This is a genomic window from Exiguobacterium sp. SH31, from assembly GCF_001816105.1.
GTDB classification, from domain to species: domain Bacteria; phylum Bacillota; class Bacilli; order Exiguobacteriales; family Exiguobacteriaceae; genus Exiguobacterium; species Exiguobacterium aurantiacum_A.
On sequence record NZ_LYTG01000029.1, the window covers coordinates 111,477 to 169,147 of the forward strand.

General features: G+C 54.6%; 55 protein-coding genes and 1 riboswitch (2 of these 56 cut by a window edge). Of the genes, 19 read left to right on the forward strand and 36 right to left on the reverse strand.

Going from position 1 to position 57,671, the window contains the following annotated elements:
• The 9 genes from A6395_RS04640 to gatC all read right to left on the reverse strand — a co-directional run.
• Window positions 1-110 carry the start of an iron chaperone gene (locus A6395_RS04640; RefSeq protein WP_071398130.1) on the reverse strand. It extends 265 nt beyond the left edge of the window, so 110 of the gene's 375 nt are visible here — the first part of the coding sequence; it begins with the start codon at window positions 108-110; its stop codon lies off the left edge, out of view.
• Window positions 111-251: 141 nt separating this feature from the next.
• Window positions 252-770, reverse strand: a complete 519-nt coding sequence (locus A6395_RS04645) for a DM13 domain-containing protein (RefSeq protein WP_084812937.1) — start codon at window positions 768-770, stop codon at window positions 252-254.
• Window positions 771-867: 97 nt separating this feature from the next.
• Window positions 868-1,191: a dihydrofolate reductase family protein gene (locus tag A6395_RS16250; protein WP_353647110.1), complete on the reverse strand. Its 324-nt coding sequence runs from the start codon at window positions 1,189-1,191 to the stop codon at window positions 868-870.
• Window positions 1,192-1,236: 45 nt separating this feature from the next.
• The gene (locus A6395_RS16130) at window positions 1,237-1,440 is read right to left on the reverse strand and encodes a dihydrofolate reductase family protein (RefSeq protein WP_216820985.1); all 204 of its coding nucleotides are present in this window, start codon (window positions 1,438-1,440) and stop codon (window positions 1,237-1,239) included.
• A 77-nt stretch (window positions 1,441-1,517) separates the two neighbouring features.
• The gene (gene rlmD / locus A6395_RS04655) at window positions 1,518-2,879 is read right to left on the reverse strand and encodes a 23S rRNA (uracil(1939)-C(5))-methyltransferase RlmD (RefSeq protein ID WP_071398067.1); all 1,362 of its coding nucleotides are present in this window, start codon (window positions 2,877-2,879) and stop codon (window positions 1,518-1,520) included.
• A 96-nt stretch (window positions 2,880-2,975) separates the two neighbouring features.
• Window positions 2,976-3,977, reverse strand: a complete 1,002-nt coding sequence (locus A6395_RS04660; protein WP_071398068.1) for a diacylglycerol kinase — start codon at window positions 3,975-3,977, stop codon at window positions 2,976-2,978.
• Window positions 3,978-4,039: 62 nt separating this feature from the next.
• The gene (gene gatB, locus A6395_RS04665) at window positions 4,040-5,470 is read right to left on the reverse strand and encodes an Asp-tRNA(Asn)/Glu-tRNA(Gln) amidotransferase subunit GatB (RefSeq protein WP_071398069.1); all 1,431 of its coding nucleotides are present in this window, start codon (window positions 5,468-5,470) and stop codon (window positions 4,040-4,042) included.
• Between the two features lie 11 nt (window positions 5,471-5,481).
• Window positions 5,482-6,924: an Asp-tRNA(Asn)/Glu-tRNA(Gln) amidotransferase subunit GatA gene (gatA, locus tag A6395_RS04670; protein ID WP_071398070.1), complete on the reverse strand. Its 1,443-nt coding sequence runs from the start codon at window positions 6,922-6,924 to the stop codon at window positions 5,482-5,484.
• Between the two features lie 11 nt (window positions 6,925-6,935).
• Complete coding sequence (gene gatC / locus A6395_RS04675; RefSeq protein ID WP_016509877.1) at window positions 6,936-7,226, reverse strand: Asp-tRNA(Asn)/Glu-tRNA(Gln) amidotransferase subunit GatC; 291 nt, start codon at window positions 7,224-7,226, stop codon at window positions 6,936-6,938.
• Between the two features lie 215 nt (window positions 7,227-7,441).
• Between gatC and A6395_RS04680 the strand changes: the two genes are divergently transcribed.
• Entirely contained in the window at window positions 7,442-9,148 is a 1,707-nt protein-coding gene (locus A6395_RS04680; RefSeq protein ID WP_071398071.1) for a methyl-accepting chemotaxis protein, read from the forward strand.
• A gap of 36 nt (window positions 9,149-9,184) precedes the next feature.
• Here A6395_RS04680 and A6395_RS04685 read toward each other — a convergent pair whose 3' ends face one another.
• The 3 genes from A6395_RS04685 to A6395_RS04695 form a co-directional block, all read right to left on the reverse strand.
• A complete protein-coding gene (locus tag A6395_RS04685; protein ID WP_071398072.1) occupies window positions 9,185-10,561 on the reverse strand; it encodes an alanine/glycine:cation symporter family protein in 1,377 nt (458 codons plus the stop codon).
• A gap of 239 nt (window positions 10,562-10,800) precedes the next feature.
• Entirely contained in the window at window positions 10,801-11,238 is a 438-nt protein-coding gene (gene bcp / locus A6395_RS04690) for a thioredoxin-dependent thiol peroxidase (RefSeq protein WP_071398073.1), read from the reverse strand.
• A 12-nt stretch (window positions 11,239-11,250) separates the two neighbouring features.
• On the reverse strand, window positions 11,251-12,054 hold the full coding sequence (locus A6395_RS04695) for a hypothetical protein (RefSeq protein WP_071398074.1): 804 nt from the start codon (window positions 12,052-12,054) through the stop codon (window positions 11,251-11,253).
• Between the two features lie 170 nt (window positions 12,055-12,224).
• Between A6395_RS04695 and pruA the strand changes: the two genes are divergently transcribed.
• Window positions 12,225-13,769, forward strand: a complete 1,545-nt coding sequence (gene pruA / locus A6395_RS04700; protein WP_071398075.1) for an L-glutamate gamma-semialdehyde dehydrogenase — start codon at window positions 12,225-12,227, stop codon at window positions 13,767-13,769.
• Between the two features lie 51 nt (window positions 13,770-13,820).
• Here the strand turns inward: pruA and A6395_RS04705 are convergent, their stop codons facing one another.
• The 6 genes from A6395_RS04705 to A6395_RS04730 all read right to left on the reverse strand — a co-directional run bounded on the left by A6395_RS04705 (window position 13,821) and on the right by A6395_RS04730 (window position 19,312).
• Window positions 13,821-14,636, reverse strand: coding sequence for a ZIP family metal transporter (locus tag A6395_RS04705; RefSeq protein ID WP_071398076.1), 816 nt, complete (start codon window positions 14,634-14,636; stop codon window positions 13,821-13,823).
• A 129-nt stretch (window positions 14,637-14,765) separates the two neighbouring features.
• Window positions 14,766-15,230 carry a 6,7-dimethyl-8-ribityllumazine synthase gene (gene ribH, locus A6395_RS04710; RefSeq protein ID WP_070328590.1) on the reverse strand — a complete coding sequence of 155 codons (465 nt, stop codon included), beginning with the start codon at window positions 15,228-15,230 and terminating at the stop codon, window positions 14,766-14,768.
• Window positions 15,230-16,411 carry a bifunctional 3,4-dihydroxy-2-butanone-4-phosphate synthase/GTP cyclohydrolase II gene (locus A6395_RS04715; protein ID WP_071398077.1) on the reverse strand — a complete coding sequence of 394 codons (1,182 nt, stop codon included), beginning with the start codon at window positions 16,409-16,411 and terminating at the stop codon, window positions 15,230-15,232. Before A6395_RS04715 ends, ribH begins: the two co-directional genes overlap by 1 nt.
• Window positions 16,411-17,052, reverse strand: coding sequence for a riboflavin synthase (gene ribE, locus A6395_RS04720; protein WP_070328588.1), 642 nt, complete (start codon window positions 17,050-17,052; stop codon window positions 16,411-16,413). Before ribE ends, A6395_RS04715 begins: the two co-directional genes overlap by 1 nt.
• Entirely contained in the window at window positions 17,033-18,115 is a 1,083-nt protein-coding gene (gene ribD / locus A6395_RS04725) for a bifunctional diaminohydroxyphosphoribosylaminopyrimidine deaminase/5-amino-6-(5-phosphoribosylamino)uracil reductase RibD (RefSeq protein ID WP_071398078.1), read from the reverse strand. Before ribD ends, ribE begins: the two co-directional genes overlap by 20 nt.
• A 150-nt stretch (window positions 18,116-18,265) precedes the next feature.
• A riboswitch (FMN riboswitch) is annotated at window positions 18,266-18,408 on the reverse strand.
• Between the two features lie 91 nt (window positions 18,409-18,499).
• Entirely contained in the window at window positions 18,500-19,312 is an 813-nt protein-coding gene (locus A6395_RS04730) for an undecaprenyl-diphosphate phosphatase (protein WP_071398079.1), read from the reverse strand.
• A gap of 450 nt (window positions 19,313-19,762) precedes the next feature.
• Here A6395_RS04730 and A6395_RS04735 point away from each other — a divergent pair, with 450 nt between their 5' ends.
• Entirely contained in the window at window positions 19,763-20,404 is a 642-nt protein-coding gene (locus tag A6395_RS04735; protein WP_071398080.1) for a homing endonuclease associated repeat-containing protein, read from the forward strand.
• Window positions 20,405-20,450: 46 nt separating this feature from the next.
• Here the strand turns inward: A6395_RS04735 and A6395_RS04740 are convergent, their stop codons facing one another.
• Both A6395_RS04740 and A6395_RS04745 read right to left on the reverse strand, forming a co-directional pair.
• Window positions 20,451-22,133 (reverse strand): GGDEF domain-containing protein, encoded by a 1,683-nt coding sequence (locus A6395_RS04740; protein ID WP_071398081.1) that lies wholly within the window; start codon window positions 22,131-22,133, stop codon window positions 20,451-20,453.
• Window positions 22,134-22,253: 120 nt separating this feature from the next.
• Window positions 22,254-23,084, reverse strand: a complete 831-nt coding sequence (locus A6395_RS04745) for a DegV family protein (RefSeq protein ID WP_070328583.1) — start codon at window positions 23,082-23,084, stop codon at window positions 22,254-22,256.
• A 177-nt stretch (window positions 23,085-23,261) separates the two neighbouring features.
• Here A6395_RS04745 and A6395_RS04750 point away from each other — a divergent pair, with 177 nt between their 5' ends.
• The 3 genes from A6395_RS04750 (at window position 23,262) to A6395_RS04760 (ending at window position 27,108) form a co-directional block, all read left to right on the forward strand.
• On the forward strand, window positions 23,262-23,960 hold the full coding sequence (locus A6395_RS04750; protein WP_071398082.1) for an ABC transporter ATP-binding protein: 699 nt from the start codon (window positions 23,262-23,264) through the stop codon (window positions 23,958-23,960).
• Between the two features lie 12 nt (window positions 23,961-23,972).
• Window positions 23,973-26,297 (forward strand): ABC transporter permease, encoded by a 2,325-nt coding sequence (locus A6395_RS04755; RefSeq protein ID WP_071398083.1) that lies wholly within the window; start codon window positions 23,973-23,975, stop codon window positions 26,295-26,297.
• An 85-nt stretch (window positions 26,298-26,382) separates the two neighbouring features.
• A complete protein-coding gene (locus A6395_RS04760) occupies window positions 26,383-27,108 on the forward strand; it encodes a DUF4261 domain-containing protein (protein ID WP_233589709.1) in 726 nt (241 codons plus the stop codon).
• 291 nt (window positions 27,109-27,399) lie between these two features.
• On the opposite strand, the gene A6395_RS04765 is transcribed toward A6395_RS04760, so the two are convergent.
• The 7 genes from A6395_RS04765 to pulA form a co-directional block, all read right to left on the reverse strand.
• The gene (locus A6395_RS04765) at window positions 27,400-28,305 is read right to left on the reverse strand and encodes a DUF5996 family protein (RefSeq protein WP_084812939.1); all 906 of its coding nucleotides are present in this window, start codon (window positions 28,303-28,305) and stop codon (window positions 27,400-27,402) included.
• A gap of 106 nt (window positions 28,306-28,411) precedes the next feature.
• Window positions 28,412-28,735, reverse strand: coding sequence for a thioredoxin family protein (locus A6395_RS04770; RefSeq protein ID WP_071398084.1), 324 nt, complete (start codon window positions 28,733-28,735; stop codon window positions 28,412-28,414).
• A 19-nt stretch (window positions 28,736-28,754) separates the two neighbouring features.
• Window positions 28,755-29,606 (reverse strand): DegV family protein, encoded by an 852-nt coding sequence (locus A6395_RS04775; protein WP_071398085.1) that lies wholly within the window; start codon window positions 29,604-29,606, stop codon window positions 28,755-28,757.
• 114 nt (window positions 29,607-29,720) lie between these two features.
• Window positions 29,721-30,137 carry an RDD family protein gene (locus tag A6395_RS04780; RefSeq protein WP_233589710.1) on the reverse strand — a complete coding sequence of 139 codons (417 nt, stop codon included), beginning with the start codon at window positions 30,135-30,137 and terminating at the stop codon, window positions 29,721-29,723.
• 19 nt (window positions 30,138-30,156) lie between these two features.
• Window positions 30,157-31,233: a nitric oxide synthase oxygenase gene (locus tag A6395_RS04785; protein WP_071398087.1), complete on the reverse strand. Its 1,077-nt coding sequence runs from the start codon at window positions 31,231-31,233 to the stop codon at window positions 30,157-30,159.
• A gap of 110 nt (window positions 31,234-31,343) precedes the next feature.
• On the reverse strand, window positions 31,344-34,190 hold the full coding sequence (locus A6395_RS04790) for a sensor domain-containing protein (protein ID WP_071398088.1): 2,847 nt from the start codon (window positions 34,188-34,190) through the stop codon (window positions 31,344-31,346).
• A 227-nt stretch (window positions 34,191-34,417) separates the two neighbouring features.
• Window positions 34,418-37,336: a type I pullulanase gene (gene pulA / locus A6395_RS04795; RefSeq protein ID WP_071398089.1), complete on the reverse strand. Its 2,919-nt coding sequence runs from the start codon at window positions 37,334-37,336 to the stop codon at window positions 34,418-34,420.
• Between the two features lie 209 nt (window positions 37,337-37,545).
• Between pulA and A6395_RS04800 the strand changes: the two genes are divergently transcribed.
• A complete protein-coding gene (locus A6395_RS04800; RefSeq protein ID WP_071398090.1) occupies window positions 37,546-38,676 on the forward strand; it encodes a GGDEF domain-containing protein in 1,131 nt (376 codons plus the stop codon).
• 30 nt (window positions 38,677-38,706) lie between these two features.
• Here the strand turns inward: A6395_RS04800 and A6395_RS04805 are convergent, their stop codons facing one another.
• The 6 genes from A6395_RS04805 to A6395_RS04830 are packed head-to-tail and all read right to left on the reverse strand — an operon-like array spanning window position 38,707 to window position 44,434.
• A complete protein-coding gene (locus A6395_RS04805) occupies window positions 38,707-40,365 on the reverse strand; it encodes an FAD-dependent oxidoreductase (RefSeq protein ID WP_071398091.1) in 1,659 nt (552 codons plus the stop codon).
• A gap of 14 nt (window positions 40,366-40,379) precedes the next feature.
• Window positions 40,380-41,666, reverse strand: a complete 1,287-nt coding sequence (locus tag A6395_RS04810; protein ID WP_071398092.1) for an arsenic transporter — start codon at window positions 41,664-41,666, stop codon at window positions 40,380-40,382.
• A 30-nt stretch (window positions 41,667-41,696) separates the two neighbouring features.
• Complete coding sequence (locus A6395_RS04815; RefSeq protein WP_071398093.1) at window positions 41,697-41,975, reverse strand: Fe-S cluster assembly protein HesB; 279 nt, start codon at window positions 41,973-41,975, stop codon at window positions 41,697-41,699.
• The gene (arsA, locus tag A6395_RS04820; RefSeq protein ID WP_252100509.1) at window positions 41,972-43,729 is read right to left on the reverse strand and encodes an arsenical pump-driving ATPase; all 1,758 of its coding nucleotides are present in this window, start codon (window positions 43,727-43,729) and stop codon (window positions 41,972-41,974) included. The genes A6395_RS04815 and arsA overlap by 4 nt, the downstream gene beginning before the upstream one ends.
• Before the next feature lie 14 nt (window positions 43,730-43,743).
• Window positions 43,744-44,103: an arsenite efflux transporter metallochaperone ArsD gene (gene arsD, locus A6395_RS04825; RefSeq protein ID WP_071398095.1), complete on the reverse strand. Its 360-nt coding sequence runs from the start codon at window positions 44,101-44,103 to the stop codon at window positions 43,744-43,746.
• Window positions 44,104-44,116: 13 nt separating this feature from the next.
• Window positions 44,117-44,434 carry an ArsR/SmtB family transcription factor gene (locus A6395_RS04830; RefSeq protein ID WP_071398096.1) on the reverse strand — a complete coding sequence of 106 codons (318 nt, stop codon included), beginning with the start codon at window positions 44,432-44,434 and terminating at the stop codon, window positions 44,117-44,119.
• A gap of 229 nt (window positions 44,435-44,663) precedes the next feature.
• Here A6395_RS04830 and A6395_RS04835 point away from each other — a divergent pair, with 229 nt between their 5' ends.
• The 9 genes from A6395_RS04835 (at window position 44,664) to A6395_RS04875 (ending at window position 53,216) form a co-directional block, all read left to right on the forward strand.
• On the forward strand, window positions 44,664-46,145 hold the full coding sequence (locus A6395_RS04835; protein WP_084812940.1) for a SulP family inorganic anion transporter: 1,482 nt from the start codon (window positions 44,664-44,666) through the stop codon (window positions 46,143-46,145).
• Between the two features lie 16 nt (window positions 46,146-46,161).
• A complete protein-coding gene (locus A6395_RS04840; RefSeq protein ID WP_071398097.1) occupies window positions 46,162-46,575 on the forward strand; it encodes a universal stress protein in 414 nt (137 codons plus the stop codon).
• Window positions 46,576-46,705: 130 nt separating this feature from the next.
• Complete coding sequence (locus A6395_RS04845; RefSeq protein ID WP_071398098.1) at window positions 46,706-47,119, forward strand: universal stress protein; 414 nt, start codon at window positions 46,706-46,708, stop codon at window positions 47,117-47,119.
• 111 nt (window positions 47,120-47,230) lie between these two features.
• The gene (locus A6395_RS04850) at window positions 47,231-47,437 is read left to right on the forward strand and encodes a PLD nuclease N-terminal domain-containing protein (protein WP_071398099.1); all 207 of its coding nucleotides are present in this window, start codon (window positions 47,231-47,233) and stop codon (window positions 47,435-47,437) included.
• A complete protein-coding gene (locus A6395_RS04855; protein WP_071398100.1) occupies window positions 47,434-48,282 on the forward strand; it encodes an ABC transporter ATP-binding protein in 849 nt (282 codons plus the stop codon). Before A6395_RS04850 ends, A6395_RS04855 begins: the two co-directional genes overlap by 4 nt.
• Complete coding sequence (locus A6395_RS04860; protein WP_071398101.1) at window positions 48,282-49,040, forward strand: ABC transporter permease; 759 nt, start codon at window positions 48,282-48,284, stop codon at window positions 49,038-49,040. The genes A6395_RS04855 and A6395_RS04860 overlap by 1 nt, the downstream gene beginning before the upstream one ends.
• 112 nt (window positions 49,041-49,152) lie before the next feature.
• Window positions 49,153-50,787: a C39 family peptidase gene (locus A6395_RS04865; RefSeq protein ID WP_071398102.1), complete on the forward strand. Its 1,635-nt coding sequence runs from the start codon at window positions 49,153-49,155 to the stop codon at window positions 50,785-50,787.
• A gap of 160 nt (window positions 50,788-50,947) precedes the next feature.
• A complete protein-coding gene (locus A6395_RS04870) occupies window positions 50,948-52,183 on the forward strand; it encodes an exo-beta-N-acetylmuramidase NamZ family protein (RefSeq protein WP_071398103.1) in 1,236 nt (411 codons plus the stop codon).
• Window positions 52,184-52,292: 109 nt separating this feature from the next.
• Entirely contained in the window at window positions 52,293-53,216 is a 924-nt protein-coding gene (locus A6395_RS04875; protein WP_071398104.1) for a CAP domain-containing protein, read from the forward strand.
• Between the two features lie 38 nt (window positions 53,217-53,254).
• Here A6395_RS04875 and A6395_RS04880 read toward each other — a convergent pair whose 3' ends face one another.
• Entirely contained in the window at window positions 53,255-53,452 is a 198-nt protein-coding gene (locus A6395_RS04880; protein WP_071398105.1) for a CsbD family protein, read from the reverse strand.
• 55 nt (window positions 53,453-53,507) lie between these two features.
• Window positions 53,508-53,906: a hypothetical protein gene (locus A6395_RS04885; protein ID WP_070328546.1), complete on the reverse strand. Its 399-nt coding sequence runs from the start codon at window positions 53,904-53,906 to the stop codon at window positions 53,508-53,510.
• 149 nt (window positions 53,907-54,055) lie between these two features.
• Here A6395_RS04885 and A6395_RS04890 point away from each other — a divergent pair, with 149 nt between their 5' ends.
• From A6395_RS04890 to A6395_RS04900, 3 genes are read left to right on the forward strand one after another with little or no spacing between them, the layout of a single operon-like run.
• A complete protein-coding gene (locus A6395_RS04890; RefSeq protein ID WP_070328545.1) occupies window positions 54,056-54,988 on the forward strand; it encodes an ABC transporter ATP-binding protein in 933 nt (310 codons plus the stop codon).
• A 5-nt stretch (window positions 54,989-54,993) separates the two neighbouring features.
• Window positions 54,994-56,133, forward strand: a complete 1,140-nt coding sequence (locus A6395_RS04895) for an ABC transporter permease (RefSeq protein ID WP_252100510.1) — start codon at window positions 54,994-54,996, stop codon at window positions 56,131-56,133.
• Complete coding sequence (locus A6395_RS04900) at window positions 56,120-57,220, forward strand: ABC transporter permease (protein ID WP_071398107.1); 1,101 nt, start codon at window positions 56,120-56,122, stop codon at window positions 57,218-57,220. The genes A6395_RS04895 and A6395_RS04900 overlap by 14 nt, the downstream gene beginning before the upstream one ends.
• Before the next feature lie 39 nt (window positions 57,221-57,259).
• Here A6395_RS04900 and A6395_RS04905 read toward each other — a convergent pair whose 3' ends face one another.
• A protein-coding gene (locus A6395_RS04905) for an HD domain-containing phosphohydrolase (RefSeq protein WP_252100511.1) crosses the window boundary here: on the reverse strand, window positions 57,260-57,671 show its 3' end. Its footprint extends 2,273 nt past the window's final position; the window shows 412 of its 2,685 coding nt (coding positions 2,274-2,685); the start codon falls outside the window, past its right edge — the gene reads right to left on this strand; it ends in the stop codon at window positions 57,260-57,262.

Here is a 57,671-nt window from a genome sequence, read left to right on the forward strand (position 1 = left end):
TCAGGGGAGATGTCTTTTACTAACTTCCTCAGCGTCTGGAGGATTGCTTGAACCTCAACAGGAAATTGTAAAATGTATTCATCTACAGTAGTCACTTTAGTCTGTTTCATCATTTACACGATCTCCTCATATTCTTTTTTTGTCCAACCCTCCACTGCCACTTCTACTGGTGTACCTTACGTTGACTGACAACGTGCGACAGACTCGGACGTTGAAAATGACATTTCCATGCCGGCTTCAAGAGAGTTTACTTATTGTTTTAGTTCACCTATACCAAAATCGGCATCGAAGGCTCGGCACCAAATCACGACCGTCGAATATTGAGTGAGGTCTACGTCTTCAGGGACTAAGTAATTTTGATTCCCTGTATTTCCTTTCAAAGCCCCTAAACTGATTCCTTCTGTCGTATCCATCCCAGGCTGAATCAAATAAACAAACAGGTCGGGTCCATTGGTCGTTTGAAAATCTTCAAACCTGAGGTACAAAGCATCGTCCACGTTAATCGTTTGTATCGTTCCAGAAGTTTTGTAATTCTTTTCCCCATCCATAAACATTCCTGACAAACTGAGAGGCGTTGGGTCCATTGTCTCATCTTCCGCTTCGGACGTTTCAGCTTCCGAATCTTCGATCATATCAACGGTGTCTGTAGAAACGGGGGGGAGCCCTTCATCTACCGTTTGATCAAGAAAAAGAGGAGAGATTAACCACCAACCAACGACCATTATTATGACGAGCACGATACCGATTAAGAGTTTAGTGATTGCTTTCATTTTTTTCGCTCCCTTTCGTTAGGAGAACATAGGTTTACATGAATTATATGTTTCCGTCTATTGAAGTTTCAAGGTCTACTTAAACCGCAATGTGTCATCACTTCCTATGATAATGAGAGACGATGACACCGTTCGGCATCGGATAATGCTCAAGTGATTTAAAAGTGATTGGATTCATTTCATCATTTGGGAACAAGCGCTTCCCTGACCCTATGATAATCGGATAGATAATCAACCAACATTCATCGACGAGGTCGTTTTGAAACAAAGCATGTGCCAAATCACTGCTTCCCCAGACATGAAAATCGGGCCCTGCTTCTAGCTTCAATAGCTTTAACTGTTTGATGGGGTTCGGCAAAAAAACGGTTGGCTCCCATAGACTTTCATGCAACGTTTGTGACGCTACGTACTTTGTCGCAATTTGTGCTTCCGGCCAAACACCCGCGTGCTGGGGCCAATAGTCTCCCTATTGTTCATACGTCTTTCTCCCAAGTAGCAATGCAAAGTCGCTGTGCATTTGTGTCCGAATCAGACGACCTAACTCATCACTCGTAAACGGTCCTGTCCATCCGCCGTGCGTAAACCCTTCGCTTACATCCTCGTCTTGCCCACCCGGTGACTGAATCACACCATCCAAGGATACATGTTCAAGTACAATGATTTTCCTCATCTTCACCACCCCTTATGACACGACTAAACAAAAAACCTCCGATTTCAAACAAAATCGAAGGTCTATCTGCATTCATCTTATTCCATTTTTTCTAGCCACGCCACCGTCTCCACATGCGCCGTATGCGGGAACATGTCGACCGGTGTCACTTCGACGAGGCGGTAGCCGCGGTCAGCGAGGTAACGCATATCGCGCGCTTGCGTCGCGACGTTACACGATACGTAGACGATCCGTTTCGGACTCATCTCGACCATCGTCTCGAGGAACGACTCGGCACAGCCTTTACGCGGCGGATCGACGACGATGACGTCCGGGTTGATGCCGTCTTGCTTCCACTTTGGAAGGACATCTTCAGCCGCGCCACAGGCGTACGTCACGTTATCGATCTCGTTGACGAGCGCGTTCTGTTTCGCGTCCTCGATTGCTTCCGGCACGACTTCGACGCCATACACGTGCGCTGCTTTCCGGGCGAGGAACAGACTGATCGTCCCGATGCCGCAGTAGGCGTCAACGACTTGTTCCGTACCGGTAAGTTGCGCGTATTCGAGCGCCTTACCGTACAGCTTCTCCGTCTGGACCGGGTTGACTTGGAAGAACGAGTGCGGCGAGATCGTGAACGTCAGTCCGCCGATCTTGTCCTCGATCGTCTCGTGGCCATATAAGAGTTTGTTCGTCGCCCCTAGGATGACGTTCGTCTTGTCCGGGTTGACGTTTTGCATGATCGACGTCACGTCGGGCAGACGTTTCAAGATGTCGGCAACGATCTCGTTGACCCCTTTGATTTTCGTCGTCTTCGTGATGAGGACGATCATCAGTTCACCGGAGTGGTAGCCGTAGCGGGCCATGACGTGGCGGATGACGCCGCGTCCTGTCTTCTCGTCATACGCCGGCACACCGTGCGCCGCGAGCACGTCGCGGACGACTTGGACGGCCTCATCGTTCCGCTCATCTTGGATGAGACATTCCTTCATCTCGACGATGTCGTGCGAGCGTGGGCGGTAGAAGCCGGCGACGAGACGATCTCCTTCTTGCTTGAACGGCACTTGCGCCTTGTTGCGGTAGCGCCACGGTTCCGGCATCCCGATCGTCTCGTGAACCGGCACGTCGAACTGGCCGAGTCGCTGGAGCGCCTCGACGACGCGGTCCCGTTTTTGACGGAGCTGGCCTTCATAGCTGAAGTGTTGGAGCTGACAGCCTCCGCATTGATAAAAGATCGGACACGGCGGTTCGACCCGGTCCGCACTCGCTTGTTTCACTTCGATCAGCCGGGCGAAGCCGTACTGTTTGTTCGTCTTCGTCACAACAATCTCGACCGTCTCACCCGGGAGCGCGTTCGGCACGAACAACGTATAACCGTCGACGCGTGCCACGCCTGCCCCTTCGTGTGTGAGGTCATGGATGTGGACGTCGAGACGGTCGTTTTTAGTTACTGGTAGCATGAGTCTCTCCTTTCCCGATTCGAGAAGTACTTTATTCTGTCATTACCCGTTCAGAGGCCAACGAAAAGCTCGGCGTGAGCGCCACGCCGAGCCGACTTATTCTGCTTTCTCATTCGACACGTTGAACAGCTGTTTGATCATCTGTTCGCGTTCGTACTGAGCGTTCAACTCTTCCATCTCGCGGATTCGCGCGTTCGGTGCGAGTACCGTCAAGTGGCGGAACAAGTTCCGCATCTCACCCGTGCATTCGCCGCCGTACTCGCCGTCGATGTTGAGGCTCATCCGCTCAGTCGTCGTCTTCATCTTAACGTGGCCCGTCTTGACGTGCTCGACAAGCGGGCTCGACAAGTGCTCACCCCGGAGCAATAAACGGACGACGTGGATGAACTCGAACAAGTTACATTTCCGTAAGATGAACAAGTCAAACAAGCCGTCATTGAGTGACGCGTGTGGCGAGATCTTCTCAAAGCCTCCGACCGAGTTCGAGTTCGACGTGAGGAAGATCATCACTTCCCCGCTGAACGTCCCTTCGTCATGCTCGAGCTCGATGTACGTCGGTTTGATGAGTGGCAGCTTCTCCATCCCTTTGACGTAGTAGGCGAGCTGGCCGAGCGCCGTCTTCAACTTCGACGGCACTTCGTACGACAGCTCAGTCATGATGCCGCCGCCGGCGATATTGATGAAGTAATGGATGTCTCCCGCCTCGCCTTCGATCTCCCCGAGGTCGACCGGCATCTCGAAGCCGTCACAGATTACGTCGAGAGCGCCGACGACGCTCAAAGGGATCCGCATCGCCCGGGCGAAATCGTTCGTCGTTCCGACCGGGATGAGCCCGATCGTCGGACGTTCATCGAGCGGAGCGAGTCCCGAGATGACCTCGTTCAACGTCCCGTCACCGCCGGCCGCGATGATCAAGTCGAACTCGGCCGCAGCGGCCCGCTCGGCTTCGAGCGTCGCGTCACCGATCGCTTTCGTCGCGTACGTCGACGTCTCATAACCCGCATCCTCGAGACGGTTCAATATATACGGCAGCTCCCGTTTGATCACTTCTTTTCCAGATGTCGGGTTATAGATGACCCGTGCGCGTTTTCGTTGCATATTGTTTCTCTCCCCTATGCTCATTTCGAGCGAAAAGCGAGACACAAGTGCCTCGCTGCTGCTTAACGTTTCGCGATCTCTTCGTGGAACAAGCCATCGAGGAGCGCCGGGTTCGCCATCCCTTTCGTCTGCTTCATGATCTGCCCGATGATGAAGCCTTTGGCACGGTCTTTCCCGTTCTTAAAGTCTTCGATCATCTGCGGATGCGCTTCGAACAATTCGACGATGTAGCCGCGGAGCAAGTTCTCGTCCGAGATTTGGGCGAGACCGTTCGCTTCGACATACGCCTTCGGTTCGGCGCCTTCCTCGATCATGGCCGTGAACACGCGTTTCGCGATCTTCGAAGAAATTGTACCTTCTCCAATCAAACGAATCAACTCCGCGAGCGAGCTCGGCGTCAACTTCATCGTCTCGACCGTCTCGTTCGACTTGTTCAAGTGGCCGAGCACTTCGCCCATGAGCCAGTTCGCCGCAGCTTTCGGTTCGGCACCGGCCGCTGTCGTCGCTTCAAAGAAGTCCGAGAACTCGCGCGTCGACGTGAGCGCCTTGGCGTCATAAGCCGACAGGCCATAGTTGTTCATGTAACGTTCGCGACGTTCGACCGGAAGTTCAGGCAGCGTCTTGCGAATGCGTTCCTTCCATTCCTCGTCGATCTCGAGACGGACGAGATCCGGCTCTGGGAAGTAGCGGTAATCGGCCGCCCCTTCCTTGACACGCATGAGGATCGTCTTCTTCGCCGCCTCATCGAAACGGAGCGTCTCTTGACGCATGACGCCGCCTGTGATGAGAAGTTTACGATGACGCTCTTCCTCGTAATCGAGCGCCTTCAAGACGTTCGAGAACGAGTTCAAGTTTTTGAGCTCCGTCTTCGTCCCGAACGGCTCTTGACCGAACGGACGGACCGAGATGTTACAGTCGCAACGAAGCGACCCTTCTTCCATCTTGACGTCCGAGACGCCCGCGAACGAGAGCACTTCTTTCAAGCGTTCGAGGTAAGCGACCGCGTCTTTCGGTGAACGCATGTCGGCCTCACTGACAATCTCGATGAGTGGTGAGCCGGTCCGGTTGAAGTCGACGACCGAATGTTTCTCGCCCGTATGGTTCATCTTCCCAGCATCTTCCTCGAGATGGACCCGCTCGATGCGGAACCGTTTCATCTCGCCATCGACTTCGACGTCGACGTGGCCGTTAAAGCCGATCGGTTGGTCGAACTGCGAGATCTGGTACGCTTTCGGCGTATCCGGATAGAAGTAGTTCTTACGGTCAAACTTCGTATCGGTCGCGATTTCACAGTTGAGTGCCATCGCGGCCTTGATGGCGAGGTTGACCGCCTCTTCGTTCAATTTAGGCAGAACGCCCGGGTGTCCGAGACAGATCGGACACGTTTGCGTATTCGTTTCGGCACCGTATGTGCGCGAGCAGCCACACCAAATCTTCGACTTCGTGCTCAGCTCGGCGTGCACCTCGATCCCGATGATCGTTTCAAAGTTCATCGTTGTCCTCCTTAAAGCTGTGGCATCTTAAAACCGCCGTTTGCTTGTTCAAAAGCATGGGCCACGCGGTAGAGTGTTGGTTCGCTGAAGTGGTTCCCGATGATCTGGAGACCGACCGGGAGGCCGTCTGAGAGACCGGCCGGAACCGAGATGGCTGGTACGCCAGCCAAGTTGACCGGGATGGTCATAATGTCGTTGGCGTACATCGTGAGCGGATCTTCGAGTTGTTCGCCGAGCTTGAACGCCGTCGTCGGCGCAGTCGGCCCGATGATCGCGTCATAGTTCTCGAACACGCGCGCGAAGTCTTGCTTCATGAGTGTGCGCACCTGTTGCGACTTCTTGTAGAACGCATCGTAATAACCTGAGCTTAACGCGTACGTCCCGAGCATGATGCGGCGTTTCACTTCTTCGCCGAACCCTTGCTCGCGTGAATACGTGAACACTTCTTCGAGCGCCTCGGCCTCGGCGCGACGTCCGTAACGGATGCCGTCAAAACGAGCGAGGTTCGAAGACGCCTCAGATGAAGCGAGTAAGTAGTACGTCGGGAGCGCGTATTTCACGGTCGGGAGCGATACCGTCTCGACGGTCGCACCGAGCGACTTGAGCGTCTCGACCGCTTGTTCGATCTGTTTGCGGACACCGTCTGATACGCCTTCTGCCATGAACTCTTGCGGCAGGGCGAACTTCATGCCTTTAATGTCGCCATGAAGTGACTTCGAATAGTCCGGCAGGTCGACTGTCGCCGACGTCGAGTCCATGTCGCAATGACCTGAGATGACGTTCAACAAATAGGCGTTGTCTTCGACCGAGCGCGTGAGCGGACCGATCTGGTCGAGTGACGAGGCGAACGCGACGAGACCGTAACGTGACACGAGACCGTATGTCGGTTTCATGCCGACGACGCCACAGTAGGCTGCCGGTTGGCGAATCGAGCCACCCGTATCCGAACCGAGGCTGAACAGTACTTGTCCGGCTGCGACCGTCGCGGCCGAACCGCCTGACGAGCCGCCTGGCACGCGCGTCGTATCCCACGGGTTGCGGACGACTTTGAACGCCGAGTTCTCGTTCGATGAACCCATCGCGAACTCGTCCATGTTCAACTTCCCGATCGTGACGGCACCGGCGTCGTGAAGACGCTCGACGACCGTCGCGTCATGGGCCGGGACGAAGTTCTCGAGGAACTTCGAGGCACACGTCGTGCGTGTCCCTTTTGTGACGATGTTGTCTTTGACGCCGATCGGCAAGCCGAAGAGCGGGTTGTCCGCTGTCTTGGCGAGGTCGTCCATCCGTTTCGCTTGCTCGAACGCGTCCTCGTTCAACGTGAGAAACGCACCGATTTTGTCATCGGTCGCTTCGATGCGGTCAAATGATTCTTTGACGAGGTCCGTTACCGTGACCTCACCTTCTTTTAATAAGGTATGTAGCTTGGCTACACCGTGATCGAATAGTGTCATGAAGGGCCTCCTTACTCAAAGACGGCTGGGACGCGGACTTGGCCGTTCTCCCAATCAGGCGCCATCCGTTCGACTTCCTCGCGGGGAAGTGACGGGCGGACCTCATCTTTGCGCATTACGTTTTTCAAATCTAGGGCATGGGTCGTCGGGATGACGCCCGTTGTATCAAGTTCATCGAGTTGCTCGGCGAACTCGAGGATTTTTGTCAATTGCTCCGTGAAGTGCGTCACTTCATCTTCCGTGATCGCAAGTCGGGCGAGTCCGGCGACGTGCCGAACTTCAGCTTCAGTGATTCGAGCCAAAGGTTCCACCTCCAACAGTTTTCAATACATCGTTCATTATCATACCACTTTTCCATAAGACAAAAAAGAAAATCCAATCCGGTCAAAGATGATCATTATTTGAAAGTTAGGGAATTGCGCTAGAATATTGACTCGTTTCAAAAAACGGCTATACGGTACACGGGCAATTCTCATTATGCTAAGAGAGTAGCAAACATTTCCCGAGGAGGATCATTATGTCAATCCGTAACAAATTGATCGTCGCCTTTACCGTCCTGCTAGTCTTATTACTCGGTGTGAGCGGCTATTCATTCTATGCGTTGAACGCCTCGAAGGCAGCCCAACAAGACATGAACGTCTCTTGGGTGCCCGGCATGGACCAAATTCATCAAGTCGACAAGCAGTTGCTCGAGATTCGCCAGCAGATGATGCGCCACGCTCTAGTCGAGGACGAGGTGACAAAGCAAAATGTCGAAATCAGCATTGAGACCGGCATCACGATTTTAAAGCAACAGCTGACCGGCTATGAGTCGACAATCAACAACAACAAGGCCGCCCGTGAACTGTTCGATCAGGCGACGACACAATGGACCACATTCCAGACAAACATTGAGGAATTGATTCGCATCTCGAATGAAGAAGGACAAGCCGCGGCCGACGCCTACATCCGGGACACGGCCACGCCGAGCGCAGACGCCCTGTCGAATACGCTCGGTCTCCTCGTCAACTTGAACCGCGATGGGATTCGTTCTGACATCGAGACTGGTGAAGCGTTGTTTGCACAAGTCCAACTCACGCTCATCGTCATCATGATCGCCGCTGTCGTCTTCACCGTACTCATGATGGTGTTCATCTTCCGCTCCATCTTCGAGCCGTTGAAAGAGTTCAAAGTGAAAATGCGCGAACTTGCCACGAGCCAAGGCGATTTGACGACGTCGATCCCGGTGAAGCGACGTGATGAGTTCTCCGGGCTCGCACGCGACTTCAACCAGTTCATCGCCAACCTACGCCAACTCATTTTACAAGTGAACGGTGTCTCACGCGGCGTGAACGAGCAGTCCGCCCACATGTACGACGAATTGAAAGCGCTTGATTCGTATATGACGACGACCGCCGCAACGACCGAGGACTTGACGGCCGGTATGCAACAGACCGCGGCGAGCGCCCAGGAAATGAACACCTCGGCGTCAGACATGGAACGGACGCTTCACAACATCGTGACGATGGCGGCCGAACGAAAAACCGAGGCTGAACAAGTCGACGCCCGGGCCATGGCGCTCCGTACTCACGCCGTCGAAGCGAAAGCGTCAGCGATCGGCGTCTTGTCCTCGACACGACACAATCTCGAACGGGCCATGCATGACGCCAAGGCCGTCCGCGAGATCGCGACGCTCACGAACGATATTTTAGACATCGCGGCGCAGACGAACCTGTTATCGCTCAACGCCTCGATCGAAGCGGCACGGGCCGGTGAAGCGGGACGCGGGTTCGCCGTCGTCGCCGACGAGATCCGTAAACTGGCCGAGACGAGCCGGACGACCGTCGAACGGATCCAAGCGATTTCGAAGACCGTGCTCCATTCGGTCGACCATTTGAACGAGACGTCGAGCGAGATGCTCGGTTTCCTCGATACGAACGTATTGAAAGATTACGACCAGCTCGAAGAAGCGGCTGAGCGCTACAGCGAAGACGCCGGGCGCTTTGAGGCAACCGCCTCTGAATTCGCCGAAGCGGCCACCGAACTCGAACAATTGACGTCCGGTATGATCGGCGTCATTCAAGACGTCGCCGTGACGGTCAATAACGGGGCGCTCGGGACGCAAGACATCGCCGAGAAAGTGACGTTGTCGGTCGACCGGTTCAGTGAGTTGAACCGTGTCACGGAAGCATCGCAACGGAAGATGGACGAGTTGAGCGAGTTGATCGGCCAGTTCAAAGTGTAAACAAAAGGACGCACTCCCTCGGGAATGCGTCCTTTGTCATGCGGCCGACTGTTGCCGTTCTTTCCGTATCTCAAGTTCGAACCGCTTCGTCTCGGCGACGACGACACCCGACAAGAACAACAGACCGATCAAGTTCGGAATCGCCATCAGACCGTTGAAGACGTCCGAGACGGCCCAAATCAAGTTCAAGTTCGTCGTCATCGCACCAAGTCCGGCGACGACAATGTACACCAGCCGATACGGTACGATCGCTCGCTCCCCGAGCAGGTAATGGACCGATCGTTCCCCGTAATAGCACCAGCCGATCACGGTCGAGAAGGCGAAGAAGACGAGCGAGATCGTGACGATGAGTTCCCCGATCGGTCCAAGGAAGTAAGCGAACGACGCTTGCGTCAGCTCGATCCCTTGCAGCCCTTCCGTATATTGACCGCCCATGACGATCGTCAGCCCGGTGATCGAACAGACGATGAGCGTGTCGATCAACACTTGTGTCATCGAGACGAGCGCTTGCCGTCCCGGGAAATCCGTCTTCGCGGCCGCGGCCGCAATTGGTGCCGACCCTAGCCCAGCCTCGTTCGAGAACACGCCACGCGCGACACCGTAACGGATCGCGGCACCGAGTGCCCCGCCGCCGATCGCTTCGGCACTGAACGTACTCGAGAAGATCGTCGCGAATGCGGACGGGATCAAGTCAAAGTTCATGACTAAAATGGCGAGCCCGGCCCCGACGTAAGCGAAAATCATGACCGGGACGAAAATCCCGACGACTTTCCCGATCGATTTGACGCCACCGAGGATGACGAACCCCGTCAGGACCATCATGATAATACCGGTCGCGAACATCGGGACACCGAACGACGTGTTCAGCGCTAAACTGATCGAGTTCGTCTGGACGCCGTTGCCGATACCAAACGCGGCAATCGAGGCGAACAAGGCAAACGTCATGCCGAGCCAACGTTTTTTGAGCCCGTGTTCTAAATAGTACATCGGGCCGCCCGCAATCTCACCCCGCTCATCGACGGTACGATACTTGACGGCGAGGATTGCCTCGGCGTATTTTGTCGCCATACCGATGAACCCACTCAGCCACATCCAGACAATCGCCCCCGGTCCTCCGAGGACGATCGCGGTCGCGACCCCGACCATGTTGCCGGTACCGACCGTCGCTGCTAGCGCCGTCATGAGCGCTTGGAAGTGTGAGATGTCGCCGCGTTGCCGTTTTCGTTTTTCGGCTTCCGCCCCACTCTGCTTTTTCGGGATGAACGCTTCTTTCAAGCCGAACCCGAGCCGTGTCACCTGGATGAATCCGAGCCGGAACGTCAAGAAGATGCCCGTCCCAATCAATAATATGAGCAAGTGTGGTCCCCAGACGAGGTTCGATAGACTCGTCACCCAACTTTCAAACTGCTTCACATGATGTTCCCCCTATGTATGTATTCGCTTGATTACTGGTTTATATTTTTCAGAACATTCACAACTTCGTCAAGTCGACGCGAGGTGAAATCATACCGATTCCGCGTAATGTTTTTGTAATATATCTGTTCAACGCTCGGTTTTATCTTGTTTCTAACGTTAGTATTTGAAATAAAAATGTAACGATTCACTTCAGCAAAAAACCGACCTCCCCTATCGGGAAATCGGTTGGGTCCAACTTATTTGGCGAGCGCCGCGACGACCTCGTCGACGTGACCGTTCACTTTGACACTGCGCCACTCCTCTTCGATGTAACCGTCCTCGTTGATGAGGAACGTCGAGCGGACGATGCCGTAATACTCTTTGCCGTAATTCTTTTTCAACTGCCAGACACCGTATAGTTCTGACACTTCATGCGTGTCATCGACGAGCAAGTCGAACGGCAAATCGTTCTTCTCGATAAAGTTTTGATGCTTCTTCTGGCTGTCGGCCGAGATGCCGATGACGACGGCCCCGCTCATCTTCGGTGCGGCGTCACGGAAATCGCACGCTTCGGTCGTACAGCCCGGCGTCGCGTCTCTCGGGTAGAAATAGAGGACGACTTTCTGGCCACGATAATCTTCGAGTGCGACCATGTCCCCGTTTTGGTTCGGTAGTGTAAATGTTGGTGCTAACATCTGATTTCCTCCTTATCCGAACGACGGGTCGACGAGCTGTTCGTCATATCCGTCGATCGCTTGTTCTAGTTTTTGTTTGAGCGGGTCGAGCACTTCGAGATAGTCGACCGGGTCTTCCGTCGCGGCCGCATCGCGGAGCGCGGCCTCATTATCGATATACCACGTCTGATACGCTTTAAAATAATCGGTCATGATCGTTTGGTTTTCCGGTACGGTGAGCGTCTCTGACATGAGCAAGAAGACGTTATTGTCCGCCTCGAGCGCGACATAGTCCGTCTGGGCGTTGACCCGGTCGTAAATCGGTCCGGCCTCATCTTCCGGCACCTCGGCGAGACGGGCGTTCGCTTCAGCGTTCACCCCATACTCGCTCGCTTCAATCCCCGTCAACAACTCCCCGACCTCACCGATCACGTCAGCCGGGACCAAAGCCGGTGTGACGACGAGCGACCAATCGTCGCCTTCCTTGATCGCGACTTTGGCGAGCCGGTTCGGCAGTTCGTTCCCGTCACCATCCTCCATCTCATGGACGATATAGGCGACGTCCTCGTCCTCGTTCACCCAACTCTCGACGATGTCACCCGGCGTCAAGTCACGCGTCACGGCACCCGTCGCCGGGATGTCGGTCCGGGCAGCAGCGTAGTCGATGTCTGCGAGCGCCTCGGCGTCCCCGTCACGGAGCGCTTGTTGATACGATTCATACACCGTCTCGACCGCGTCCGGGAGCGGTCGTTTCGTCTCTTCGACCGGTGCTGCCTCTTCATTCCCGCAAGCGCCGAGCATGAGTGTAAGCGCAAGTGGCAACATCCATTTTCTCATCCAATCATTCCTTCCTCGATCGATCTCTTTTCACCATCCTACCACGACTGAATTTGGAGCGGAAACGACACGCTTTTCCGGAAAATTGTTTCACTAGGATTTCATGAAGAATTCCGATACAATACAGACGTAAGCGCTTAACTGCATAATCACTTTAAGGGGGAACGAGAATGATTCCATACAAACATGAACCATTCACAGACTTTACAAACAAAGAGAACGCTGCCTTAATTCAAGCGGCGATCGAGAAAGTGAACGGGGAGCTTGGTCAGGACTATCCGCTCGTGATCGGTGGGGAAAAAGTGACGACGGAAGGTAAGATCACGTCTTACAACCCGGCCAATAAAGACGAAGTCATCGGACACGTCTCGAAAGCGAACCAAGAACTCGCGGAACGTGCGATGCAAGAAGCGCTCAAAGCGTTCGACACGTGGCGTCACGTCGACCCGTCTGTCCGTGCCGACGTCTTGTTCAAAGCGGCGAACATCGTCCGTAAACGGAAGCATGAGTTCTCGGCCTACCTCGTCAAAGAAGCGGGCAAGCCTTGGAACGAAGCGGACGCGGACACGGCGGAAGCGATCGACTTCATGGAGTACTATGCGCGTCAAATGCTCGAACTCAAACCGGGTAAGAAAGTCGAGAGCCGTCCGGGCGAGTACAACCGCTATGACTACATCCCACTCGGGGTCGGGATTGTCATCAGCCCATGGAACTTCCCGTTCGCGATCATGGCAGGGACGGCCGTCGCGGCAATCGTCGCCGGTAACACGATCCTCTTGAAGCCAGCTTCGACGACACCGATCGTCGCGGCGAAATTCGTCGAGGTCATGGAAGAAGCGGGTCTCCCGAAAGGCGTCCTCAACTTCATCCCGGGACCGGGCGCTGAAGTCGGCGACTACCTCGTCGACCATCCGAAGACGCGCTTCATCAGCTTCACTGGTTCACGAGACGTTGGTCTCCGCATCAACGAGCGCGCCTCGAAGTTGAACGACGGCCAAATCTGGCTCAAACGTGTAATCGCCGAGATGGGCGGAAAAGACACGATCGTCGTCGACGAATCAGCGGACCTCGAACTCGCGGCCCAGTCGATCGTCAAATCGTCGTTCGGCTTCTCGGGACAAAAATGTTCAGCTTGTTCACGCGCCGTCATCGTCGATAGCGTGTATGACACGGTGCTCGACCGCGTCATCGAATTGACGAACGAACTGTCAGTCGGAAACACGGAGCAGAACGAACACTTCATGGGACCGGTCATCGATGCGGCCGCGTTCAAGAAGATCACGTCGTACTTCGACGTCGCGAAAGAAGAAGGACGCATCGTCACGGGCGGTAAAGCGGATGACTCGACCGGCTACTTCGTCGAGCCGACGGTCGTCGCCGACGTGGCACCGAAAGCACGTCTCATGCAAGAAGAGATCTTCGGGCCGATCGTCGCCTTCACGAAAGCGAAAGACTTTAAAGAAGCGATCGACATCGCCAACAACACCGAGTACGGCTTGACGGGTGCGGTGCTGACGCGTGACCGCTCGAACCAAGAGTACGCACGCCAAAACTTCCACGTCGGCAACTTGTACTTCAACCGTGGTTGCACAGGCGCGATCGTCGGCTATCAGCCGTTCGGCGGCTTCAACATGTCAGGGACCGATTCAAAAGCAGGCGGACCGGATTACATCCAGCTCCACATGCAAGCGAAAACGACGTCAGAGACGTTTTAATCCAGGAAGGTACGACGGGACATCCCGTCGTGCCTTTTTTCTGTGTCGGCCTCACCCTAACGCCACGTCTAAAATCATCATGACGGTAAATCCAAGCATCAAGGCGATCGATGCCAAGTCCTTATGGCCATTCTCTTGCGACCCCGGGATGACTTCTTCGACGACGACAAAAATCATGGCCCCCGCGGCAAAGCTCAATGCGAACGGCAGTAGCGGCTCCATGACAAACACCGCCCAAACGCCGAATAAGGCGGCGACCGGCTCGACGACGGCCGACAGCTGTCCGTAGAAAAAACTCTTTCGTCGTGACATCCCGTCCCTCCTTAACGGCAGCGCCACCGCCACGCCTTCTGGAAAGTTTTGAATCCCGATCCCGATCGCGAGCGCGATGGCACCCGTCAACGAGGCCGATGGAAAGTCAGCCGCGACCGCCCCAAACGCGACCCCGATCGCTAGCCCTTCCGGTATGTTGTGCAACGTGATGGCTAAGACGAGCAACGTGCTGCGCTTTCGTTTGAACGGGCCGATCCCTTCCGCCTCACTGAGCGGGGAAGTCGGATGCAGGTGCGGAATCAGTTGATCGATGCCCCATAAAAAGAATCCGCCCATTAAAAAGCCGACCGCGGCCGGGAACCAGGCCGGCCAAGCGTCCTGTCCTGCCATCTCGATCGCCGGCGCGAGCAGCGACCAAAAACTGGCGGCAATCATCACCCCGCCGGCAAATCCGAGCATCCCGTCCATCAGCCGTTGATTGATCGATTTCGTCGTGAACACGACAGCCGCCCCGAGCGCCGTCATGCCCCATGTGAACAACGTCCCGAGCAAGGCCTGCATGGTCGGACTCAGTTGAGCCACCCCGTCCCACATCGCCATCGCCTCCCCTTAAGCTTTGTATGCGCGCCCTATTCTTTTCCCGTCGTCCCTGCGTCGCTAATCCCGATTTGAACAATCAAAAAAAGAGGAGAGCGACGTCGCTCTCCTCCGTTACAATTCTATTTAAAATGTGCGCATCAAGTTCGCCATCTCGATTGCCGCTGTCGCTGCTTCCCAGCCTTTGTTTCCGGCTTTCGTACCGGCCCGCTCGATCGCTTGTTCGATCGTCTCTGTCGTCAAGACGCCGAAGATGACCGGCACTTCCGACTGGTAGCTCGCTTGGGCGACACCTTTCGCTGCTTCGCTACAGACGTAGTCGAAGTGCGGCGTCGCCCCGCGGATGACCGCTCCGAGCGTGATGACGGCGTCATACTTCTTGCTCATCGCCATCTTTTTGGCGACGAGTGGAAGTTCGAACGCGCCCGGGACGAACGCGATCTCGACGTCGTCTTGCTCGATGCCGTGGCGCTTCAGCGCATCCTTCGCCCCGTCGAGCAAGCGCATCGTGATCAAATCGTTGAACCGTCCGACGACGATCCCGATTTTCAAGCCTTTACCAACCAAGTTACCTTCAAATGTATGCAACATTATTCTTCTCCTCCAAAATGATTCATTTTTTGTTGTTTCGTTAAGCGATAGCGTTCATTCTCGGCGTGCTCCCCGACGATGATCGGGACGCGTTCGACGACGGTGATGCCGCACGCCTCCAAGGCGTCGACTTTCTCCGGGTTGTTCGTCATGAGCCGCACGTTCTTGACACCAAGGTCACGCAACATGCCCGCGCTCACCCGGTAGTCACGCAAGTCGGCATGCAACCCGAGCGCGACGTTCGCCTCGACCGTGTCGAGCCCTTGCTCCTGCAGTTCATACGCCTTCAATTTATTCAGTAAACCGATGCCGCGCCCTTCTTGACGCATGTAGAGCACGACGCCGCCCTCTTCTTCAATTTTAGCGAGTGACGCATCAAGTTGCGGACCGCAGTCGCAGCGGTAAGAGCCGAACACGTCACCGGTCAGACATTCCGAATGGATGCGGACGAACGGTGCATGTTCAAGTTCGCCTTTGATGAGCGCGACGTGCTCGTCGCGGTCAAGGACGTTTCGATAACCGATCAGGCGAAACTCACCCTTAGCCGAGGGGAGATTGACGTCCGCCTCTCGTTCGACGAGGTCCGTCTCCATATAGCGGACGAGCTCCTCGATCGTGATAAATTTCAAGTCGTGCCGTTCCGCGACGTGGACAAGGTCCGGCACTCGAGCCATCTCGCCGTCTTCACGGATGATCTCGCAAATGACGGCGACCGGCTCACTCCCTGACAGTCGAGCTAGATCGACCGACGCTTCGGTGTGGCCGCGCCGCACCGAGACGCCGCCTTTTTTCGCGATGAGCGGGAAGATGTGTCCCGGCCGTTGAAAATCGGCCGGACGCGCGTTCGCATTGGCCAGCTCGCGGACCGTGTGGGCCCGTTCGCTCGCCGAGATGCCCGTCGTCGAGTCGACATGGTCGACACTGACGGTGAACGCCGTCCCGTGTGGATCGGTGCTGTTGTCGACCATCGGCGACAAGTCGAGCCGGACGGCGACTTCTTCCGCCAGGGCGGCACAGACGAGCCCTTTCCCTTCCGTGATGAGGAAGTTCATCGTCTCGGCCGTCATCTTATCGGCGAGGACGACGAAATCACCTTCGTTCTCCCGGTCCTCGTCATCGACGACGATGATCGGACGCCCCATCTTCAAATCTTCGATTGCTTGTTCGATTGTGTGAAACATCACCATCCCGCCTTTCCGTATCCCATCGACGCAAGTGATTCGAGCGTCATGTCTTTTTGATTCACTAGCTTTTCCATATATTTAGCCAACATATCGCATTCCAAATTGACCTTATCCCCAGCCTGCTTCATCCCGAGCACCGTCTCACTGTACGTGTGCGGGATGAGCGACAGCGTGAAGCCGCGTTCAGTGACCTCATACACCGTCAAGCTCGTCCCGTCGACCGAGATCGAACCTTTAGGGACGATGAAACGGAGTAGCGACGGCTCGCAACTGATATCGATGTAGACCGCGTTCGCGAGCGGACGCTTCTTGACGATGCGCCCGACCCCGTCGACGTGTCCCGAGACGAAGTGACCGCCGAAGCGACCGTTCGCCGGCATCGCCCGCTCGAGGTTGACGTCCGTTCCAGGGCGGACCCCATCTAGACTGGACGCTTTGAGCGTCTCCGGCATGACGTCGACGGCAAAACTCGTTTGATCAAACGCCGTCACGGTCAGGCAAATCCCGTTCACCGAGATGCTATCGCCGAGCTTCACGTCTTCTAACACGATCTTGCCCGCGAGCGTGAGCCGTAGCGACGGCCCGTTCCGCTTCACGGCTTTCACACTGCCGATTTCTTCAACGATTCCCGTGAACATCGGACTCCCCCTTTCTCATGACGAGCTTGATGTCGGTACCGACCGTCTCGACCGAGCCGACCGCGAAGCGCTCGATCGCATCTAACGGTCCGGTTTGGCTCGAGCGATAGACGCCTCGGTTCCCACCGAACACGCGCGGTGACTGATACATGACCCATTCGTCGACGTATTGTCCGTCAAAGAGTGACGTCACGAGCGTCGGTCCCGCCTCGATGAGCAAACGGCCGACGCCGCGACCATGCAAGTCACGAAGGACGTTGTCGAGTGTCGAATAGTCGGCAAGCTCGATACCGTTTCGCGCGAGCTCGGTCCGTTTCACTTCATCATCAGACAGCGTATAGACGAGCACCGGCACATCTTTCGCGCTCCGGACGAGCTGACTCGAGAGCGGTAAGCGGAGCTCGCGGTCGAGGACGACCCGAAGCGGCTGACGTGTCGGCGTGTCGAGCCGGACGGTCAAGGCCGGGTCGTCGGCGAGCACGGTCCCGATTCCAGTCAAGACGGCATCGACCGTCGCCCGTAGTTCGTGGACATCACGTCTCGCTTCAGTCCCGGTCACCCACTGGCTCTCACCCGCCTCGAGCGCGACTTTCCCGTCTAGGCTCGTCGCCGTCTTCAATACGACGTACGGCCGTTTCGTCTCAAGCGAACGTAGGAACGCCGGATTGAGCGCACGGGCCTCGGCTTCGAGCAGACCGACTTCGACGTCGATCCCCGCCGCCTTCAACCGGGCGACACCTTTCCCTGCGACGAGCGGGTTCGGATCCTTCATCGCGATGACGGCGCGCTTGATGCCCGACTCGATTAGCAAGTCGGCACATGGCGGTGTCTTCCCGTAGTGCGAGCACGGCTCGAGCGTGACGTAAATCGTCGCACCGTATGCGGACGCACCGGCCATCCGAATGGCGTGCACTTCGGCGTGCGGTTCACCGGCCTTCAAGTGGGCACCGAATCCGACGATGCGACCGTCTTTGACGACGACGGCCCCGACGAGCGGGTTCACACCGGTCTGTCCGGCAGCGGACTTGGCCAATTGGATTGCTTGTTGCATGTACTGTTGCATCGTTCTCCCTCCTTGTTTCGTACAAACAAAAAGACCCTAAGGATGTCCTTAGGGTCTCGGCGGGAGGTCTCAGTCGTCATTTGGCAGGCCAAATAAGCGTTTTCTTTACAGAAAAACGTACGACGAAGCACAGGTCACGAGGACCTGTCTTTTTTCCTTCTCCCATCCAGACTATACTGTCGGCTCTAGAGTCACACTAGATCCACCGTTCGCACACGTGCGCCCGGGTCACGGACTTAGGGCTCGCGCCCATCACCGCCGGTTGGGAATTGCACCCGACCCCGAAGGAATATTTGTTTGTACGCATTTACTTTAGCGCAAAAAAGAATCGAAGGCAAAAATAAAAGTGCAAAAAAGCGCCACTCCGATGAGCAGCGCTTCCAATCAAGCCAAGAACAAGACGACGAGCAAACCGACGATCCAGCAATAGAACGAGAAGTACTTGAGCTCACCCTTCGCCATGATGTGCTGGAACCATTTGAGCGAGATGGCCGTCAGCGCGTACGAGGCGATGAACGCCAAGACGAGCGGACCGAACAGATCACGCGTCGCCGGGTCGGTGAAGAGTGCCGGCCCGTCCAAGATCATCGTCCCGAGACTGACCGGGATGAACAAGAAGAACGAGAACCGGAGCGCCGACTCTTGTTTAATGCCGAGTAACATCGCCATGACGATCGTGGCACCCGAGCGGCTGATCCCTGGGATGAGCGCGACCGCTTGGGCGAGACCGATCAAGATGGCGTCACGTAACGTGATGCCACCGTCGCCTTTATTCCCGCGCATGTTGCGGATGAACCAAAGTGCGACCCCGGTCAAGATTAACGTATAGCCGACCGTCGCGACGCCGCTGAGCGTCTCACCGATCCAATCACCGAATAACACGCCGAGCACGCCGGCCGGTACGGTCGCGACGAGCAAGAGACCGATGAACTTGACGTCGATCATCGTATCCTCGCTGCGGTCTTTCTTAAATAAGAACGTCCACAGACTGACGACGAGGCGGACGACATCTTGGCGATAAATCGTCAAGACGGCGAGGAGCGACGCAAAGTTGACGAAAATCTCGAACGACAGCCCAGGTAATTCGATGTTGAACAGCTCTTGGAAGATGACCAAGTGACCGCTCGACGAGATCGGGATCGGCTCCGTAAACCCTTGGACGAGACCAAGCAGCAAGTAAAATAACCATATTGTCATATCATAATATCCTCTTTTCTCAAATTCGCTCAATGCGGCTATTTTAGCAGAATCACAGTTTCATTGACCACCCTTAAAAAAAATTCGTATATTTTGAAAACTTTTATTGATTAGTCTGAAAATTAAATTTATTATAGAGGAGTACTCAACTGGACAACGGTGATGACCCCATTGTCCAGCTGGGTACATTTTTGTATGGAATTCATATAATTTACCAAATATAAAACTTTTTGTTTACAAATGAACCCATATAATATTAAATTTGTAATATACCTATTACCTTTTTTTTCAATCTCTCATCCGACTTTAGACCTATCACGTCCCATTTTTAACATAAAAAACTTACAAAAGCGCTTATAAATCGTAAAAACTATCCGATAGTATGATTGTAGAAGCACTTTCGTCATCATTGTCGGTTCAGATATGAGTCCATGGAAGGAGGAACCATCATTGAGTCAAACGCTATCCACTAGTACTCATCACTTATCAACCGAACAGCAACGCATGATTCACTGTATTCGTTTGCTCGGGGATTTATTAAAGGAACGTCCTCGTCGCTCTGTCTATCGTCGTTTCGCGATGGAGCAAAACTGGCCGTCTCCCGAATCGATCATTCGACAGTTCGGATCATGGGCCGAGGCACTCGCTATTGCCGGCTATGAATGGCATGGGGAAATCGCCGTTGATTTACCCGATAAAATGCCAAAATATACACGCGATGATATCGTCGAGACGCTTGCCCTCTATTCACGGGACATGGGTTCGATCATCACGCTGAAGAAATATCAAGAATGGCGGAAACTACACCCGAAAGCACCGAGCCATTACCACATCGTCAAGACGTTCGGTTCGTGGCATGACGCCTGCGCCGAAGCCGGACTTGAGGCGAGCGTGACTTACTCGAAGTCAGAGTTGTCGAACGCTCTTCGAGAAGCGATTCATGAGATGGGCTTCTCTCTTTCATTCGAGGCGTACCGAGAATGGGCGAAACGCAACAACAAGCCATCTACGAAAGCGATCTTGCATCGTTACGGGTCTTGGTCCGCTGCCATCCATGCGGTCGAGTCCGACATATTCAGCCAGAAATCATAATCATTCATTCAAAAAGGAGAACCGTTTAACGGTCCTCCTTTTTTTTTCATTGAATTCGTTCGGTCGACGTGTCACGGTAATGGGCGACACGGTCGCGACCGTTAAACTTCGCCCCGACGTACATCGCCCGGTCGGCATGTCGCAACACCGTATCGAGCTCTTCGTACTCATGGATCGTCTCGATGCCGATGCTCGCGGTCACTTGAACCCGGATCCCTTCCGTCCCGAACGGATGTGACCGGAGCGCTTGGCGGATCTTCTCACCGGTCACAATCCCCGCCGCCTCGTTCGTCCTCGGGAACACGAAGACGAACTCTTCGCCGCCGTAACGCGTGACGAGGTCACTGCTCCGGACGAGCCGGTTGAACAGGACCCCCGCTTCAATTAACACTTCGTCCCCGAACGCATGGCCGTACGTATCGTTGATCGATTTAAAATGGTCGAGGTCAACTAAGAAGACCGACAACGGATACGAAGCGACGTCGTTTAGCCGCTCTTTCGTCCAACGTTTCAACGCTCGTTGGTTCGGCAACCCGGTCAACGGATCGGTCAGACTCTCGTGCTGGAGACGATCCCGTTCATCGATCCGCTCGAGTGACCACGATAGCGTCTTGAGCAAACGGTGGATCTCGACCGCGAGTGCCTCATCATAGGCCCCGTTCGCCGTCGTCGAGATCATACAGCTGACCGCGTTCGTCGTGCTCGTCACCGGTTGAATGACGAGCGCGGAATGATGCAGTTCGCTTTGGTTCGCCTGAAGCTCCGGGTGCCACTCGTGGAGCGAATCGTACAGAAAGTATGGCTCGCTCGCGTCACGGTGCCGCTCAAGCGTATACGCATCAGCGACCGCTTCCGCTTTACGCCCCCGCACATCATAAAACGTTTGCTCCCCGTCTCGATTGATTTGAAGCCAACCGCGCTCGACCTCGACGATTTCCCGTAACCCGTTCCAAAACTTTTCAATTAACAACGCTTCGCTGTCGACGCGATAGAGCTGTTCTTTCAACCGCTCGATTTGATCGATCTTCGATTGCGTCTCTTCTGTCTGCGTCGCTTTCGACAACGCCAGCTTTAAAATCGACAAGAGCAGGAATGCTGCCATCAATCCGACATACCCGAACAGTTGGAACGCCTCGAGCGCGACCATCGTGAACAACAGCTCGAGCGAGATGACGAGCCAATCGAACCGTAACAGCCGCCACATGATCGGCAGCGGGATCCGCTCCCCGACCAAGAACCGGGACATGACGAAGCTGAAGCCGAGGACGAGATAAAGGACCGCTAAGAAGCCGAGGAGCGCCGCACCTTGCTCGAGCAAGTGGACGGTCGACCCGATCTCACCTCCAAATGAAAAGTAGACGAGACCCGGGATGACGAGTATCATCGCCTCGATCAACGTGTTGAGCGGATAAAAGTGTAAGAAGCGCCGGCGGCCGACTTTTTTGTTGAACGTCCGTGCCTGGAATGTCAACAACAGCAACTGCCCCATCAAAATTGCCGGGACGAGCCCGTACAAGAAGAACGTCATGAAGACGAACAGCTCGTGGAATGTGAAGTGCAGGTGCCGCCGCTTCAACGGGTTCATGACGAACAAGGCACCGAGCGTGTAGATGAACCAGAAGAACGCCCAATCGAACGTTTCCAGATCGGTCCACGTGTAATAGACGATCCCGATGAAGACGAGCGACCACGAGAGCCAGCTCCTTATGAGATACTTCCGAAACCGCATCGTCTTCCCCCTTTTCTTGTAACATTCTTTAATAGTATGAAGGGTTTTGGAGAAACATTCCAGTCGTTGTTTGAAAGTTGTGACAATGAAAAAACCGTGGCGTGCGCCACGGTCTGTCCGTTATTTCGCTTTCAAATAAGAAATGCCGATCGAGCCGGACCCGGTGTGGGCCCCGAGCAGCGGCGCGAGCGTGTCGACGCGGATCGGCACCTTGTCGCCGAGTTCCCGTTTCCACGACTCCGCAAGCTCTGGCACGTTCCCGTGGAAGATCGAGACGTCCGTGCATTCGCCTGACTCGATCGCCGCCCGGATGACCTCGAACAAGTGGGCTTGCGCCTTTTTATACGTCCGTACGGTCTGATACGGGACGATGAGCCCGTCCTCGAAGCGGAGCACCGGCTTCAGCTGCAGCATGTTGCCGATGAGCGCTTTTGATTTCGAGATGCGTCCACCTTTTTGCATTTGCGTCAAATTTTGAATCGTCAGTTCGATCCGGACGTCCTCGACGCGCTGTTTCATGTACGCCTCGACGTCATCAAGGGCGTCTCCGCGCTCGACGCGCTCGATCAGTTCCTCGAGCAACAGACCCATCGTATAAATACCCGACCGTGAATCGATGGCGAGCAGCTTGAACTCGGCGATCTCGGCCCCTTGGATCGACGCCGAGTACGTGCCGCTCAAGTCAGACGACAGGTGGACGGCGATGCCCATGTCATACTTCGGCTTCAACTCTTCATACAGCGTGGCGAAATCCCCGATTGCCGGTTGGCTCGTCGAGACGCGCTCGCCGGCATCGATCCAGTCGTACACCGTCTCGGCGTCGACTTCGATGCCGTCTTTATAAGGTTGATCGCCCTTGACGACGTAAAGCGGGACGATATGGATGTCTGGATGGTGTTTAATTGAATCTGGCAGGACGACCGTGCTGTCCGTAATGTAGGCAATTTTCATCTGAGCCTCTCCTTTAAAAACATAATTAGTACCTGGTAGTATTATTTTATCACAGGTGAAACGGTTTCACTAATTTTTCAAAAAATGTGTCCGTCTTCGTCAAACGTTCAAACCTCCCAGGTCCACAATCCGCCCGAAACGGGTAAAAGATAACATGGACAAAGGAGGCGCTTTTTTATGATTCGAATCGAGAACGTCAATAAAATTTACAAGACCGGTGATATCGAGACGGCCGCCTTGAAAGAGGTCGATTTGACGATCAATGACGGAGCGTTCGTCGTCATCCTCGGCCCGAGCGGCAGTGGCAAGAGTACACTCTTGAACGTCATCAGCGGGCTTGATACGGTCACGTCCGGGAACATCACGTTCGATGACACCGTCTTGACCGACTTGTCCCCGGAACAGATGACGGCGTTTCGGCGCGACCATCTCGGCTTCATCTTCCAACAATACAATCTGCTCCAAAACTTGACCGTCTACGAAAATATCCAGATTGGGGCCGACCTGTCACAGCAACCGCTCGGTATCGACGAGCTGTTAGAGCAGGTCGGGCTGACGGCCGCGCGTGACAAGTACCCGTACCAACTGTCCGGCGGTGAGCAGCAACGTGTCTCGGTCGCCCGGAGTCTCGCCAAAAACCCGTCGATCATCTTTTGCGATGAACCGACCGGCTCGCTCGACGAGGACAATTCGAAGAAAGTGCTCGAGCTGCTCGAGCGATTGAACACGACGTACGGCAAGACCGTCGTCGTCATCACCCACAACACCGGCATCAGCGCCATGGCCGACGACGTCATCAAGATGAACTCGGGACGCATCGTCGAACTGACGCACAACCCGGTCCGACAAGCCGCGCGCGACATCGATTGGGGTTAGGAGGTTTCGACCATGCTGTATAAAAACGTTTTGAAGACGCTCGTCGGCAAATGGATGCAGCTCGTCGCCATCGCCGTCATCATCGTCATGAGCTCGCTCACCTATACGATGATGTTCTACGGCATCAGCGGGATCGAGGTCCCGACCGAGGACTATTTGGCGTCGTCGAACCAAGAGGACTTCGCCGTCGAGATGCTCAACCGTGTCACCGCAGACGAAGCGAACGACCCCGAAATCGCCTCCCTCGTCGCCTCGGGCACGTATACGCTCGCCGACTTGAAACAGGTCGACCCGGAGCGCTTCGACGACTTGATCGGCGCCCGGATCGACGCGGTCGAGTCCGTCATGCCCGAGGCGACACTCGAACTTCGCGAATCCAAACTGATCACTTATCCATTAGCCGGCAGTGAACATCGGGGGCTCGTCTTAAAAGAAACAATGACAATCAATCAGTCTTACCTCGAAGCAGGATCGCGTCCGACAACCGACGACGAGGTCGCGCTCAACGCCAAATACGCCGAGAAGAACGGGATCGAGGTCGGTGACACGATCGACCTCGGCACGCCGTTCACGGTGAGCGGTTTCGTCTTGTTCCCGGACTATACGCTCCCGCTGTTCGATGAGAACTTCTTCAATCTCGACGCCGGGACGCAGACGCTCCTGCTCATGACGGACGAGGCGTATGAAGCGATCGTCGGCACGGAGTCGTTCCGGCTCTCAGGCGTCACGGACGGCGCGATCGACACAGCCGAGCTCCCGTTCGTCGTCTCGGTCATGGAGACGGAGAATATTATGCGCAGCGGGGCCATCTATAGTGAGATCTCGTCCGGGAAAGCGATGGCGCTCGGACTTAGCCTATTCATCGTCTCGATCGCCGTCATCATCGTCGCCATTCTCATCTCGAACATGCTCGAGGCCGAACGCGGTCAGATCGGGCTGTTGAAAGCGATCGGCTACAATCGGCGCCAGATCTCAACCCCCTACTTAGTGCTGATCTTGGTGTTCGCGACGCTCATGCTCGTCATCGGGTACTTCCTCGGCCTCTACTTCGCCGACCCGCTCAAAAACCTGTACCTCGACTTCTATCTGTTGCCATCGATCACGATCGCTCAAAACCCACTCGTCTTTTTGACCGCCGTCTTCGTCCCGCTCGTCTTCTTCGGCATCGTCGCCGGTGCCGTCATCTACAAGCTTATGGGCGAGAGCGCGCTCGCACTGTTATCACCGCGCGACAACATATCACTCAATCGGCTCAGCCGGCTCGTCAGCCGAATGCTAAGCCGGGCCAGCGGGAAAACGAAGTTCAAATATTTATACGCCGTCAAAAGCACGGGCAGCTTCATCATCTTCTTCCTCGGTATCTTGTTCTCGACGCTGCTCATCGTGTTCGCACTCATGATGAACGGGGCCGTCGACCGGATGACGGTCGGCGGATTGAACGACGTCGACTATGCGTATGAGGCGTACGCGAACACGGAATCGCCGCCAATGCTCGTCGACGGTCAGGAACCGTTCCTCGCCTATCCGTTCGCGTTCGTCGAGGATCAACTCGTCACCCTTAAGGGCTTGAGCGACGACAACACGCTCTACCGGTTGCAAGACCGGGACGGGAACGAATTGACCCCTGCAACCGATGGCGTCATCGTCACCGAACCGCTCGCCTTAAAACAAAGTTTTGACGTCGACGACGTCATCACAATCGAGCTCGACGGAGAGACGTTATCGTACCCGATCCTCGGCATCGCCGACGACTTCACGGGTGACGTCGTCTATTTACCGATTGAAATGCTCAGCAACGAACTGACAGACGGCACTTCGAGCGACTTGTTCAACGGCGTCTATGCCAGTGAACGTCCGGACGAGTCGGTGTATCCGACGATTCTGTCGCGCGACGGCTTGATCGAACAGTCCGAGTCGATCAACGAGTATATGAATTTAATGATGAACGTCATGATCGGCGGCTCCGCCTTGATCGCCTTCAGCATCTTGTTCGTCTTGACCGCGCTCACGGTCGAGAAGAACTATTACGTCATCTCGCTCCTCAAAGTGATGGGGTATAATCGACGTGAGGTCCGCTCGATGATCCTCGACAGCTATTTCGTCTACGCGCTCATCTCGGCACTCCTGAGCATCCCGATCGCCCTCGTCGTCCTCCGTATCATCATCGTCGTCTTCGCCGAGGACTACGGGCTCGTCTTGCCGCTCGAGTTTGAATGGATATACGTGCTCTATACGGTCGGGGCCGTCACGCTCTTGTTCTTCGTCAGCACGTTCGTCAGCCGGCGCAAGATCGATCAAATCCCGCTCCAAGAAGTGTTGAAGACATATCAAGAATAACTTTGCTCGAAATAGGGCATAATAAGAGAAGAGACTAGGCCTCTCGCTTGAGGGGCCTAACTATTTGCAGAAGAGGATGATTCTAATGAACCGTACACAAGTGTTACTCGCCATCCCAGGAAACTGGCCATCGGCCGAGGCCGTGAGCGAAAAAATCAGTTTACATAGCGAAGGCTATACGATGGCCGGTCTGTTGCTGTTAGAAGACGAGACCGGAAAAGCGTTCACCGTCGAAGTCGTCGAACGCGACCCGGCGCTCGCCGAGGCGATGATTCACGCCAGCACGAGCGGCTTCACACCGAAAATCGCCAAAGGACTTACGCGTCACACACATATCGTCTATTTGATCGGCGACGTCAATGATGTGACAGACATCGCCGCGGCCCGTCGCGGGGCGAACGCCCTGTTGAACGCCGGCGGACTCGGTGTCATGGTCGAGACGGCAGGCGTCGCTTATTCGAAAGACGAATGGCAAGCGTCGAAAGAAGAAGACCTCGCCCTCGACTACTCGCTCCTCACCGCCATCACGGAAGAAGAGACGGCGTACGTGTCGTGGGGCATGAAAGCGTTCGGCCATGCCGACGTCGCCGTACCAGAAACACTCGAGATCGAAGACGCGATCCACGTCATCCATTCGTTCAACTTCCATTTGATCGCAGGCGGATCGATGTTCGGTGACGGCGACAGCTTCACGTTCGAGGACGGCAAGACGTTCACGGTCGAGATGGGCGAAGACGAGCGCACGTCAATCGACAACTTGCTCCATAACCCGTTCGGCTTGATCTACCTCGTACCACAAATTGCAGAATGACATGTCAATCGATTAATTTGGACCCACATCCAGATTGATCGATTTTTTGATATCGCTCGTCCTTCCGGCGCCCACGCTTTCCGCAGGCAATCCCGGAGCCGCATCGCGACTCGCGTCGCTGCTGGGTCTCCGTCGGATTGCATTCCTGCAGGGGTCGGGGCGCCATCGGACGAGCAACAAAAAGGTACTGTACAACTAATCGAACAGCTAATAGCCGAATGGAAAATCATCCGTGTCGGAAACGGGCCATCTACTCGCTACCAGCCCCTAAAGTAAACAAGAGCTCACAGATCATTCGTCTGTGAGCTCTTGTTGTTTCGGCATGTCGAGCGGCATAAAGTAATGGTCGCACCCTTCCCACTCGAGCTGTTCGCTCAAAATATCGAACGACGTCCGGAAGAACGCCTGCACGTCTCTCGTTTCCCCTACGTTCTCAAGAGATAAAAAGAACTCGCTCTTGCCGGCATCATAATAGGCGTCTTGCGGTTTGAGCCGCTCCGTCCCGATCTCCGTGTACTGGAACGGGTAAGGCAAGATGAAGAACGTCGGAATATCGACCGCTTCATCACCGAGCCAAAACCCGAACTCGACCATGTGCTCGTCAAACGCTGCCTTCTCGATGACTTTATCTTCCGGGAACGGCTCAGGCCGTCCATAGACGATGAGCGACGACACGTCAAACGTTCCCCAAAACAGGCCTGGCTTCACTTTCCGACAGCGGAGCGGTGCGAGAAATGCCGTTTGCTCCCGCGCGGCGTATTGAAACAGACGGATGCCTCGTTGCGCCGCCATAGCGTCATAGGCGAGCGGTGTCTCGTCCCGGTCCAGATAACGTAACTCCCGCATCTCTTGCGTTCTCGGATTGAGGGCGACCGAGACGCCGTTTGCGCGCAGGGCACCCATGATTTCTTCATAGTACGTACTGATCGACTTGCCTGCTTCGAGCGGGAATACCGACGTGTCGGCACCGACTTGGACTCTGATATGAGATTGAAAGACATCGACGTCGAGTTGTAGCCACGTCTCCCCTTGCACGAGCGGGCCAGTCGAAAAGCCGCTCAGCGCAACGGGCAACGTGACGTGTGTCCATTGTGGCTCTTGCGGAGCCAAAGCCAACTTGATTTTCCCCAAGATTTGCGACAGCAAATGGAGCGTGAGCTTTGTCTCAGCCCATTCCGAGTGGCGTATCATCTCCATCACACATTCCTCCGTTCCTTCGTTGCAAAAGTGACAGAATCACTTCATTAATTCCCGTTACATCATCACGACAATCAAAAAAATCCACAGACACACGTCTGTGGATTTACTTTCTCATCTCTTGGAGCCGTTCGAGTTGGTGGGTCAACTCACCGATTGGCACGAACCGGGCCCGGCGGAGCATCTCTTTGCCGTCGATGAAGAACAAGATGACCGGTACGGTGAAGATCGAATAGGCGCCGGCGATATCCGGCACCTCGTCCGAGTCGACCGCGACCGCTTCGATGTCAGGAAAATGCGTCAACATGTCCTCGACTTGCGGCTTGAGCGAGTGACAGACGCTGCATCCCGGATGCGAGACATAGACGAGCAACTGCTCCGCCTCGGCGACCCGTTCGTTCAACATCGAAAGTGTGTTCACAGCCTCCATGCTGTCTCCCCCTTTCAACTTAAGCGTCGAGCCAAAGCACACCGACCGTCTCAAAGCCGGCATGGACCGCAATCGACGGACAGAAACGTGTCTTCACGACATCAATCTCCGGCAATTTCGCTTGGATGAGCGCGACGAGGTTGTCTTGCATCTCTGGCGCGAGCGCCGTCTGTACGAAGACACGGTTGTTATGGATCCCATTCGCCGCATGAAGACGTTCGAGTTCGGTGACCATCTCAACGTACGCTTTTTTGATCGAACGCACTTTTTTGAACGGGATGACTTTCCCAGATTCGTCGAGCGTGATGATCGGTTTGATGTTCAAGATGTTCGCGAGGAACATCTCACCTGATGACACACGTCCGCCCCGGCGCATCGTCTCCATGTTCCCGATGATCATGAAGAAGTTTTTCTTGTCACGCCACGCTTCGAGAAGAGCGACGATTTCCTCGACCGATTTGCCTTCTGCCTCGGCAGCGAGACCGAGACGGACGAGCTCTTGCTGCGCCTCGAGCGCTGCGTGCGAGTCGACCGTGTAAACTTTAAATCCAGCCGCCTCAGCCGCTGCACTCGAGTTTTTGACGGTGCTGCTCAGTCCGTTTGAACAGTGGACGGCGATGGCGCAATCGTACCCTTCTTCTTTTAAGCGCTCGTAACGCGAGATGAAGTCACCAAAAATCGGTTGCGACGTCTTCGCTTCTTTCTTTTGGTCGATCATGTAGCGGTGCAATTCCTCAATCGAGAGGTCGACTTCACTGTAGCCGCTCCCGTCGACGATCAATTGGATCGGGACGATCTCGACGCCGAGCTGGGCGGCCTCCTCTTTCGAGAAGTTGGCCATACTATCGGTGATCCATGCAATTTTTGTCATAACAAATAGTCCTCCAGTAGTCGTTCAATTTTTTCCTCTTTCATTATAACCCATTTCCCCCGCCACTTCCCCGAAGAAAAAAGCAGAACGATTGCGGAATCGTCCTGCTCCCGTTCATTTTGTCGAAATCAGTTTCGTGTGGGCGAATTCATCGTGCGGAAGTTCGAGGTCTTTATTCGACTTCATCTGTTGAAGCGCACGAAGAAGTGGTAGACCAAGCGTCGCCGGATAAACGACGTCCTTGTAGAGCGTCCGTTTCATGACTTGCTCGAAGGAAAGCGGTCGACCGTCTTGGCTCACGACTTTAATGCCGACGATTTTGTCGCCGATCGTCTGCCCGTCCCGGTTCAGCAAGAAGTAGGCTTCTCCTGCGATGGAGACGAGTGTCGGTAAGTAATAATTTTTTACTTCTTTACCCGGCCAAATTTTTTTACGGATTGTTTTTTCCACGAGTTTCGCGGGTGCTTCCAATAGGACTTTATCGATTCGACTTGCTACAGCGCGTTTCCAGATTGGGACTGCCACGTTCATCATCCTTTCATTTCGTTTCCTAGCCTTTAGATTCCTCTTTTGGCTTGGCTTGAAACGCTGAAAACGGACAACCTGACCGCGCGAACAAGTTCGGCGTCACAATCTTGTCATCATAGTGTCGATGAAAGACGTGGGTCGAGGCCGGTGACAGCGGCGGGATGAGCCAACTCCACTGTCCGGTCACGTCACGACCGGCGTCCGTCTCATTTTTCTCGAACCGTTTAAATTGTTTCGCCGCTGTATGATGGTCGACAATCGTCACGCCGGCGCGCTCGAACGATTGCAAGACGGCGACGTTCAGCTCGACGAGGGCGCGGTCACGCCAGAGCGTCCGCTCTTTTGACGTATCGAGACCGAGTGATGCCCCGACAAGCGGGAGCAGGTTGTAGCGCTCGACGTCGGCGAGGTTGCGCGCCCCGATCTCTGTCTCCATGTACCACCCGTTGAACGGGACCGATGTGAAGCGGTGTCCACCGATTTCAATCTCCATGTCAGCGATGGCCGGGACGGCGTGCCACTTGACGTCACGTCCCCCGAACAAATCGACGTCGTCATGGCGAATATCGACCTCGAGCACGGCATCGGCCGGCAGTTCATACATGCGGATTTCGTTCCCGTCTGTAAGCAAGAGCGGTAACAGATCGAAAGCAGTACCGGCCCCGGCCCAACCGAGACGCATCGCTTGTCTCGTCATCGACAGCGATAGCGGGTCACCGACGATGCCGTCTGTCGTCTCGTACGCCGCGTAACGGATGAGTTGCGTGTTCAAAATCCGAAAATGGTTCGGGAGGACGGTCATCGTCGAGCGGATCTTTCCGCCGTTCGTCGCGTAGCGAAGATGGGCGACGATTGCTTCAAACACCTCGTCGAACGTTTCCGCGTCACGCGCGTCGTGGAGGGTGAGCGTCTGCCAAAACAAGCGGCCGATGCAGCGGTTCGAGTTGCGCCATGCGAGTTTTGCCCCGGACGCCAATTCGTCCGTCGTGAGCGTGTACGTCCCGGTCCGATCGATTTCGGCTTCGATCTCCCGTAACCGTTCGGTATGCTCCCCTTCAAGTTGTGAGAAAAAGTGGCGGGCTGCCTGTAGTCGATCCATCGTTTCTGTCTCCTCTTCTAATCTGTCCCTTCCATCTTAGAGAAAACTGCGTCCCGTTTCTAGTTTTAGAGCGCACAAAAAGCGAGCCGGCAAATCCGGCTCGCTGTGTCTCATCCTTCGACTAAGTCTTTCGCTTGTTGAATCGTAAAGCCGCGCGGTTTGTCACTCTCGAGCGCAGTCAGCCGTTTCTCGAGTTCGACGGTCTGTTCGTACGTCGCTTCATATTGATATAATCCGTTCGCAAGCTCGGTCAATCGCGTCACTTGAATCGGCAGCGACGGCTGCCCGTCATCAAGCAAGATGACGAGATTGATGTCACTATCGACCGGTAACCGGATCGAGCCATAGAAGGCGATTGCTTTAAAGCCGCGCTTCATGATGACGATTGGCGATGTCCCAACCGCGACCGCTTGATTGCGCAGGCGCGTGATCGTGATGCCGGCGTGGATCAACCGGTTCGCCGGTTGGATCGTCTCGACGTACTCCTCGATCGGAATGAGCGTTCCCGTCTCGAGCGCTTGTTCAAAATCGGATTCTCGCAACGGTCGGCTGAAAATAAAACCTTGAATGACGTGACACCCGAACTCACGGAGTCGAAGTAAGTCATCCATCATCTCGACACCCTCGACGACGACGTTCATCCCGAACTCTTCGGCGATGAGGAGCAGACTCCGGATGATGCCTTGGGCTTTTCGGCTTTGGTTGACGTTGTGTGCGAAGATGCGGTCGATCTTGATCGTCTGGGCACTGTACGCCTGCAAGTAAGCAAGCGACGAATACCCTTTACCGAAGTCGTCAAACGCGATCGGGATACCGAGGCTGTTCAACCGTTCGAACGCTTGTGTGATCTGCTGGGCGTCGTCTAACAGTGACGTCTCCGAGATCTCGACTTCGAGATACGACGCCGGGACGTGGAAGCGGTCTAACATCTCTTCGAACACGCGTTCAAACCGTTCTTGATACAAGTATTTGGCTGAGACATTGATCGAGATCGGGACTCGATGTTTGAGCGATGTGATATAGCGGCACACCTCTTCGATCAACCAGTTCGTCAAATCGAGATGGAGGCTGCTTTCCTCGGCGAGCGGAATAAACTCGGCCGGTGAGATCGAGCCCCACGTCGGGTGCGTCCAACGCATGAGCGCCTCGGCTCCGACGATTTGACCGGTCCAGGCGTTCACTTTCGGTTGATACATCAAATAGAACTCGTTGTTTTGCAGCGCACCTCGCATATCGCGCAACAGCTCGTAGCGTTTGAGTGACTCGATGTCCATTTGCGACGAATACAGTTCGAGTTGCGTCCCGAACTTTTTATCGGCCCGGTTCATGGCGACACATGCGTGCTTGATCAATTCGCTCGCCTGTGCCCCGTCTTCAGGATAGCGGCTCACGCCGATCGAGATACGCGCGAACAAGTCGTACACGTCAATATGGAATCGATATTTCGACAACGTTCCTAACTCTTTCCCGAGCGCGAGCACTTCTGGGTCTTCCATCCGGCGCGGCAACACAATCAAGACGTTATCCGCATCGAGATGACCGAGCAAGGCGTCTTTTGGCAACAGACGAATCAATTGGTTCACCGTCGCGACACGCCACTCGTCACCGAGCTCGTAGCCGAACGTATTGTTGATTTCGGCAATCCGGTTGAACGAAAGCGAGAACAATGTGAACGGGTCGCGTTTGCGCGTGAGTTGATAGACCGATCCTGTGATCGACTCACGGTTTGGCATGTTCGTGATCGGGTCGAGCGAGGCGAGGCGCCAAATCTCTTGTTGCTGCTCTTTCAGTTGGGTGATGTCTTTGACGAGCGTCCGAAACCCGATGACGATGCCGTCTTCAGAAAAAATCGGCTCCCGGTTCTCTTCGATCCATTTGACATTGCCTTTCGCATAGATACGATACGAGAACGTTGTCGTTTTACCGCTGAGCGTCACTTCTCGGGCTTGGTTCACTTTCGGCACGTCGTCAGGAACGACGACACGCTGCCAATAGTCAGGGTGTGTGTTGAACTGGTCTTCCGTATAGCCAAAGATGTGCGAGAAGCCCGGCGTCAAAAATTTGAACTGTTTCGTCTCGAAATAACGTTCAAAAATGACCGAGTCGACGATTTCGCACAACTGCTTCACTTTGGACTGCTCCATCGTGAGCGCTTCTTCGACTTTGACCAAATTGGTGACGTCAAACATTGCCCACGTCACTGATTTTCGATCTTTTGACATACCGACTTTGACGATCAAGTCCAAATATTTTTGTTGCTTCGGATTGAACGCCTTGATTTGAGTCTCATACTCTTGCACGTCAGCATCGTGGATGAGCGTCTCGATGGCTGCCGCAAATTCTGGACGGTAATCCTCATGGATCATGTTACGGAAATGTTCGCGTTTCATATCTCCAAGTTGCCGCTTAGATAACCCGAGCAGTTCACCCGTCTGCGGTGAATGGTAAAACTCGCCGGACTCGAGATCAAGTTCGATCAGGATGAGACCTGGGATGCGCTCGAACAGCGTCCGTCCCACTTTCATCCGATTGTATCGTTCACGCAGTTCCATCTGGGTCGTCAAGTCTTTGACGACACCGTACAATCCGGTGATGACCCGGCCGGTATAGAGCGGCGTGTTCGTGACTGACAGATGGATGCGTCGCTTGTCCGCATTCAACGCTTTCAGTTCATAATGAACGGTCTCCCCTTGGAGCGCCCGCTGATGAAAGGCGTGAACACGTTCACTTTCTAGTTTTGGAAGCCAGGATGCAGGATGGACGAAACGTTCCTCTTCCCCGCTAAAGAGGAGCGACAACTTTTCGTTCGAGTCGACGAAGTTCAAGTCTCGATCCAGGACGTACACTGCGTCCGGATATTGATCGAGCAGTAACGGATCGATATTGATTCGTCCATCGTGCTCGGCCTGCTCAACGTTTGATTCTAATACATGCTTCCAATTACGGAAGAAGCCCATGTGTACCACTCCTTCGTGTGACAAATGTCACGTTTCGATACGTGTTAACTTGATTATACAAGATTGATTAGTTGAAAATGCTTCCGCATTTTTCAAATAAGGGAAATGAACCGAATCACAGACATATATTCAAAAAAATGTCATGTCTTAATATACTGTTTACCTACTCCTCTACACGATTGCAACGTAAAAAAAGACCACGGATATGTGCTCCGTGGTCTCGCGCATTATGGTTGCTTTAAGACGAACGTTGAGTAGGCCGGAACGTTGACCGAACCTGACACTCGTTTAATTGTTTTCGTGCCCGCCTGCTTGCCGTTCACAATGATGTTCCATTGTCCTTTCGGAAGCTTCACTGTCACTTGCGACGGGTTAGCGTTATGCGTCACAAACAAATCTTTCTTCTGGCTAGGTGCTTTGTCATCGATCAAATACGTGATGACGTTCGCTTCTGCTTGATAGAACTTCAAGTTTTTCTTGATATCGGTCGCTTTCGTCATGCGAAGGCCCGGGTTTTGTTTACGCATCTCAATCAAGCCTTTCATGTACTGGACGTCCGCCTTACGGTCGGCGGCGCGTTTCCAGTCCATTTGGTTGATGCGGTCTGGCGATTTGTACGAGTTATGGTCGCCTTCTTTCGTCCGCATGAACTCTTGGCCGGCATGGAGGAATGTCGTCCCCTGGCTCGTCAAGAGGATGCTTGACGCAAGACGGTGCATTTTCGTCTTGTTCAACTCTGAAGCGATTGGATTTGTGAGTTCAAGCTTATCCCAAAGCGTATGGTTGTCATGCGCTTCGACGTACGTGATTGCTTGCGTCGGCTCTTTCGTGAAGCCTTTGATCTCGGCGTTATAGTCGATTTCACCGACGATTCCTGTTTTGATGCGGTTCTCAAGACCGTCTTTGCCGTTGATGAATCCTTTATCCGTGTCGATAAAGACGCTGCCTTTCAAGCCGTCACGGATGTTGTCGTTAAAGTGCGCGACGCCCGGCATCTTATAGGCGTTCTTTTGGTTCGCTTTCAATGCGGGGTCGAGCGGTGTGCTTAGGTCCCAACCCTCGCCGAAGACGAGGATCGATTTATCGACTTTGTCTAGTGCTTGACGGACTTGGTTCATCGTCTCGACGTCGTGGATTCCCATGAGGTCGAAGCGGAACCCGTCCCAATGATATTCTTTCGCCCAGTAGACGACTGAATCGACGATGAGTTTTTGCATCATCTTGCGCTCAGACGCGGTGTCGTTGCCGACGCCCGTCCCGTTCGCGAAGTCTCCGCCGGCCGTGTAACGGTAGTAGTAGCCTGGTACGATCTTATGAAGGTTCGAGGCTTGCGCATCGAACATATGGTTATAAACGACGTCCATGACGGCACGCAAATTGTTGTCGTGGAGACCTTGGATCATTTCTTTCATCTGCATGATTCGAACTTTTGCGTCATAAGGGTTCGTCGAGTATGAACCTTCCGGCGCATTATAGTTTTTCGGGTCATAGCCCCAGTTGTATGTCGCGTTCGGTTTCGTCTCGTCGACCGAGGCCGTGTTGTAGTCATACACCGGGATGAACTGGACGTGCGTCACACCGAGGTCTTTGACGTGATCAAGTCCTGTCTTCGTCGCCGTCTTTTTGCCGTCTACAAGGAGACGCGTACCCGGTTCAACGACACCTAGGTATTTGCCTTTATTCGCTATGCCTGAATCATACTTATCCGATGTGACGTCAAAGATTGAGAAGTCACGGACGTGTGTCTCGTAGATGATCGCGTCCGTCGCGTTTTGAAGCTTAGGCTTCATCGAGTTCCACCGTTTCGGTTTCGTCTCGTTCAAGTCGACGATGACCCCTTGGTCCCCGTTGACGCCGACCGCTGTCGCATACGGATCGACCGCACGGACGCTGCCTGACGCATGCTTGATGTTGTACGTGTAGCCGATGCCGTCGAGGTCGCCGCGGACTTCAGCAGTCCACGTGCCGCGTTCGCCGCGCTTCATCGCAATCGTTTTCTTGATATCCTTGTCGTTCGCCGGACGGTCTTTCGGCATGTTCCACAGCTCGAGTGAAACGTCTTGAGCCGTCGGTGCCCAAAGCACGAAGTTTGTCTTCGACTGCTTGTACGTGACGCCGAGCTTGCCGTCATACGCGTATTTCGCATCGAATTCCGGTGATCGGAGCACGTCGCCTGCTTGCAGTACTTTGTCCCCGAACGTCGGGTGCGACGCCGTGATGACTTGCGCCAAGTCGAGGTCAGCGCTGAAGTTAACTGTGACCGATTTGTCGCCAGCCTTCTCGACCGACTCGACTGCCGCGCCATCGACCGTCAATTCACTAAGGAACTGCTCATCGACCGCCCGGTTAAGCGTTAGTTCCGCCTGACGGAACGTGTTTGCCTCGAACGAGACGATCTTTGGTGAGCGGTCGATTTCAGGCTCTGAATAGTAGATCGTCGAATCACCTTCGACGAGCCAAATCTCTTTCGCCGTGCTGAGCGCGAAGCGATCTTCGCCGTCTTTATCAGACCATTCGCCTTTTTTCGTGATCAGACCGATGAGTTGTTTCGCATCCGGGTTCGCAAACTTCACGTTCGCGACACCGCCGTAGGCGTCCGTCTCATCGAAGTTGATGCTTTGACCGTCGCCACCATCCGGCCACGTCCAAACACCCCAGTCCGTGTATGTATTGTCATAGCGGAAGTAGTGGACTTTCATGTCGACTTCCGTCTTCGCCGTCTCCCCGTCCGGGTTCGACGTGTAGATTTTCGTGTCGCCCGACTTGATCCACACTTCGGCGACACCGTCCTTGATCATATCTTTCGTGATCAGGCGGTCGCTTTCCGACCCTTTATCCTTGTCCCAATTGTCCGTTCGGACGATGAGACCGATCTGTTCAGGTGAGTCGACCGGGAATTCGTAGGCCGCCACCTTGCCGTAATCGTCCTCGCCGTTAAAGGCGAAGCCTTTGTTCGGGAAGTAATCTGGGCCATTCGCCCAAAGCCATAAGTTCCAATCCATTTGATTGTCCGGCGCTTCTTGATAGTGGACGACGACTAGTGTCGACTCTTTATCAAGGGCAGACGCTGACATCGGAAACATCGACAGAATCAGTGCAAACGTTAGCACAACTGCCCATACCGGTTTCCATTGTTTGTTGACCATGTGGGTCCCTCCTTGTAGCATGAATTTAGGAAAACGCTTACATAAAAATTGTAAACGTTCGCTTCCTTAATTTCAATTCTTTTCTAAATGAACAACTAACGTTTCCCATATCAAGCCACTTGTTGGTTCGAACTCATTTTTCCATCACAAAATGATTGCTTTTTTATCCTCATCTGCCGAATATAGAAAATAGGGGAGGAATTTTTAAAATGTCGATGACCAATTTAATCAATAACTTGATTGCCAACGCCAGCTTACTGCTGATCGGCCTTTATATGATCTCGCGCCTCACGAAGCTCGGGTTCACGAGCAAGCTCCCGTTAAGACGGCAATTTACGATTTCACTACTCCTCGCCGGCCTGACGATCGTGATTACATTGCACGGTGTGCTCTGGAACGCCCAAGCCGACTTTCAGTATGGGTTTGTCCCCATCATCATTGCCGGTCTTTATTTTGGCCTCCAAGGCGTCCGGATCACGTACGTCTCGAGCATCTTGCTGCTCCCGTTCATCATATCGGATACGTTGCTATTAATCGTTTTTCTCGACTATACGGTCGCAGCCACAACTGCAGTCGTCTATATGAAACTCCGGGAGCGGATCAAACCGACGCGGGACATTCGCATCGTCAACGTCATCAGCCTCGGTTTCATCACCTTGTTCTCGCTCTTAAATTTTAGTACCTATGCAGATCCAAAAATGTACGTCTACACGTTAATCGCTTTCGTCACGATTGGATATTCAACCGGTTTCGTCCTTCATATCGTCTATGGGGGCATCCGTAAGATGCAGCGCTCGGAACGGCAGATCACAAAATATCGCGAAGCCGCCTACACCGACGCCTTAACGGGTCTTGGCAACCGTCGTCGCTTCGAGGAAGAGATGAAGCGCGTTGACGAGGAAGTGTTCTCGAGTCCATATGACATTACGCTACTCTTACTCGATATCGATCATTTTAAATCGGTGAACGATACGTATGGTCATGACGCCGGTGACGCCATCTTGATCGAGCTTGGCAAACGGCTCACCGAGACGGCCCGTGCCGATGATATGGTGTGTCGCCACGGTGGCGAAGAGTTCTCGGTGCTGTTGTCGGACTGCAACTTGTCGCAAGGGTTCGTCATCGCCAATCGCTACGTGCGTCAAATCGCGGAAAGTCCGTTTTCACTTCCGGACGGCAAGCAGCTCGATGTCACCGTCTCGATCGGCGTCACGAGTACGTCCGAACCAAAGATCGCCACGTCCGAACAGCTCATCAAAAAGTCCGACCTCGGTCTCTACGTCGCCAAGCGTAGCGGTCGCAACCGGGTCAGCAAATGGAATCAGCACCATGCAAATTAGACCCGACTCATGCGAGTCGGGTCTAATTGATTAGTTACCGTATTTTTTAAACAACTGATAGTTCTTGTTGCCGCCTGACAAGTTATAGACGTCGGTGAACTCGAGGTTACGGAGCACATTTTGCGCCGCGTTCCCAGTGACGCCACCGTTGCAGTAGACGACCGTCGGCTTGTCTTTATCGAGGTCTTTTGACGCCTCGCGAAGCTTGCCGAGCGGGATGTTGACCGCATTGTCAACGCACGCCTTCTCAAACTGCGCCGCTTTCCGTGTGTCGATGACCTGGATGTCCTCGTCCGCGTCGATCCGCTGCTGTAGCTCAGCCGGCGTGATGAGACGGGCCGACTTGTTCATGCTGTTCGCCAGTGCCATCCCCGTGTACATGACCGGGTCTTTCGTCGTCGAAAACGGCGGTGCGTACGCGAGGTCGAGGTGGAACAAATCATCAACTTTCGCTTTGAACGTGATTGCCGTGACGAACACGTCGATACGTTTGTCGACACCTTCGAAGCCGACGATTTGGACGCCGAGCAGTTGACGTGTCGCCCGGTCGCCGATTGCTTTGATCGTCATGTCTTTCCCGCCCATATAGGCCGGTTTGTCCGGTTTCGTGTTGTGGAGCACTTCGACGTCGTAGCCGAGCTCACGCGCTTCACGCTCCGAGAGACCTGTCTGCGCGACCGCGAGACCGAACACTTTGAAGATGCCCGTTCCGAGGATGCCACGGTGTTCGAGTTCCCCACCCGTGAGCAGGTCACCTAGCGCACGCCCCATCTTGTTCGCCGTCGAGCCGAGCGGACGCCAAATCGGTTTACCCGTGACGAGCGAGACGCTTTCAGCGACGTCGCCGGCAGCATAGACGCCGTCCACGTTCGTCTCCATCCGTTCGTTGATGGCGATCGCACCCGTCTCACCGATCGTGACACCGATCGACTTGGCGAGTTCCGTGTTCGGACGGACACCGACCGATAGGATGACGAGGTCCGTGTCGATTGTCTTCCCGCTCTCCGTGACGACGCGTTCGACGTGACCGTCGCCGACGAGCTCTGTCACGGTCTCACCGAGCAACAGCTCGATGCCGTTCTTCTCGAGGTGGTCCTCGACGCGGCACGCCATGTCTTTGTCGAGCGGCGGCATCACTTGCGGGATGCGCTCGATGATCGTGACGTCGATGCCACGAAGTTTGAGCTGCTCGGCCATCTCAAGACCGATGAAGCCGGCCCCGATGACCGTCGCATGTTTCGGGTTCGTCGCGTCGACGAAGTTGCGTGTCGCTTCCGCGTTCTGGATGTTGCGGATCGGGAAGACGTTATCTGACTTCACGCCCGGGATCGGCGGGACGATGCTCGAGGCGCCGGTCGCGAGGACGAGGACGTCATAGCTGTCCGTGAACGTCTCACCCGTCTCCAGGTTTTCGACCGTGACCGTCTTCGCGTCTGCATCAATTGCCGTCACGTTATGACGCGTCATGACATCGATGTTGTAACGCTTTTTGAAGAAAGCGGCGTCGCGTGGCGTCAAGTCATCACGTGACTCGACTTCGCCTCCGACGTAATATGGGATCCCGCAACCCGAGTAGGAGATATCGTAATCGCGGTCGTAAATCGTAATTTGTGCGTCTTCGTTGTTACGACGTGCTTTCGCCGCGACCGATGTACCGGCAGCGACTGAACCGATGATGACTAACTTCATAAAAAATCCACTCCTCAATATAGTAGTAAGCTGATATACAGGCCGAGCAACGTGATGGCAAGCGTTGGGATCGTCAAGATGATCCCGACTTTAAAGTATTGTCCCCAACCGATCTTGAGTCCTTTTGAGCGGAGCACGTGAAGCCACAAGAGCGTCGCGAGCGACCCGATCGGTGTGATCTTCGGTCCGAGGTCGGAACCGATGACGTTCGCATAGATGAGCGCTTCGCGAATCTGACCCGATGTATTCGTCAAATCGATGGCGAGCGCGTCGATCATGACGGTCGGCATGTTGTTCATGACCGACGATAAGATCGCGGCCAAGAAGCCCATCCCGAACGTGGCCGTTAACACGCTACCTGAGAACCAGTCGATGAAGTTGGCGAGCACTTGCGTCAGCCCCGCGTTTTGTAGGCCGTAGACGACGATGTACATCCCGAGCGAGAAGAAGACAATCGCCCATGGCGCGCCTTTAACGACTTGCTCCGTCTTCACAGCAGGCGAACGGTTCGCCATGATCAGGAAGAACAGGGCGATGACACCGGCGACAAGTGAGACCGGGATGCCGATGATGTCGCTCGTGAAGTAGCCGATGACGAGCAGAGCGAGGACGACCCACGACAAGCGGAACATCTTATGGTCTTTAATGACCGTGCTCGGCTCGACGAGTTTTGACAAGTCGTACTGCTTCGGGATGTCTTTTTTAAAGTACAAGTACAAGACGAGCAGACTGCCGGCGACGGCGAACACGTTGACGAACACCATCCGCGCCGCATACTCGGCAAAACCGATGCCGAAGAAGTCGGCCGAGACGATGTTGACGAGGTTCGAGACGACGAACGGCAAACTTGCCGTATCGGCGATGAAGCCCGAGGCGATGACGTACGCCAAGACGACGGCGTCCGGTAATTTAAGCGCCCGTACCATCGCGAGTACGATCGGCGTCAAGATGAGCGCCGCCCCGTCGTTCGCGAATAATGCGGCGACGAGCGCACCGAGAAGCGTGATGTAGACGAACAGTTTGACACCGCCGCCCCCGGCGATTCGAGCCATATGTAAAGCGGCCCACTCAAAGAATCCGATCTCATCCAAAATGAGCGAGATGAGAATGATGGCGATAAACGTAAACGTCGCGTTCCAAATGATGCCCCATACCGTTCCGACGTCATCAAAATTGACGACCCCAGTGATGAGGGCAATGGCCGCCATCCCCATCGCCGAGTAACCGATGCCGAGGCCTTTCGGTTGCTTGATGATGAGGAAGAGCGTCACTAAAAAGATGATACTAGCAATCCACTGCACAATGAGTTCCTCCAATAATCTCTATTTTTGTTAGCACGTTTCTTGAAGACCACGGAGCACGAGGCTCGCGCTGTCTTCTGTCATTTCGACGTCGAGCGTGACGTTCTCAGCCATCGCTTCTGCGTCTTTCGAGACAGCGAACGTGAGGCCGTCATAATCTTTCACGTCGTCCATCGCTTCCGGAGCGGCAATATGCAGACCGAGCGTCGGTCCGCAGCACCCTGCTTCCGTACAGATCCGGACTGATTTCACTTCTTCATCCTCGAGTGCTGTTTTCATAAAATCGATCGCTTCATTCGTGATGTTCATTTGACTTCCTCCTTCAATAGTTGAGATAACGCCGGATAGCCGACCGGCAAGTGTTGTTGCCACGAGAGCAGCGTCGGGCGCGGATACGCGTTCACCCGTTCGAGCCAAGTCGCCTCGCTCGCGACTTTCGCCGTGAGCAGTTTACTTTCGACGTCGAGCGGTGTGAACGATTGGTTGACGACCCAGGCGAACGGACGGATACCGGCCCGTTCCAAGTCGGTGACGAGCCGCTCGGCTTCATATACCGGTGTCGCTTCAGGGAGCGTCGTGATGACAACGTGTGTCTGTTTCGGGTCACGAAGTTTCGGCAACAGTTCGCGGACCGCTTCCGGGACGACACCGGTCGAGCGTTCGAGCTCACGGTGATAGCTCTCGGTCGCGTCGAGCAAGAGCAGTGTATGTCCGGTCGGTGCCGTGTCGATGACGACGAACCGGTCTTTCGCTTTGGCGACTTGACCGGCGAAAGCACGGAAAACCGCGATCTCTTCCGTACACGGCGAACGCAAGTCTTCTTCAAGCATCGCGTGCTGTTCATCGGTCATGTCCCCCGCTTCACGGAACACGTCGGCCCGATAGTTCTCAATCTCGACTTTCGGGTCGATCGCGTCGACCGTGAACGTGGCGGGCACGTCCTCACCGATTGTGAAGGCGACGTGTGCCGCCGGGTCGGTCGTCGTCAAATGGACGGCGTGGCCGCGTTCGCTTAAAGCGACGGCGAGGAGTGAGGCGAGCGTCGTCTTGCCGACCCCACCTTTCCCCATCGTCATGATGACGCTCGGACCGTCCGCTTCGACTTCATCGACGAGCGTATCAATCGAACCGTAACGGCTCGCATCATACGTCATATCCGGTACGTCGACCGTCTCCCCGTTCACCCAGCGGCGCAACGCCGGGACGCCGACCAAGTTCTCATAGGCGTATGGGAGCGTGAACGTCTCGAGCGTGTCGACGCCTTGTGGCAAGTTGGCGAGCGCGTCTTGTTGGCGCTCGATGAACCGTCTCGTATAACGGTCCGTGCCTTCCGCTGGATCGACGACACCGTTGATGACGAGCTGCATCCGCTCGATCCCAATTGCGTGGAGCTCCGTCGCGGCACGACTCGCCTCGACGAGCGTCGACGTCTCAGGACGGGCGACGAGTAGCAGTGTCGTCTCGTCCCCGTTCGAAAGCGTCTCGACCGCCCGTTTATATTGGTGTTGCTTGTCTGATAATCCAGCAAGTGGTCCAAGGCACGAAACGCCGGTCGTGTTCGTCTCTAAAAATTCGTCCCACGCGCTCGGGAGCGTGAGCAACCGGAGCGTATGCCCGGTCGGTGCCGTGTCGAAGATGACATGGTCGTACATGTCACGGGCCGTCTCTGACGTCAACAGCTCGGTGAACTGGTCGAACGCCGCGATCTCAACCGTGCAGGCACCGGACAGCTGCTCTTCCATCGACTGGATGGCGACGTCTGGTAGTACACCGCGATACGGACCGACCATGCGTTCCATGTACGCTTTTGCCGCTTCTTCCGGGTCAAAGTTCGCAATCGACAGCTCTGTCCCAGGGACTACTCGCGGTGTCTCGTCAAGTTCCATCTCGAACACGTCCTGCAAATTGCTTGCCGGGTCGGTCGAGACGAGCAAGACGCGCTTGCCACGGTCGGCGAGCGTCAAAGCGAGGCTCGAGGCGGTCGACGTCTTCCCGACGCCGCCTTTCCCAGTCAAAAACATGTAACGGGTCGGCTCAATCGTATTAAAATCAAAGTGATTCATCATGACGCGCCTCCTTATTTTTTAAGCGTGATGCGGACTTTCGGTTTCTCGCCGTCTTGTTTCGCGAACGCCGTGACCGGGAGACCAGTCAGTTCGGCGATCTCTTCGTTCGTCATGTAGGCGCCGCGTTTGACGATCTCGCCATCGATGACGGTGAGCGGGAGCGTGTCGAGCCCTTTCGTGATCTCGGATTGCACGTTTGCGTTTTCAACGAAACGGTTCGGCTCCGAGGCGAGGTTATAACGCTCGACGTCGAAACCGCGTTGTTTCAACACGTAATGGATCGTCGCGATCCGCGTCAGTTCCGGATCGATCGATGGGCCACATAGTCCGGTCGGACAGCACATGGCCGGTTCGAATACTTCAAGTTTCATCGTTTATTCCTCCTTAAATGGCACACTCGGCGTCACAGTCACAGCTCGCATCGACCATCTCGACTTGTGCGAGCAGATCGACGACGATCGAATAGAACGGGCTTGTCTCGTTCAACCGGTAATGGATCCATTGCTTGTCCCGGCGCTCGAGCAGCAGTCCCGCTTGACGCATCATCTTCAAATGACGGCTGATCGCCGGCTGCGAGATGTCGAAACAGTCGACGAAGCTGCAGGCACACTGTTCCCCGTCCTGCATTTGCTTGAGCATCGTCAACCGTGTCGGGTCGGCGAGCACTTTGAGCACTTTACTTAAATCATCTATCGTATGCATCGTCATTCTCCTTTACCCCGTGTATAACAAAATCGTTATATAACCTCTACGTTATGAAATTACCATAGTTTTTAATGATAAGCAATTGTCTTTTCTGAAAAAGTTCGTTATGATAAAACACGTTGTGAAAACATGTGTCGGTTTAACCGCTTCCTTCATATAATGACGCATTTGATCTTCGTGAGACTCGGAGGTCAAAGTCAAAACTATAAAGAGAGGTGTGTTCTTTTTGGAAAAATTGAATACTGTCAAACAAGAATGGCTCGGTAACGTCCGGGCTGACGTCCTTGCGGGGATCGTCGTCGCGCTCGCCCTCATTCCTGAGGCGATCGCATTCTCACTCATCGCTGGACTGAACCCGATGGTCGGTCTATACGCTTCATTCATTATCGCCATGGTCATTTCGATCACGGGCGGTCGACCAGCGATGATTTCAGCTGCAACCGGGGCCATGGTGCTCCTCGTTGTCGATTTAGTTCGAGATTACGGTCTCCAATATTTATTAGCAGCCGGTATTTTAGCCGGTATCATTCAAATCGTGCTCGGGTTCTTTGGTATAGCGCGTCTTATGAAGTTCATCCCGCGTGCGGTCATGGTCGGCTTCGTTAACGCCCTCGCTATTTTGATCTTCCAAGCTCAATTACCAAACTTTGAAGGCGAGAGCTGGATCATGTGGGCAATCGTCGCCGCATCACTCGTCATCATCTTCTTGTTCCCACGTATCACGGGCGCGATCCCGGCACCGCTCGTCGCCATCGTCGCGATGACGCTACTTGCTGTCTTTATGGGACTCGATACGAAAAACATCGGTGACCTGGGAACGATCTCAGCAACGTTGCCGGAATTCTTATTCCCTGACGTTCCGTTCACGCTCGAGACGCTCATGATCATCTTGCCGTATGCCTTCTCGCTCGCCTTCGTCGGCTTGATCGAGTCGTTGCTCACGGCTCAAATCGTCGATGACATGACAGGAACGGATTCGAACAAGAACCGTGAGTCAAAAGGTCAAGGGATCGCCAACATCATCGCCGGTTTCTTCGGCGCGATGCCAGGTTGTGCGATGATCGGCCAATCGGTCATCAACGTCTCGTCAGGAGCACGTGGCCGTCTATCGACGTTCGTCGCTGGACTCGCGTTGTTCATCATGATCATGACAATCAGTGACGTTCTTATGTTGATTCCAGTCGGCGCCCTCGTCGGTGTCATGTTCTTCGTGTCGTATGCGACGTTTGACTGGGGCTCGCTCAAAGCGCTCCGGACGGCACAAAAGTCGGATACGGTCGTCATGCTCGTCACTGTGCTCGTCACTGTGCTCACACACGACTTGTCAATCGGTGTATTCGCCGGGATTTTAACAGCTGCGATTTTATTCGCCGCGAAAATCTCGAAAGTCGAACTCGACCGCAACGTCGAAGCCGGCCACGCCCACTACGTCGTGAACGGTCAATTGTTCTTCGCCTCAACGTCTGACTTCGTCAACCAATTCGACGTCGAAGAAGATATCGAGGCAGACATCAAACATGTGACAATCAACTTCTCGAACACCCACCTTTGGGACGACTCGGCCATCGGCGCCATCGACAAAGTCGTCTTCAAATATCGTGCGAATGGAATCGAGCCAGAGCTCTTGAACTTGAACAAAGATTCAGAGAAGCTGCTCAATACGCTTGCGCTTCACTTGAAACAACAAGATGCAGGCATCGGACATTAATTCGGGAGGGATTCACATGACAAAAATCTTCTTAGCCGTTGACGGATCGGACCATTCGATGCGTGCGACTGTGAAAGCGATCGAGCTCGCGAAAGTCTCGAACGCCAAAATTGATGTCGTTCACGTCGTCAGTTCGAAAGAGTCAAAAGAAAGTGCCTTACAATCAACAGGCAAGATCGACTTGGAGGCGAAACGGATGCAGCGGATGCAACGTTTCTTCTCGGCGATCGAAGCAGCCGGACTCGAGTACGAATATATCGAGCTCCGTGGTGAACCGGACGTCGAGCTCGTCAAGTATGCGAACCATGAACCGTTCGAATACGTCGTCGTCGGCTCGCGCGGCTTGAACACGTTCCAAGAGTTCGTGCTCGGCAGCGTCAGCCATAAGCTGGCCAAACGCGCGCTCGCGCCGGTCGTCATCGTCCGATAATCAGAAAGGAAGTGAACCTCAGTGTTCACTTCCTTTTTCTGTATCTCGAATCGTCACAATTGCGAATGCGCTTTCATAAAAAATCGCATATACTTGTAGTAGCAAGCGTACAAGAGGAGGCGTTGAAAGAATGGGTAAAATCTTTTTAGCGGCAGATGGCTCGGACCACTCGAGACGGGCTTTAACAAAGGCAATTCAACTCGCCAAAGCGTCAGACGCATCGATTGATATCGTTCACGTCGTCAGTGCGAAAGAATCGAAAGAGGCTGCGCTCAACTCGACCGGCAAGATCGATCTCGAAGCGAAACGAAAACGCATGATGCAACCGTTGTTCGATACGGTCGAAGCGGAAGGCATTGCCTATGAATACGTCGAACTCCGCGGCGAACCGGACGTCGAGCTCGTCAAATACGCCAATCGTGATCCGTTCGAATACGTCGTCGTCGGCTCGCGCGGCCTCAATATGTTCCAAGAGTTCGTCCTCGGCAGCGTCAGCCATAAACTCGCTAAACGGGCGCAAGCACCGGTCATCATCGTCAAATAACTTGCTCCCTTTCTCAACTCGAGAAAGGGATTTTTTGTGTTCGATACAGGAATAAAGTCCTATGTGTGGAATCAACTAATATATGTACAGCTAACTAAGGAGGGAAACTCTATGGAAATTATGAATGACCCGAGCACGCTGCTTTTAATTTTATTGCCTTTATTGTTACTGCAACTGATCCTCCTCGTCGTCGCCATGATCGATTTACTCAAGCGACAAGAGACGAACGGTCCGAAATGGGTGTGGCTTCTCGTCATCGTCTTTATCAACATCATCGGTCCAATCGTCTATTTCCTCTGGGGACGGACAAAACAATGAACGCGAGCCATCTCACAAAACGATTCGGCGCGTTCACCGCGCTCGATGACGTCAGCTTCTCGTTGCGTCCGGGCTGCACGTCGCTACTCGGCGAGAACGGTGCCGGCAAGACTACGCTCCTCAACATGATCGCCCGTGTGACGACGCCGACGTCCGGACAGATCGAGGGTCACGACACGATCCGGGTCGGTTATTTACCGCAACGGCCGGCGCTCTATCCTTCCCTCACACCGGTCGAGACGATTAAATATGCGGCCGACTTGACGGGCACGACCGGCGTCGACGCCGTGAACCTCTTGAAACGCGTCGGCTTAGAACCGGTGGACCGCCCGGCGGCGCACTTGTCAGGCGGGATGCGGCAACGACTCGGCATCGCCCAAGCGCTCGTCCATGACCCGGAACTATTGTTGCTCGATGAACCGGTATCAGCACTTGACCCGCGCGGCCGCCGGGAAGTGCTCGATCTCTTGAGCGACTTGAAACGCGAGCGAATGATTCTCTATTCAACGCACGTGCTCCCTGACGCCGAGGAAGCGAGCGACTGGGTGCTCCTGCTCCGTCAAGGACGCCTGCTCATGGAAGGCACCGTCACCGATTTGCTCGGGGCCAAATCGTCCATCCAACTTCGCCTGTTCGATGACACGACGACGGCAGACGATTGGAGCGCGCTCACGAGTGTCGTCCGTGTCTCGCGGACGGGGACGACATGGACGTTCGAGACGACCGATAAAACGATGTCCGAGCGGGCGATTCTACAACGCGTCCTCGCCCAAGGACTGATGATCCAATCGTTCCACGTCGGTCATCCGTCGCTCGAATCACTGTTTTTGGAGGTGAACGCTTAATGAGGACGGCCATCTTTAAACAAGAATGGAAAGAATCGTGGCGCAATAAACGGCTCGTCTGGGTCCCGGTCGCCCTGATGTTGCTCGCCGCGATGCAGCCGCTCACGCTCTACTTCTTACCAGACATTTTAGCGTCAGGCGGCAACTTGCCGGACGGGACCGTCATCGAGATCCCGACGCCGACACCGGCCGAAGTACTCTTATCGGTCAGCGAGCAGCTGCGACAGATCGGCCTGCTCGTCGTCTTGCTGTCGGCGATGCATACGTTCAGCCAAGAACGTACACTCGGTACGCTCGCTTGGCTCAAGTCGCTCAACATTCCGGCTTCTCGCATCGTCATGAGTAAATGGGCACACTACACGTTACTCTCCGCCTTCTCCATCTTGCTCGCCCAGGGCACTGCCGCCTATTATACGGTCATCTTGTTCGACTCGTTCGATGTGACGGACTTTGTCATTTCCACAGGTCTATTGATTGTCCATTTCGTCGTGCAGCTATCGATCTTCTTCTTATTTGCCGCGCTGCTCGAGAGCGGGCTCGTCGCCCTCGTCATCACACTCGGTCTCCACTTCGTCTTATCCCTCCTGCTCAGTTGGATCGATTGGGACTGGATGCCTTGGAACCTTGGCGGATTGTCCGGTGAAGCACTCATCCAAAACGTCGATTTCGTTTGGCCGCTCGTCACTAGCATTGTCTTGATCGGACTAGTGTTGTTCGTCGCGTCCAAGCGCTTATTATTTTTGAGTCGAACGTCCTGATTATTCGTTTTTGTGAAATAGGTCTTTCGTCGATGCATGTGCCCTTGAGTTTCGACGTATAATAGAGTTACAAGATTATACAATTTTGTATATTGAATGCGGAGGAAAATGAATGAAATCGACCTATTGGTTTACAGGAACGGTACTGGCCGTCAGTTTGTTTGCCCTACCGAGCATCGGACACGCCGAATCCGGGTTTCAAACGACAGCAAACGGAACGGTCTATACGACGGCCGATGGGACGACGTTGACCGGTTGGCAAGAAATCGAAGGCAAGACGTACTACTTTGATGCGTTCGGTGTCATGGTGACGGGCTGGCAGACGATTGACGACTCGATCTATTATTTCGAAGCGAACGGTGTCCGAGTCACAGGACTTTATCCACTTGATGGCGCTACATATTTGTTCGCTGCTGATGGGAGACGGTTGACCGGCTGGCAACAGCTCGAAAACAACGTTCATTACTTCAAGTCAGACGGGACAATGGCGCTCGGTTTCATGACGATTGACGGGAAACGCTATTACTTTTCGCCTGACGGACAGCGTTTGAGCGGTTGGCAAACCATCAATGGTGCCAAGCATTACATCTTCACAGACGGAACGATCCGAACCGGTACATATACGATTTCCGGGAAAAAATATTTATTGCTGAAAGACGGAAAGATGGCGACCGGTTGGCAGCAAGTCGGGACACGCCATTACTACTTCGGCTCGGACGGTGCAAGGAGACATGGACTGAAGAAAGTCGGCACCACGATGTACGGTTTCCATGAGACATACGGCTATCGGCTTCAAGGCGTTCAAAAAGTCGCCGCCCGTTATTACTATTTCGGTACAGATGGGAAACGCCGCTATGGACTCCAGACGATTGAAGGGAAAGTATACGGTTTCCATCCCGTCTACGGCTATCGTCTCCAAGGCAAACATAAAGTCGGCGCTTACTACTACCACTTCCACTCGACCGGTGTCCGCGAAACCGGTTGGAAGTATACGACACAGTACGAGTATTATGCACCGACGTTGACGAAGAAAACCGATTGGCAAGCCATCAGCGGCAAATGGTATTACTTCGATGCGTCGGGCGCCATGTACAAAAACAAAAAAGTCGGCAACGCTTCGTTCGACGCGAGAGGCGCCTACAGCAATCCCCTCTCCGTCTATAAGATGAGCGTGCCGCTCTACCGCCAGTTCCCGATGGGGTATCCGTCCGGATGCGAGTTCTTCTCGCTCAAGATGGCGCTCGAGAAGAAGGGCCGTGTCGTCAGCGCCGAGACTCTCTACCGTGAGATGCCGAAAAGCATGTGGAACGCCCGCTACGAGAACCGGCTCTATCGCTGGGTCGACCCGAACGTCATGTTCACCGGCGACCCGAAAGGCACGCTCAGTAAATATCGTAACTATGGCATTTACCCGAAAGGCATGATCAACTTCTCGAGTAAGTACCGTCCGGTCAAGGATCTTTCGGGCCAAGGCCTCGCCTCGATCGAGCGCGAACTGTCGCTCGGCAACCCGGTCATCGTCTGGGCAAGCGTCGACTTTAAACAACCGTACGGATACTTCAATTGGTATACCGCCTCGAACCAAAAATTCACCGGATTCACCAACTACCACGTCATGCTCGCGACGGGCTATGACAAAAACAACCTGTACATTAACGACCCGTACCGCGGTCGCCTCACTATCCCGAAAACCCAAGTCAGCTCTGTCATGGGTGCGACCGGATGGAAAGCACTCGCCGTCCGTTGATTCATGAGCCACCGAGAAATCGGTGGCTTTTTTAGGTATAACGAATCAAATTAAGAAATCAAATTTCCCATTTATAACTAATATTATTGAATTGAAAGTACAAAGTGTTACACTCTGGATAATCGTTAAAGCGCTTACATTTTCTAGAGGAGGAACTCTTATGAAGAAATGGATTGGTGGCCTCGCTGCCCTGACGCTCGTCACATCGTCCGTCGTCTTGCTCGACGCCGATGCCAAGTCGACACCGAAGAAACCGAAAGTCGAGCTCGGGGTCGACCGGTTGATGAACGACCCGGAACTGCTCGCCGGTAAACGCGTAGGTCTGATCACGAACCCGACCGGTGTCGATGCCAACATGACGAGCATCGTCGACTTATTTCACAACTCCGACGACTTTGAACTCACGGCACTGTACGGACCGGAGCACGGTGTCCGAGGTGATGCCCAGGCCGGCTCGACGATCAGCTCGTATATCGACGACGTGACCGGTCTTCCGGTGTATAGCCTGTACGGGGCGACGAAAAAACCGACGGCCGAGATGCTCAAAGACATCGACGTGCTCGTCTTCGATATTCAAGACGTCGGCACCCGTTACTACACGTACATCTACACGATGGCGTACGCGATGGAAGCTGCGGCCGAGAACGACATCCCATTCGTCGTCCTCGACCGGCCGAACCCGCAAGGCGGCCTCCGTGTCGAAGGACCGGTGCTCGATCCGGCCTATTCAAGCTTCATCGGCCTGTACCCGATCCCGCTCAAACACGGCATGACCGTCGGCGAACTCGCTCGTCTGTTCAACCGTGAATACCAACTTCAAGCCGACCTCGAAGTCGTCAAGATGAAAGGCTGGAAACGCTCGATGCTGTACGAAGATACAGGCCTCCCGTTCGTCATGCCGTCACCGAACATGCCGACGACCGACACGGTCAACGTCTATCCGGCGACCGGACTGTTCGAAGGGACGAACCTGTCCGAAGGGCGCGGCACGACGAAACCGTTCGAATTGATCGGCGCCCCGTACATCAACGCGCACGAGTACTCCAAGACGCTGAACGCGCTCGACCTTTCAGGTGTCACGTTCCGCGCCGCCTCGTTCACACCGACGTTCTCGAAGAATGCGGGCAAGCTGTCGCACGGCGTCGAAGTGTACGTCACCGAACCGACGAAGTTCAAAGCGGTCAAGACCGGCATCGCCATGTTGAAAGTGGCGCACGACTTGTACCCGGACGACTTCGAGTTCCTCGCGAACGACTTCATCACGAAGCTGACCGGTAACACCTACGTGAAGGACATGATCCTCGATGGGGAGTCGCTTGAATCGATCATGGATAAAGTCGAAGCAGAGCGCGACGCGTTCTTACCGATCCGTAAAAACTATCTCCTCTATAAGTAAAACGAAGGCAGGCTCAACCGAGTCTGCCTTTTGTAACACAATGGTAAAACCAATATTCACCTTTTCGATATATTATGAAGGTAGATCACTAAAAAAGGAGACTTCCCTCTTGAAAAAACCAACTGCCATCCTCGTATCAAGCGCACTCGCCGTGGCGCTCACGTTCAGCCCGTCGACAGCTTCACTCCCGCTCGAACAGGCCACCGTCCAAGCGGCGTATACAGAAACAGCTATTAATACGAAAGGTTCTGTCACGGGCATCAGTCAACTCAACGTCCGGAAGACACCGTCAAAATCGGCGACAAGTTTAGGTAAGATTGTCCGCTACGGCACGATGACCGTCCGGACGTCGTTTACCGTCGGTGGTTCAAAGTGGTACAAAATTCAATGGGGGGCTGGCGTCGCTTATGTCCCTGCCGCTTACGTCAAACTGTCAACGGCGGAAATCGCCTTCAAGAAAACAGCTTACGTCGCCCCGTCGAGCGTCTATTTGAAATCTAGTCCGCTCACGACGTCTTCGAACGTCGTCTTCCTTCGAAAAGACATGAAGCTCGAGACGAGCTCGTACCGTTATACCGGCTCGACACGTTGGTATAAGGCGACGAGTGGGACGAAAACAGGTTACATCATGGCGAAACACGTCACGTTCACCGCTCCTGCGAGCGGCGTCTTGTCCGAGACGAACAAAGAACGCCAAGCGGCCGGTCTGACAACGCTCGCCGCCTCGAGCGAAGCGAACCGCGTCGCCCAAGCCCGGGCCGATGAGATGGCACGCACCGGTCAGTTCTCGCACCAACTCCGTGAGAACGGCAGCCCGGGTGACACGCTCGACGCCTACAACGTCAGCTACCGCGGCTGGGGCGAGAACATCTATATGGGTTCGAGCGACCCTGACCAAGCGGTCGACGCTTGGATGAACTCGAGCGGGCACCGCGCCAACATCTTGAACGGCCGCTTCACGCATCTCGGGGTCGGCACAGCGAAAAACGAACAAGGATCGACGATTCACGTCCAAGTGTTTTTGACGAAATGAAAAATGGAGGATCGCCCCATGGCGGTCCTCCATTTTGATTAGCGGCGCTCGTCTTTCAGGCTTTCGAGATTTTGCTGGGCTTGGCCCGTCTTCTCTTTTGCCGTGCCCTTCACTTGGTCTTTTTGGCCTTCACGTTTGAGCGACTGATTGTCCGACGATTTGCCGACTGCTTCTTTCGCTTTTCCGGCCGCTTTATCGATGAAACCGTCGACTTTTTTGTTTAGTCCGTCTTTCATATGAATCTCCTCCTCGTGGTATCGTGTCTAAACAATGTACCACTCTGAAGAAAACTCAAACATAGTGCTCTTTGACGAGCACACGAAACCGCGGTCGGACGGTCAGCTCGATCGTCGTCACGGTCCGGGTCCGGTCCTCGGTCATGACGATTAAAAGCTCCCCGTGATCGCGTCGGTCTTCGAGCACTTCGACTTTACTGACGGTGCGGAGCAGTTGATAGTAGAGCAGTTCGCCCGTCTCGCCTTTGACGTTCACCTCGAACTCGTGGTAGCTTGGGGAGACTTTAAAATAGAACGACTCTTTCCCGTTCGTGAAGCGGAACACCGACTCGTCATAATAAAACGGGAGCGTCGCATCCATCCGTTTCGGCTCGACCGTGCAAAACAACGCCCACGCCATCTCGTCAGGAAATTTTTCGCCCGCTTCCCCTTTGTTGAACTGCCACCCTTTCATACTCAATCCCTACTTCCCTCTGTTTATAATTGTCTGAATAATCGGACTATAATAAATTGATTCGTCATCACGTTCAAAATCCCTGCAAACGGGAACAAATCTCTGTATGCTCTTTTTCTGTCCGTCCATCTGAAAGGGGTTGCGTCCACGTGTCCATCATCGCACTCGACCATGTCACGAAGCGTTTCGGGGAGACGATCGCCTTGAATGACTTCTCGCTCCACGTCGAAGCAGGCGAACTGTTCGGTCTGCTCGGTCCGAACGGGGCCGGCAAGACGACCGCCATCTCCGTCATGCTCAACCTATATCCTGCCGACAGTGGTACGATCCGTATCTTTGACCGCGTCATGCCGAAAGACGAACAGGCGATCAAGCAACGCGTCGGCATCGTCCCGCAGCACGTCTCCGTCTATGACCAGCTGACCGTGTTCGAGAACATCCAATTTTTCGCCGAACTTTATGGCTTCAAGCCGGCCGAGGCGAAACAAAAGACCGAGGCCGCCCTCGACTTCGTCGAGCTGACCGCTCACCAAAAGAAACGTCCGCCGGAACTGTCCGGAGGGCTGCTGCGTCGTCTCAATATCGCCTGCGGCATCGTCCATGAACCGGAGCTCATCTTTATGGACGAACCGACCGTCGCCATCGACCCACAGTCGCGGAACACGATCCTCGAGAACATCCGTGAGTTGAACCGGCGCGGGGCGACGATCATCTATACGTCCCACTACATGGAGGAAGTCGAGATGCTGTGCGACCGCGTCGCCATCGTCGACGAAGGGAAGATCATCGCCGAAGGGACGCAAGACGAGTTGAAAGACCAAGTCATGACGCTCGAGACGGCCCGCATCAAAGTCGACGCCTTGACGCCCGGGCTCATCGAACGGCTCGGCGCACTCAGTCAAGTAAAGAAAGTCGAGTATCATGAGCCGTACATCGAGGTGTCGCTCGAGAAAGACACGCCGCTCGCCCCGCTCCTCGACGTGCTCCACGACGCGAAGGTCCGGTTCACGTCGATCACTGTCGACCGCCCATCTTTGAATACCGTCTTCCTGGCCTTGACCGGCAAGACGCTAAGGGAGTGACGGTCATGAAGACGTGGACGTTCATCAAATACGATGTCAAACAACAACTGCGCGACCGCTCGACCTTGTTTTGGATGTTGCTGTTCCCGATCATCCTCATTTTCGGTCTCGGCACGATGCTGTCTGCTATTTTCAGTAACGACTTCTCACTCCCGGTCACAGACGTCGCTTATGTCGAGCAGTCGACCGACGACTATCGCGTCCCGCTCGAGACGTTCCTCGCCGACGATGACATCAAGGCGTTCGTCAACCTCGTCCCGTACGACAGCGTCGCCGCTGCCGAACGTGGCGTCAACGACGGCGATGCCGACGTCATCTTGCACCTCGACGGGTCAAACGTCCGTCTCTTGTATGAAGAACCGACGACGATCGAGTTCGATGTGCTCGAGGCGGTCATCCGGCAATATACCGACGTCGCCAATCAACAGATCATGCTCGCCGAGTCAGGCGTCGTCGTCCCGTTCGAGCCGGAGACGTTCATCGACAGCGAGAGCGTCGACTTGTCGGGCCGCACCCCGACCTCGCTCGAATACTTCACGGTCACGATTTCGATCATGACCGCCTTGTTCGGCGCTTTCTATATCACGGGCATGCTCAGTGAGGAACAGCCGATGAAAGGTAGCTATCTCCGGATCCAGGCCGCTCCGGTCAAGACAATCGACTACCGGCTCGCCCGCACGTTCAGCCGGTACGTGCTCATCTTCCTGCAGCTCGTGCTCGTCTTTTGGTTCAGCCACTTCGTCTACCGAAGCTTCTCGCTCGACTACGTCCACTTCGGACTGTTGTTTCTCGCCTGGGTCGCACTCGCCCTTTACGGCACCGCGTTCGGATTTATAATCGCTAGTCTGCCTCGCGTCACGCGAAGTACGAAAGACGCGATCGTCAACGGTAGCGTCGCCATCATCATGATCCTCTCCGGGGGCTACGTGCCCGGCTTCGACCAAGTGACGCTGAGCGTCGCACCGTGGGCGAAGTACGTGTTCATGCCGATCTTTATGCGCGACGGCATCCTCCAAGTGCTGCTCAGGGGCGGGGACGTCACCTTGTTTTGGCAAGGTCTCGGTTGGCTCGCCCTGCACGTCGCCGTCTTCACCGTGATCAGCCTGCTGTTGTGGAAAGGAGTGAGCCGCCTTGGTCTTGTTTAGGCATGTCGCTAAACGGATGCTCCGAAGAAAAGGGTTATGGGTGTTCACGTTCGTATCCGTGTTCGGATTCGCCCTCGTCCTGTCGTTCCTCAACTCGACGTCTGCTTTGAACGTCTCGATCGGTATTCTCGACCGTGACGGCGGCTCGTTGTCGGGCCGGGTCATCGAAGAGGCGGGCCGGTTCGGTTCGGTGACACCGCTTGAGACGGACGAGGCCGACGAGGCGCTGCTCGAAGGACAAGATATCGTCTTAACGATCCCGGACGGTTTTACGGAAGACTTGTTCGCCGGCGACATTCCGCGGCTCTCGTTCAGCGCGACCGAAGGGAGTGACGCCGCCTTGATCGAACAGGCGCTCAACTCCCACCTTTCCCGCGAGCGGCAACTGCTCGCGGCGAGTGAGTTTAACGAAGGGCGATTCCTCGAGTTGGCGGAAGCGGAGACAATGAACGGTTACACGCTCTCGAGCGAGCCGTTCCAAGAAAGTGTCGGCACGACCGCGCGGACACAGGCGTTCCTCGGGCTGTTGTCGTTCGTCATGATGTCGGCGTTCCTCCAGTTCATTCCGCTTTTTGTCGCCGACGACCGGGATGAATTGATCTACTCGCGCTTGTTCGCGGCACCGGTCACGCCGCGCCGCTACGTCGGGTCGCTGTTTTTATCATTTTGCGCCGTCGGGCTCATCTACGTGCTCATGCTGCTCGTCTTTAGCGCCGTCCTCTATCGGCAAGACATCATCGCTCACCTGCCCGTGCTCACGTTGTTGTTCACCGTCTATTTGTTCGTCTGTCTCGCAATCGGTTCACTCATCGCGGTCCTCGCGACGAATCGGGACAAGGCGAACATTTGGCAGACGTCGGTCACGATGGCAGCCGCCATCACCGGGGGCGCCTTTATCAGCTTGACGTGGCTCCCGGAGTCGCTCCAGCTCGTCGGACGCTTCTTGCCGACCTATTGGTTCAACAGCGGGGTCGCCGACATGTATGACGATCGGTTCCCAACGCTGTCTGTCCTCGTCATGGTCGGTATGGCGCTCATCGTGTTCGCGGCGACCGTCTTCGCGTTGAAAAAACGACCGCTCACATGACACAAAAAAGGCGAGACACTCATCAGAGCGTCTCGCCTTTTAGCGTTGTAACGTCGGAACAATCTTTTGGAAGAACACCTCGACGAGCACAGGGTCGAACTGACGACCTGCCTCTTGTTCGATGACGGCGAGCGCCTCGGCGAGCGTCTTCGCTTGGCGGTACGGTCGGCCCGTCATCATGACGTCGAACGTGTCGGCGAGCGCGATGATCCGGGAGGCGAGCGGAATATCAAATCCGCTTATGCCGTTTGGATAACCGTTCCCGTCCCAACGTTCATGGTGCGCCAGCACAATCTCTGACAGCGTCCCGTACTCAGGGACAGTGCTCAAAATATTGTAGCTCACCTCGGGATGACGTTTGATCTCGCGCCACTCGGCTTCGGTCAAAGCACCCGTTTTGTCGAGAATCTCATTGCTGATCGCGACCTTGCCGATATCGTGCAAGATGGCA

What these genes read in the sequence shown, in the direction of transcription:
- A6395_RS04645 (WP_084812937.1), bottom strand. Translation starts at nt 770, where the DNA reads ATGAAAGCAATCACTAAACTCTTAATCGGTATCGTGCTCGTCATAATA.
- A6395_RS16130 (WP_216820985.1), bottom strand. Translation starts at nt 1,440, where the DNA reads ATGAGGAAAATCATTGTACTTGAACATGTATCCTTGGATGGTGTGATT.
- rlmD (WP_071398067.1), bottom strand. Translation starts at nt 2,879, where the DNA reads ATGCTACCAGTAACTAAAAACGACCGTCTCGACGTCCACATCCATGAC.
- A6395_RS04660 (WP_071398068.1), bottom strand. Translation starts at nt 3,977, where the DNA reads ATGCAACGAAAACGCGCACGGGTCATCTATAACCCGACATCTGGAAAA.
- gatB (WP_071398069.1), bottom strand. Translation starts at nt 5,470, where the DNA reads ATGAACTTTGAAACGATCATCGGGATCGAGGTGCACGCCGAGCTGAGC.
- gatA (WP_071398070.1), bottom strand. Translation starts at nt 6,924, where the DNA reads ATGACACTATTCGATCACGGTGTAGCCAAGCTACATACCTTATTAAAA.
- A6395_RS04680 (WP_071398071.1), top strand. Translation starts at nt 7,442, where the DNA reads ATGTCAATCCGTAACAAATTGATCGTCGCCTTTACCGTCCTGCTAGTC.
- bcp (WP_071398073.1), bottom strand. Translation starts at nt 11,238, where the DNA reads ATGTTAGCACCAACATTTACACTACCGAACCAAAACGGGGACATGGTC.
- A6395_RS04695 (WP_071398074.1), bottom strand. Translation starts at nt 12,054, where the DNA reads ATGAGAAAATGGATGTTGCCACTTGCGCTTACACTCATGCTCGGCGCT.
- pruA (WP_071398075.1), top strand. Translation starts at nt 12,225, where the DNA reads ATGATTCCATACAAACATGAACCATTCACAGACTTTACAAACAAAGAG.
- A6395_RS04705 (WP_071398076.1), bottom strand. Translation starts at nt 14,636, where the DNA reads ATGTGGGACGGGGTGGCTCAACTGAGTCCGACCATGCAGGCCTTGCTC.
- ribH (WP_070328590.1), bottom strand. Translation starts at nt 15,230, where the DNA reads ATGTTGCATACATTTGAAGGTAACTTGGTTGGTAAAGGCTTGAAAATC.
- A6395_RS04715 (WP_071398077.1), bottom strand. Translation starts at nt 16,411, where the DNA reads ATGTTTCACACAATCGAACAAGCAATCGAAGATTTGAAGATGGGGCGT.
- ribE (WP_070328588.1), bottom strand. Translation starts at nt 17,052, where the DNA reads ATGTTCACGGGAATCGTTGAAGAAATCGGCAGTGTGAAAGCCGTGAAG.
- ribD (WP_071398078.1), bottom strand. Translation starts at nt 18,115, where the DNA reads ATGCAACAGTACATGCAACAAGCAATCCAATTGGCCAAGTCCGCTGCC.
- A6395_RS04730 (WP_071398079.1), bottom strand. Translation starts at nt 19,312, where the DNA reads ATGACAATATGGTTATTTTACTTGCTGCTTGGTCTCGTCCAAGGGTTT.
- A6395_RS04740 (WP_071398081.1), bottom strand. Translation starts at nt 22,133, where the DNA reads ATGCGGTTTCGGAAGTATCTCATAAGGAGCTGGCTCTCGTGGTCGCTC.
- A6395_RS04745 (WP_070328583.1), bottom strand. Translation starts at nt 23,084, where the DNA reads ATGAAAATTGCCTACATTACGGACAGCACGGTCGTCCTGCCAGATTCA.
- A6395_RS04750 (WP_071398082.1), top strand. Translation starts at nt 23,262, where the DNA reads ATGATTCGAATCGAGAACGTCAATAAAATTTACAAGACCGGTGATATC.
- A6395_RS04755 (WP_071398083.1), top strand. Translation starts at nt 23,973, where the DNA reads ATGCTGTATAAAAACGTTTTGAAGACGCTCGTCGGCAAATGGATGCAG.
- A6395_RS04760 (WP_233589709.1), top strand. Translation starts at nt 26,383, where the DNA reads ATGAACCGTACACAAGTGTTACTCGCCATCCCAGGAAACTGGCCATCG.
- A6395_RS04765 (WP_084812939.1), bottom strand. Translation starts at nt 28,305, where the DNA reads ATGGAGATGATACGCCACTCGGAATGGGCTGAGACAAAGCTCACGCTC.
- A6395_RS04770 (WP_071398084.1), bottom strand. Translation starts at nt 28,735, where the DNA reads ATGGAGGCTGTGAACACACTTTCGATGTTGAACGAACGGGTCGCCGAG.
- A6395_RS04775 (WP_071398085.1), bottom strand. Translation starts at nt 29,606, where the DNA reads ATGACAAAAATTGCATGGATCACCGATAGTATGGCCAACTTCTCGAAA.
- A6395_RS04780 (WP_233589710.1), bottom strand. Translation starts at nt 30,137, where the DNA reads ATGAACGTGGCAGTCCCAATCTGGAAACGCGCTGTAGCAAGTCGAATC.
- A6395_RS04785 (WP_071398087.1), bottom strand. Translation starts at nt 31,233, where the DNA reads ATGGATCGACTACAGGCAGCCCGCCACTTTTTCTCACAACTTGAAGGG.
- A6395_RS04790 (WP_071398088.1), bottom strand. Translation starts at nt 34,190, where the DNA reads ATGGGCTTCTTCCGTAATTGGAAGCATGTATTAGAATCAAACGTTGAG.
- pulA (WP_071398089.1), bottom strand. Translation starts at nt 37,336, where the DNA reads ATGGTCAACAAACAATGGAAACCGGTATGGGCAGTTGTGCTAACGTTT.
- A6395_RS04800 (WP_071398090.1), top strand. Translation starts at nt 37,546, where the DNA reads ATGTCGATGACCAATTTAATCAATAACTTGATTGCCAACGCCAGCTTA.
- A6395_RS04805 (WP_071398091.1), bottom strand. Translation starts at nt 40,365, where the DNA reads ATGAAGTTAGTCATCATCGGTTCAGTCGCTGCCGGTACATCGGTCGCG.
- A6395_RS04815 (WP_071398093.1), bottom strand. Translation starts at nt 41,975, where the DNA reads ATGAACATCACGAATGAAGCGATCGATTTTATGAAAACAGCACTCGAG.
- arsA (WP_252100509.1), bottom strand. Translation starts at nt 43,729, where the DNA reads ATGAATCACTTTGATTTTAATACGATTGAGCCGACCCGTTACATGTTT.
- arsD (WP_071398095.1), bottom strand. Translation starts at nt 44,103, where the DNA reads ATGAAACTTGAAGTATTCGAACCGGCCATGTGCTGTCCGACCGGACTA.
- A6395_RS04830 (WP_071398096.1), bottom strand. Translation starts at nt 44,434, where the DNA reads ATGCATACGATAGATGATTTAAGTAAAGTGCTCAAAGTGCTCGCCGAC.
- A6395_RS04840 (WP_071398097.1), top strand. Translation starts at nt 46,162, where the DNA reads ATGACAAAAATCTTCTTAGCCGTTGACGGATCGGACCATTCGATGCGT.
- A6395_RS04845 (WP_071398098.1), top strand. Translation starts at nt 46,706, where the DNA reads ATGGGTAAAATCTTTTTAGCGGCAGATGGCTCGGACCACTCGAGACGG.
- A6395_RS04850 (WP_071398099.1), top strand. Translation starts at nt 47,231, where the DNA reads ATGGAAATTATGAATGACCCGAGCACGCTGCTTTTAATTTTATTGCCT.
- A6395_RS04855 (WP_071398100.1), top strand. Translation starts at nt 47,434, where the DNA reads ATGAACGCGAGCCATCTCACAAAACGATTCGGCGCGTTCACCGCGCTC.
- A6395_RS04860 (WP_071398101.1), top strand. Translation starts at nt 48,282, where the DNA reads ATGAGGACGGCCATCTTTAAACAAGAATGGAAAGAATCGTGGCGCAAT.
- A6395_RS04865 (WP_071398102.1), top strand. Translation starts at nt 49,153, where the DNA reads ATGAAATCGACCTATTGGTTTACAGGAACGGTACTGGCCGTCAGTTTG.
- A6395_RS04870 (WP_071398103.1), top strand. Translation starts at nt 50,948, where the DNA reads ATGAAGAAATGGATTGGTGGCCTCGCTGCCCTGACGCTCGTCACATCG.
- A6395_RS04880 (WP_071398105.1), bottom strand. Translation starts at nt 53,452, where the DNA reads ATGAAAGACGGACTAAACAAAAAAGTCGACGGTTTCATCGATAAAGCG.
- A6395_RS04885 (WP_070328546.1), bottom strand. Translation starts at nt 53,906, where the DNA reads ATGAAAGGGTGGCAGTTCAACAAAGGGGAAGCGGGCGAAAAATTTCCT.
- A6395_RS04895 (WP_252100510.1), top strand. Translation starts at nt 54,994, where the DNA reads ATGAAGACGTGGACGTTCATCAAATACGATGTCAAACAACAACTGCGC.